Annotated in this window: 45 protein-coding genes and 1 tRNA gene (1 of these 46 running past the window's edge); 22 read left to right on the top strand and 24 right to left on the bottom strand. The window is 54.5% G+C overall.

Translation table 11 applies throughout. The features are described from left to right. Together EKD02_RS07515 and EKD02_RS07510 are read left to right on the top strand one after the other, a co-directional pair. A protein-coding gene (locus EKD02_RS07515; RefSeq protein ID WP_126384786.1) for a L,D-transpeptidase family protein crosses the window boundary here: on the top strand, positions 1 to 634 show its 3' portion. 1,019 nt of this gene lie to the left of the window's left edge; only the last 634 of its 1,653 coding nucleotides appear in the window; the start codon falls outside the window, past its left edge; it ends in the stop codon at positions 632 to 634. Between the two features lie 3 nt (positions 635 to 637). Then, positions 638 to 1,108 (top strand): SRPBCC family protein, encoded by a 471-nt coding sequence (locus EKD02_RS07510; RefSeq protein ID WP_126341762.1) that lies wholly within the window; start codon positions 638 to 640, stop codon positions 1,106 to 1,108. Between the two features lie 26 nt (positions 1,109 to 1,134). Here EKD02_RS07510 and metH read toward each other — a convergent pair whose 3' ends face one another. The 6 genes from metH to EKD02_RS07480 form a co-directional block, all read right to left on the bottom strand. Next, on the bottom strand, positions 1,135 to 4,809 hold the full coding sequence (metH, locus tag EKD02_RS07505; protein ID WP_126384784.1) for a methionine synthase: 3,675 nt from the start codon (positions 4,807 to 4,809) through the stop codon (positions 1,135 to 1,137). 102 nt (positions 4,810 to 4,911) lie between these two features. Next, positions 4,912 to 5,574, bottom strand: coding sequence for an alpha/beta hydrolase (locus EKD02_RS07500; protein WP_126384804.1), 663 nt, complete (start codon positions 5,572 to 5,574; stop codon positions 4,912 to 4,914). A gap of 14 nt (positions 5,575 to 5,588) precedes the next feature. After that, positions 5,589 to 6,662, bottom strand: coding sequence for a tRNA 2-thiouridine(34) synthase MnmA (mnmA, locus tag EKD02_RS07495; protein ID WP_126384782.1), 1,074 nt, complete (start codon positions 6,660 to 6,662; stop codon positions 5,589 to 5,591). Between the two features lie 5 nt (positions 6,663 to 6,667). Continuing rightward, positions 6,668 to 8,341: an electron transfer flavoprotein-ubiquinone oxidoreductase gene (locus EKD02_RS07490; protein ID WP_126341758.1), complete on the bottom strand. Its 1,674-nt coding sequence runs from the start codon at positions 8,339 to 8,341 to the stop codon at positions 6,668 to 6,670. Positions 8,342 to 8,381: 40 nt separating this feature from the next. Further along, positions 8,382 to 9,764 carry a magnesium transporter gene (gene mgtE, locus EKD02_RS07485; protein WP_011889637.1) on the bottom strand — a complete coding sequence of 461 codons (1,383 nt, stop codon included), beginning with the start codon at positions 9,762 to 9,764 and terminating at the stop codon, positions 8,382 to 8,384. Between the two features lie 100 nt (positions 9,765 to 9,864). Continuing rightward, positions 9,865 to 10,455 carry a DNA-3-methyladenine glycosylase gene (locus tag EKD02_RS07480; protein WP_011889638.1) on the bottom strand — a complete coding sequence of 197 codons (591 nt, stop codon included), beginning with the start codon at positions 10,453 to 10,455 and terminating at the stop codon, positions 9,865 to 9,867. A gap of 98 nt (positions 10,456 to 10,553) precedes the next feature. On the opposite strand from EKD02_RS07480, the gene EKD02_RS07475 reads away from it, so the two are divergent. From EKD02_RS07475 to EKD02_RS07460, 4 genes are read left to right on the top strand one after another with little or no spacing between them, the layout of a single operon-like run. After that, positions 10,554 to 11,351, top strand: coding sequence for a ParA family protein (locus EKD02_RS07475; RefSeq protein WP_126384780.1), 798 nt, complete (start codon positions 10,554 to 10,556; stop codon positions 11,349 to 11,351). Positions 11,352 to 11,377: 26 nt separating this feature from the next. Beyond that, positions 11,378 to 12,265 carry a ParB/RepB/Spo0J family partition protein gene (locus EKD02_RS07470; RefSeq protein WP_011889640.1) on the top strand — a complete coding sequence of 296 codons (888 nt, stop codon included), beginning with the start codon at positions 11,378 to 11,380 and terminating at the stop codon, positions 12,263 to 12,265. 49 nt (positions 12,266 to 12,314) lie between these two features. Next, entirely contained in the window at positions 12,315 to 13,061 is a 747-nt protein-coding gene (gene dapB / locus EKD02_RS07465) for a 4-hydroxy-tetrahydrodipicolinate reductase (RefSeq protein ID WP_011889641.1), read from the top strand. 6 nt (positions 13,062 to 13,067) lie between these two features. Next, entirely contained in the window at positions 13,068 to 13,580 is a 513-nt protein-coding gene (locus EKD02_RS07460) for a hypothetical protein (protein WP_126341757.1), read from the top strand. On the opposite strand, the gene menE is transcribed toward EKD02_RS07460, so the two are convergent. From menE to EKD02_RS07420, 8 genes are all read right to left on the bottom strand, one after another. Further along, a complete protein-coding gene (gene menE / locus EKD02_RS07455; protein WP_126384778.1) occupies positions 13,558 to 14,973 on the bottom strand; it encodes an o-succinylbenzoate--CoA ligase in 1,416 nt (471 codons plus the stop codon). The genes EKD02_RS07460 and menE overlap by 23 nt on opposite strands. Continuing rightward, positions 14,961 to 16,034 (bottom strand): o-succinylbenzoate synthase, encoded by a 1,074-nt coding sequence (gene menC, locus EKD02_RS07450; RefSeq protein WP_126341755.1) that lies wholly within the window; start codon positions 16,032 to 16,034, stop codon positions 14,961 to 14,963. The genes menE and menC overlap by 13 nt, the downstream gene beginning before the upstream one ends. Then, positions 16,031 to 16,852, bottom strand: coding sequence for a 1,4-dihydroxy-2-naphthoyl-CoA synthase (menB, locus tag EKD02_RS07445; RefSeq protein ID WP_126341754.1), 822 nt, complete (start codon positions 16,850 to 16,852; stop codon positions 16,031 to 16,033). The genes menC and menB overlap by 4 nt, the downstream gene beginning before the upstream one ends. Further along, positions 16,849 to 17,685, bottom strand: coding sequence for a 2-succinyl-6-hydroxy-2,4-cyclohexadiene-1-carboxylate synthase (gene menH, locus EKD02_RS07440; RefSeq protein WP_126341891.1), 837 nt, complete (start codon positions 17,683 to 17,685; stop codon positions 16,849 to 16,851). The genes menB and menH overlap by 4 nt, the downstream gene beginning before the upstream one ends. Before the next feature lie 50 nt (positions 17,686 to 17,735). Further along, complete coding sequence (locus tag EKD02_RS07435; protein WP_011889647.1) at positions 17,736 to 18,458, bottom strand: uridine kinase family protein; 723 nt, start codon at positions 18,456 to 18,458, stop codon at positions 17,736 to 17,738. 109 nt (positions 18,459 to 18,567) lie between these two features. After that, positions 18,568 to 20,319, bottom strand: a complete 1,752-nt coding sequence (gene menD, locus EKD02_RS07430) for a 2-succinyl-5-enolpyruvyl-6-hydroxy-3-cyclohexene-1-carboxylic-acid synthase (RefSeq protein WP_126384776.1) — start codon at positions 20,317 to 20,319, stop codon at positions 18,568 to 18,570. Next, positions 20,316 to 21,740 carry an isochorismate synthase gene (locus EKD02_RS07425; RefSeq protein ID WP_126384774.1) on the bottom strand — a complete coding sequence of 475 codons (1,425 nt, stop codon included), beginning with the start codon at positions 21,738 to 21,740 and terminating at the stop codon, positions 20,316 to 20,318. Before EKD02_RS07425 ends, menD begins: the two co-directional genes overlap by 4 nt. Before the next feature lie 37 nt (positions 21,741 to 21,777). Further along, the gene (locus tag EKD02_RS07420) at positions 21,778 to 22,383 is read right to left on the bottom strand and encodes a tetratricopeptide repeat protein (protein ID WP_126384802.1); all 606 of its coding nucleotides are present in this window, start codon (positions 22,381 to 22,383) and stop codon (positions 21,778 to 21,780) included. Between the two features lie 238 nt (positions 22,384 to 22,621). Between EKD02_RS07420 and EKD02_RS07415 the strand changes: the two genes are divergently transcribed. After that, entirely contained in the window at positions 22,622 to 23,365 is a 744-nt protein-coding gene (locus EKD02_RS07415) for an NYN domain-containing protein (protein WP_126384772.1), read from the top strand. A gap of 50 nt (positions 23,366 to 23,415) precedes the next feature. Here EKD02_RS07415 and EKD02_RS07410 read toward each other — a convergent pair. Further along, positions 23,416 to 23,490 (bottom strand) — tRNA-Asp (locus EKD02_RS07410). A 165-nt stretch (positions 23,491 to 23,655) separates the two neighbouring features. Between EKD02_RS07410 and EKD02_RS07405 the strand changes: the two genes are divergently transcribed. From EKD02_RS07405 to kdsB, 4 genes are read left to right on the top strand one after another with little or no spacing between them, the layout of a single operon-like run. Then, complete coding sequence (locus EKD02_RS07405) at positions 23,656 to 24,999, top strand: citrate synthase (protein WP_126341751.1); 1,344 nt, start codon at positions 23,656 to 23,658, stop codon at positions 24,997 to 24,999. 52 nt (positions 25,000 to 25,051) lie between these two features. Further along, positions 25,052 to 25,339: an Asp-tRNA(Asn)/Glu-tRNA(Gln) amidotransferase subunit GatC gene (gene gatC, locus EKD02_RS07400; protein ID WP_011889653.1), complete on the top strand. Its 288-nt coding sequence runs from the start codon at positions 25,052 to 25,054 to the stop codon at positions 25,337 to 25,339. 8 nt (positions 25,340 to 25,347) lie between these two features. Next, on the top strand, positions 25,348 to 25,644 hold the full coding sequence (locus EKD02_RS07395; RefSeq protein ID WP_049752459.1) for a DUF167 domain-containing protein: 297 nt from the start codon (positions 25,348 to 25,350) through the stop codon (positions 25,642 to 25,644). Positions 25,645 to 25,672: 28 nt separating this feature from the next. Continuing rightward, positions 25,673 to 26,416, top strand: coding sequence for a 3-deoxy-manno-octulosonate cytidylyltransferase (gene kdsB / locus EKD02_RS07390; protein WP_126384770.1), 744 nt, complete (start codon positions 25,673 to 25,675; stop codon positions 26,414 to 26,416). Here the strand turns inward: kdsB and xseA are convergent. Then, the gene (gene xseA, locus EKD02_RS07385) at positions 26,394 to 27,602 is read right to left on the bottom strand and encodes an exodeoxyribonuclease VII large subunit (RefSeq protein WP_126384768.1); all 1,209 of its coding nucleotides are present in this window, start codon (positions 27,600 to 27,602) and stop codon (positions 26,394 to 26,396) included. The two genes, kdsB and xseA, sit on opposite strands and share 23 nt — an antisense overlap. 118 nt (positions 27,603 to 27,720) lie before the next feature. Between xseA and EKD02_RS07380 the strand changes: the two genes are divergently transcribed. Further along, on the top strand, positions 27,721 to 28,686 hold the full coding sequence (locus tag EKD02_RS07380; protein ID WP_126384766.1) for an SPOR domain-containing protein: 966 nt from the start codon (positions 27,721 to 27,723) through the stop codon (positions 28,684 to 28,686). Next, on the top strand, positions 28,667 to 29,929 hold the full coding sequence (bchY, locus tag EKD02_RS07375) for a chlorophyllide a reductase subunit Y (RefSeq protein WP_185805715.1): 1,263 nt from the start codon (positions 28,667 to 28,669) through the stop codon (positions 29,927 to 29,929). The genes EKD02_RS07380 and bchY overlap by 20 nt, the downstream gene beginning before the upstream one ends. On the opposite strand, the gene frr is transcribed toward bchY, so the two are convergent. Next, complete coding sequence (gene frr, locus EKD02_RS07370) at positions 29,916 to 30,476, bottom strand: ribosome recycling factor (protein ID WP_126341749.1); 561 nt, start codon at positions 30,474 to 30,476, stop codon at positions 29,916 to 29,918. The genes bchY and frr overlap by 14 nt on opposite strands. A 49-nt stretch (positions 30,477 to 30,525) precedes the next feature. After that, complete coding sequence (rpmE, locus tag EKD02_RS07365) at positions 30,526 to 30,753, bottom strand: 50S ribosomal protein L31 (RefSeq protein ID WP_011889660.1); 228 nt, start codon at positions 30,751 to 30,753, stop codon at positions 30,526 to 30,528. A gap of 105 nt (positions 30,754 to 30,858) precedes the next feature. Here rpmE and recG point away from each other — a divergent pair, with 105 nt between their 5' ends. From recG to EKD02_RS07350, 3 genes are all read left to right on the top strand, one after another. Continuing rightward, positions 30,859 to 32,976, top strand: coding sequence for an ATP-dependent DNA helicase RecG (gene recG / locus EKD02_RS07360; protein ID WP_126384764.1), 2,118 nt, complete (start codon positions 30,859 to 30,861; stop codon positions 32,974 to 32,976). 32 nt (positions 32,977 to 33,008) lie between these two features. After that, positions 33,009 to 33,974 (top strand): ribosome small subunit-dependent GTPase A, encoded by a 966-nt coding sequence (gene rsgA, locus EKD02_RS07355; RefSeq protein ID WP_126384762.1) that lies wholly within the window; start codon positions 33,009 to 33,011, stop codon positions 33,972 to 33,974. Positions 33,975 to 34,083: 109 nt separating this feature from the next. Further along, complete coding sequence (locus EKD02_RS07350; RefSeq protein WP_011889663.1) at positions 34,084 to 35,457, top strand: NAD-dependent succinate-semialdehyde dehydrogenase; 1,374 nt, start codon at positions 34,084 to 34,086, stop codon at positions 35,455 to 35,457. A gap of 65 nt (positions 35,458 to 35,522) precedes the next feature. Here the strand turns inward: EKD02_RS07350 and EKD02_RS07345 are convergent, their stop codons facing one another. Then, entirely contained in the window at positions 35,523 to 36,740 is a 1,218-nt protein-coding gene (locus EKD02_RS07345) for a helix-turn-helix transcriptional regulator (RefSeq protein ID WP_126341746.1), read from the bottom strand. A 416-nt stretch (positions 36,741 to 37,156) separates the two neighbouring features. Between EKD02_RS07345 and EKD02_RS07340 the strand changes: the two genes are divergently transcribed. The 3 genes from EKD02_RS07340 to EKD02_RS07330 are packed head-to-tail and all read left to right on the top strand — an operon-like array spanning position 37,157 to position 39,743. Next, on the top strand, positions 37,157 to 38,401 hold the full coding sequence (locus EKD02_RS07340; RefSeq protein ID WP_011889665.1) for a GlmU family protein: 1,245 nt from the start codon (positions 37,157 to 37,159) through the stop codon (positions 38,399 to 38,401). Positions 38,402 to 38,422: 21 nt separating this feature from the next. Then, the gene (locus EKD02_RS07335; RefSeq protein WP_126384760.1) at positions 38,423 to 38,986 is read left to right on the top strand and encodes an aminodeoxychorismate/anthranilate synthase component II; all 564 of its coding nucleotides are present in this window, start codon (positions 38,423 to 38,425) and stop codon (positions 38,984 to 38,986) included. A 25-nt stretch (positions 38,987 to 39,011) separates the two neighbouring features. Further along, the gene (locus EKD02_RS07330; protein ID WP_126384758.1) at positions 39,012 to 39,743 is read left to right on the top strand and encodes an LOG family protein; all 732 of its coding nucleotides are present in this window, start codon (positions 39,012 to 39,014) and stop codon (positions 39,741 to 39,743) included. Between the two features lie 7 nt (positions 39,744 to 39,750). Here EKD02_RS07330 and EKD02_RS07325 read toward each other — a convergent pair whose 3' ends face one another. Continuing rightward, entirely contained in the window at positions 39,751 to 40,194 is a 444-nt protein-coding gene (locus EKD02_RS07325) for a heme-binding domain-containing protein (RefSeq protein ID WP_011889668.1), read from the bottom strand. 32 nt (positions 40,195 to 40,226) lie between these two features. On the opposite strand from EKD02_RS07325, the gene EKD02_RS07320 reads away from it, so the two are divergent. After that, positions 40,227 to 40,550, top strand: coding sequence for a transcriptional regulator (locus tag EKD02_RS07320; RefSeq protein WP_126341742.1), 324 nt, complete (start codon positions 40,227 to 40,229; stop codon positions 40,548 to 40,550). A 20-nt stretch (positions 40,551 to 40,570) separates the two neighbouring features. Here EKD02_RS07320 and bshC read toward each other — a convergent pair whose 3' ends face one another. The 3 genes from bshC to EKD02_RS07305 are packed head-to-tail and all read right to left on the bottom strand — an operon-like array spanning position 40,571 to position 45,689. Beyond that, entirely contained in the window at positions 40,571 to 42,262 is a 1,692-nt protein-coding gene (bshC, locus tag EKD02_RS07315; RefSeq protein WP_126384756.1) for a bacillithiol biosynthesis cysteine-adding enzyme BshC, read from the bottom strand. A 4-nt stretch (positions 42,263 to 42,266) separates the two neighbouring features. Continuing rightward, positions 42,267 to 43,046, bottom strand: a complete 780-nt coding sequence (gene surE, locus EKD02_RS07310) for a 5'/3'-nucleotidase SurE (RefSeq protein WP_126384754.1) — start codon at positions 43,044 to 43,046, stop codon at positions 42,267 to 42,269. Positions 43,047 to 43,064: 18 nt separating this feature from the next. Then, positions 43,065 to 45,689, bottom strand: coding sequence for a patatin-like phospholipase family protein (locus EKD02_RS07305; protein WP_244924420.1), 2,625 nt, complete (start codon positions 45,687 to 45,689; stop codon positions 43,065 to 43,067). A gap of 276 nt (positions 45,690 to 45,965) precedes the next feature. On the opposite strand from EKD02_RS07305, the gene accD reads away from it, so the two are divergent. Next, a complete protein-coding gene (gene accD, locus EKD02_RS07300) occupies positions 45,966 to 46,811 on the top strand; it encodes an acetyl-CoA carboxylase, carboxyltransferase subunit beta (protein WP_126341739.1) in 846 nt (281 codons plus the stop codon). 31 nt (positions 46,812 to 46,842) lie between these two features. On the opposite strand, the gene thyX is transcribed toward accD, so the two are convergent. Continuing rightward, positions 46,843 to 47,493, bottom strand: coding sequence for an FAD-dependent thymidylate synthase (thyX, locus tag EKD02_RS07295; protein ID WP_126384751.1), 651 nt, complete (start codon positions 47,491 to 47,493; stop codon positions 46,843 to 46,845). A 273-nt stretch (positions 47,494 to 47,766) separates the two neighbouring features. Here thyX and EKD02_RS07290 point away from each other — a divergent pair. Beyond that, the coding region (locus tag EKD02_RS07290; RefSeq protein ID WP_126384749.1) for a LamG-like jellyroll fold domain-containing protein at positions 47,767 to 57,671 on the top strand (9,905 nt) is incomplete at its 3' end.

Here is a 57,671-nt window from a genome sequence, read left to right as displayed (position 1 = left end):
TCGCAAGACCCCGGTGTTCAAGGCCGACATGTACTCTGTTCTCTTCAACCCCCGATGGGTTGTTCCTCCTACCATTCTTGCCGAAGACGCACTGCCGGCCATCCGGCAAGATCCGGGATATCTCAGCCGCAAGCAGTTGCAGGTCATCGATGGCAAGGGGAGCCCCGTCGACCCGTCTTCAATCAACTGGAATGCCTTCGGTGCCGCTGCTTTCCCCTATCGGCTGCAGCAGAAAGCCGGAGATCATGGCGCTTTGGGGCGGATCAAGTTTGTTATGCCGAACCGCCATATCGTCTATCTTCATGATACACCGACGAAAGATCTTTTTGAGAAAAGCAGCAGAACCTTCAGTTCCGGGTGCATCCGTGTTGAAAATCCGGCACGCCTTGCCGAACTTGTGCTTGACGACAGCCTGAAGTGGAACGGGGGTGCGATACGCAACGCCATAGCGACGGGTAAGACGCATAGCGAGCCGCTTCCCCGGCGCATTCCCGTGTTTATTCTCTATCTTACAGCTGTTGCGGAGCGAGGTGAGGTTTTTTTTCTTGAGGATATCTATGATCGTGACGGGGCCGTGCTGAAGGCCCTGAATGCGCCCACCCAAAAACTGACAATGGAGAGCTGCGGCTTTTAAATTATGGCATTTCAAGTTGAAATCAATGTGGAAAAAGAGTTTGCGACCTCCGCTTCTCTGGGCGAGGTGTATGCTCTGCTTGCCGATGTACCGCGCTCGGCATCTCATTTTCCCAAGGTGGAGCGGTTTGTGGATCTTGGCGGCAATGCTTACAGGTGGGAGATGGAGAAAATCGGCATTGGCGGCCATACGCTCCATGAGACCATCTACGCCTGCCTGTACACGGCCGATCCCAACGGCCATACCATTTCCTGGACTCCGGTTGCAGGCGTGGGTAACGGCCTTGTGGAGGGGGGATGGAGCATGACCCGTAAAGGGGAGGAGACCCTCGTCACGCTTCATACGAAAGGGATTCTGACTGTCGATCTTCCCTCATTCCTCCAGTTGCTCCTTTCCCCTCTCGTTGTCATGGAGTTCAATCTCATGATTGCCGAGTACCTGCAGAACCTTTCCACCACCCTCAACAGAGGGTGATGGCGGTCACAACCAGGCACCCATTCTCACTGGAGGTTCGGTGAAAGCCATTTTGCCGCTTCGGCACTGCTCATCCCTTTACGGCGGGCATAGTCTTCTGTCTGCTCACCGTTTATTTTGCCAAGGACGAAGTAATGCGATTCGGGGTGGGCGAAATACAGTCCGCTGACTGAGGCGGCCGGGTTCATGGCGAAGGTTTCGGTCAGGGTAATGCCGGTATTTGCTTCGGCATTGAGCAGGTTGAAGAGAGCCCCTTTCTCTGTGTGGTCGGGGCAGGCCGGATAGCCCGGAGCAGGTCGGATACCCTGGTACTTTTCGCTGAGGAGTTCTCCTGTTCCGAGTATTTCACCGGGGGCGTAGCCCCAGAGTTCACGGCGGACTTTTTCATGCAGCATTTCAGCAAAGGCTTCGGCGAGACGGTCGGCGAGCGCAAGGGCCATGATGCGATGGTAGTCATCATGCTCTTTCTGGAATTGGTCAAGCAGGTTCTGGATGCGGAGTCCGGTGGTGAGGGCAAAGCCTCCGATATAGTCGCCCACACCGCTCTCTTTGGGGGCGATGAAGTCGCTGAGCGCAAGGTTCGGCTTGCCTTTCGGCTGCTGTTTCTGCTGGCGGAGGGTGTGGAAGACGCAGAGGGGTGCGGTGCGGCTCTCGTCGCTGTAGACCTCAATGTCGTCTCCTGTGCTGTTTGCCGGAAACAGGCCTGCAACACCCCGCATACCCAAAAGCTGCTCCTTTTCAATCCTGTTGAGAAGGGCTTCGGCATCATTGAAGAGCGTTCGGGCTTCCTCGCCGACCTTGGTGTCCTCAAAAATTTCGGGGTAGCGGCCATGCAGCTCCCATGTGAGGAAAAAGGGCGTCCAGTCAATGTAGGGCCGGAGGGCTGCAATTGTGACGCTATCAAGAACGGTGATGCCGGGGTTCCGTGGTGCGGGTACAGTGCTGCTGCTCCAGTCTATTGCAAGGCGGTTCGCCCTTGCCTCTTCAAGCGTCAGGAGTGTTGCTGCGGCTCCTCTTTCTTCATGGTTTTTCCGCATCCCGGCCTGTTCGGCTTTGAGTTCCGCCCTGTAGGCTGAACTCTTTTCGGGGTTCAAGAGGTTGCCGGCAATCGGCACGCTTCGCGATGCGTCAAGCACCTGGACAACAGGGCCGGAATAGACAGGCGCAATTTTTACAGCGGTGTGGATTTTTGAGGTTGTGGCTCCGCCGATGAGCAGCGGGATCTTCATCCCGAGCCGTTCCATTTCGCTTGCCACATGTACCATTTCGTCGAGTGAAGGTGTAATGAGACCGCTGAGGCCAAGAATGTCAGGTTTTTCGCGCTCTACGGCTTCCAGAATTTTGTCGCAGGGCATCATGACGCCTATGTCCACCACTTCGTAGTTGTTGCAGGAAAGGACGACAGAGACAATGTTTTTGCCGATGTCATGGACATCACCTTTGACTGTGGCGAGGAGGATTTTTGCTGCGGCGCTGGTGTCTTTCTGCCGGGCTTTTTCCTCTTCAATGAAGGGGATGAGCCATGCAACGGAGCGTTTCATGACACGCGCACTCTTGACTACCTGGGGAAGGAACATCTTGCCCTCGGCAAAGAGGTCGCCGATGGTGTTCATGCCGTTCATCAGAGGGCCTTCAATGACCTGCAGGGGGCTTGGATAGTTCTTTCGCGCCTCTTCAGTGTCTTCGTCAATGTACTCCACAATGCCTTTGATGAGCGCATGCTGCAGTCGTTCCTCAACGGGAAGCGATCGCCACCGGGCTGCTTTGGCTTCCAGTTTCTCTCCGCCTTCACGGATGGTTTCTGCAAAGCTGACGAGCCGTTCTGTGGCGTCTGGTCGTCGGTTCAAAAGAACATCTTCCACCCGAAGAAGAAGTTCAGGCTCTATGTCCTGATAGATGGCAAGCTGGCCTGCATTGACAATGCCCATGTCAAGCCCGGCACGGATTGCGTGGTAGAGGAAGGCCGCGTGCATGGCTTCCCTGACCGGTTCATTGCCCCGGAAGGAGAAAGAGACATTGCTGATGCCGCCGGAGACTTTGGCGTGGGGGAGGTTCTCTTTGATCCAGCGGACAGATTCTATGAAGTCAACCGCGTAGTTGTCGTGCTCTTCAATGCCTGTTGCAACAGTAAGCACATTGGGGTCGAAGATGATGTCTTCGGGGGGGAAACCGACCTCCAGGGTGAGAATGCGGTATGCACGCCCGCATATCTCTTTACGGCGTTCGAGGCTGTCGGCCTGGCCCTCTTCGTCGAAAGCCATGACAACGGCAGCTGCCCCGTATTCAAGGATTTTTCCTGCCCGCTGGCGGAAGGGTTCTTCTCCCTCCTTGAGGCTGATGGAGTTGACGATGCTTTTGCCCTGGACGCACTGAAGCCCTTTTTCAATAACCGACCATTTCGAGCTGTCGATCATGACCGGCACGCGGGAGATTTCGGGTTCAGAGGCGATCAGGTTGAGGAATTCCTGCATCACCTGCTCGCTGTCGAGCATGCCTTCATCAACATTGACATCAATCACCTGCGCACCGTTTTCCACCTGCTGGCGGGCTATGGAGAGCGCTTCGTCGTAGTTGCCTTCCTTGATGAGGCGTGCAAACTTTTTTGATCCGGTAACATTGGTCCGTTCACCGACATTGATGAACCCGGTTGTCTCGTTGACGATGAGCGGTTCAAGGCCTGAGAGCTGGAGTTCATTCTTTTTTTCGGGGCGGCGGCGGGGTGGAATGGCGCTGACGGCTTCGGCAATTGCCTTGATGTGCCCGGGAGTGGTGCCGCAGCAGCCGCCGACAATATTGACAAATCCGGATTGGGCGAAATCGGCAATCTGGCCGGCCATGTAGTCGGGGGAGTCGTCGTACTCGCCGAATTCGTTGGGGAGGCCGGCGTTGGGGTAGACGCTTACAAAACTTTCGGCAACGGTTGAAACCGCCTCAATGAACGGGCGCATCTGTTTGGAGCCCAGAGCGCAGTTCAGCCCGACGGAAAGCAGATCGGGCATATGGGCGATGGAAATCCAGAAGGCTTCGGTTGTCTGGCCGGAGAGGGTGCGCCCACTTGCATCGACAACAGTTCCCGAAACCATGACGGGGACGCGGTGGCCGCTGCGGTTGAAAAATTCCTCAATGGCAAAAAGTGCGGCTTTGCAGTTCAGGGTGTCGAACACGGTTTCAACAAGCAGCAGGTCGACCCCTCCCTCCATGAGCCCTTCAAGCTGCATTGTGTAGTTGTTGACCACTTCCTGAAAGCTGACCGCGCGGTAGCCCGGTCTGTTGACATCGGGCGAGAGCGAGAGGGTTTTGTTTGTGGGGCCTATGGAGCCGGCTACAAAACGGGGTTTGCCGGGTGTTTTGGCAGTGTAGGCATCGGCGGCTTTTCGCGCAAGTTTTGCCGCTTCATGATTGATTTCGATGACGAGAGATTCTGCGCCGTAGTCCCCCTGTGAGATGGGGTTGGCGTTGAAGGTATTTGTTTCAATGATATCGGATCCGGCTTCAAGAAAGTCGCAGTGGATGGCGTAGATGACTTCGGGTTGGGTGAGAACAAGAAGGTCGTTGTTGCCCAAAAGCGGATGAGCGTGATCTTTGAAGCGCTCGCCCCGGTAATCCTCTTCCTGGAATTTGTGGCGCTGGATCATGGTGCCCATTGCACCGTCAAGAACAAGAATGCGCTGCTGGAGAAGCTCTGGGAGTGTTGCCTTCATGGGTTGCTTGTGGTCCGGTTTTGAAAAAAGGAATATACGGATAAGTGGGCAATTCCCTTCCCTGTATGGAGATGAAGGGTGGCTGCCCTGCCTGCCTGACTTTCAGCGGGGGAGATGCTCCGTGAGCCATGTCCGGATTGTTGTGACCCCAACGCCAGAAATCTGATGTGCTACCGGGTACTCGTGGTAGGTGAGGTCGAGTGTGTGCTGTTCGAGCCAGAGTCGGGCAGCTCTTCCTTTTTCAATCGGGAGGATGTCGTCATAGATACCATGCAGGACGAGGAACGGGATGGTTTTAAGGAGTTCAGGAGAGGAGATTTCCGGCATGGCCGATTCGGGGAGTTGGCCTGAGAGTGCAATGACTCCGTGCAGCAGATCGGGCCGTGTAAAGGCTGTCATGTAGCTCATGATTGCACCTTGGCTGAAGCCCAGGAGAAAGACTTTCCCTTCGGGTGGGCGGAACGAGACAATCACCTCTTCAAGATAGGTGATGCACTGTTTGAGGGCCTCTTTGACGGCATCCGGATCAACACTGAGGCCGGTGGGGGTGAAGCCGATGGGAAACCACCCGTACATTTCATGGTCGAGCTGGAGCGGGGCGCGGGGGCTTGTGTATCGGCATTCGGGCAACAGTTCGGGAGCCAGCTGGATGAGGTCTTTTTCATTGCTGCCGTAGCCGTGCAGCATGACGATAAGGTGGCTTTTACTCTCTTTTTCGGGGCTCAGTTCAAGTGAAGTGAGGCTTCGCTGTTGTCTTTGAAACATGATTTTTTTCTCTGTCATTGGGTTGTTTCCACAATGCTGCCCCCTCCGAGAACTTCGTCATCGCGGTAGATGACAGCTGCCTGTCCTCGGGTGATGGCGCTTTTTGGTGAGTGGAAGGAAATTGTGGCGCGGTTGTCTTCAAGAGGAGTGACGCGGCAGGGAGTTGGGGCGTCGCGGTAGCGGATTCTGGCGGTTGCTTCAAAGGGCTTCTTTGGTGGTTCAATGCCAATCCAGTTCATACCGGATGCAGTCAGCTCCCGGCTGAGCAGGTCGGTTTTTTTCCCGGTATGGATACGGTTATGCACCGGGTCTATCGAGGTGACATAGATTGGTTCCCCTGTCGAGGCGCCAAGCCCACGGCGCTGGCCGATGGTATAGAACGGGTAGCCTCTGTGATGGCCGATAACTCTGCCGGATGCATCAACCAGTTTGCCTCCGCGTACCCTCTCGGCAAGGTCGGGTATTGCCTGTTCAAGATAGCGGCAGTAGTCATCCCCGGGAACAAAACAGATTTCCTGGCTCTCTTTCTTTTCGGCAGCAGGGACTCCGTAAGAACGGGCGAGTTCCCGGACTTCGGGTTTGGCAAGAGTGCCGAGCGGAAGAATGGTTTTTGAGAGTTCCTTCTGCTGGAGCATCCAGAGGAAATAGCTCTGGTCCTTTTTTTTGTCGGCCCCTTGATACAGACGGCAGCGTCCACCGAGAAATGCAGTTGATGCATAGTGCCCTGTGGCGACAAGGTCGGCATTGAGCATGTCGGCTGCTTCAAGCAGTCCGGCCCATTTGATTTTTTTGTTGCAGACAATGCAGGGGTTCGGGGTTCTTGCAGCAAGATATTCTTCCTGAAAATAGCCGATGACATCCTCACGGAACCTCTTGCTGAGGTTGAGGGTGTAGACGGGGATACGGAACTCTTCACGGTTGCTGATGACGAGGGAAGAGGGCTGCAGTGCGGGGCTGCTTTCGGGGGAGTCGAGCACCTTGATGTTAAGCCCTATCACGCGGTATCCTTCGTCAACAAGCATGCATGCCGCGACGGCGGAGTCGACGCCGCCGGAAATGCCGACCAGAACTGTTGTCTCTTGTTTCATCGTTTTCAGCTGAGCTTGTATCCGGGACCGCCACCCCCTTCGGGAGGTGTCCATGTAATAACCCCGTAGGGATCTGCGCTTTCACAGGTTTTGCAGTGCAGGCAGTTCGAGGCGTTGATCTTGAGAGCCGGGACTGGCTCCAGTGTCAGTTCATAGACTCCCGCCGGGCAGAAGTGCTGGCAGGGGTTCCCATACTCCGTGCGGCATCGCTCAAGGCATATCAAGGCAATGTCCTCCGCGCTGATGCGGAGATGGCAGGGCTGATTTTCCTCATGCATGGTGCCGGAGCGGTAGAGCGAGTCGGATTTACTGAAGGTTGTTTCTCCGTCGGGGCGGTGTTTTTCTTTTGCTTTCAGGAGCGCTTTGAGGTCGTTTCGGGCTCTTTTGGGCGGGAGCTGAACGCTGCTGCCCGATGTGGCTAAGGTTGAAATTCCCGGGAGGGCAAGCGTGAGGCCGGTCTGGAGGAGTCCGTGGTAGAGCCCTTTGGCAAAGGCATTTCGGTAGTTACGCGACGCGTGGAGCTCTTCATGTGCCCATGAGTTTCTGAACCGTTCCTCGTAGGAGTCCAGCCGGGCGGCGGAACAATTGTCATGAATGAGGGCTTCCAGAATGGTTTCTGCTGCCAGAATGCCTGATTTCATGGCGAGGTGTATCCCCTTGAGTCGCTGCATGTCGAGCATTCCGGCTGATTCACCGGTCAGGAGGAAGCCGGGACCGCTGATGCGTCCCATTGCTTCAAAGCCGTTCGAAGTGATGGTTTTTGCTCCGGCTTCCACCATGCGGCCCCCTTTGAGGATTGTGGCAATGAAGGGGTGCTGTTTGAAGAGCTGGAGGTTGAGGTGCGGGTCGGTAACAGGGGCTTCGGGTTCAACGGTGGTGACGAAGCCCAGGGAGATTTCAGTGTCTGAGAGAGCGTAGAGCCAGCCGCCGCCATAGCGGGTGGAGGAGAGAGGGTAGCCGAATGCGTGGTGCGTCTGGCCCGCAGGTACTCTTCCTTCAGGGATTCGCCAGACCTCTTTGACACCGGTTTCATACCTGCGCCGCATTCCCTCAGGGAGCAGCCCGAACTCTTTCTGGAGCTGGGGGCCGAGTGATCCACCCGCACCTTCGCCAATGATGGCAATACGGGTTTTCAGAAGCATGCCCGGCTGGTAGTCAGGTTTTGGCTGGCCGTTCCGGTCAACCCCCTTTTCATCGGTCAGAATGCCTTCAAGCCGTCCGTTTTCAGCCACAATGCCTGTTGCTGCGGTTTCCGGGAAGAATTCGATTCCCTCTTCTTCTGCTTTTTTTGCCATCCATTCCCCGATGACGCTGAGGCTGCAGATTGTGCTGCCGCTGCTGCCGAAGGCTTCCGGTACTGAGGGAAATGCGAGATGACGGGTTTTGGTGAGATACCAGAGCTGCTCTTTCTGGACAGGTATTCCTGCGGGGAACCCTTCCTTTTCCCATTCGGGGAGGAATTCAGGAAGTGCCTGTGTGTCGAGCAGGGCGCCTGAGAGAAGGTGTGCGCCAGCGTGGCGCCCCTTGTCGATGATGGCGATGGATGGATTCAACCGGTTCGGGGAACTCTCATTGTGCTTTTTCAGCAGCCGGCTGAGATGGATGGCCGAGGCGAGGTTTGCGGGGCCTGCTCCGACAAAGAGAATGTCGAATTCAAGTGATTCGCGTTCCTGTTCCACGGGCGGAAGGTGTTGAATGGTGACGGCGGCGTTGCTGTTGTCAGAGCAGAATGCCGGAGAGAAGCAGCGATGCCACGCTGAAATAGATGACGATACCGGTTACATCGACCAGCGTTGCCACGAATGGCGCGGAAGAAGTTGCCGGATCAAGGCCCCAGTGTTTCAGGAGCAGGGGCAGCATGGAGCCGGCAAGAGTGCCGAAGAGGACAATGCCAACCAGAGAAATGCCGACCGTTATGCCGATGAAAATCCATTGCAATGTCAGTTGGCCGAAAATCATGGCCCAGAGCACCACCCTGAGAACGCCGATGATGCCGAGCATGCCGCCGAGGGCAAAGCCGGAAATGATTTCGCGTCGCATAACATTCCACCAGTCTCTGATGGAGATTTCGCCCAGTGCAAGAGAGCGGATGATAAGGGTTGCTGCCTGTGAGCCGGAGTTTCCTCCACTTGAGATGATCAGCGGAATGAAGGTTGCAAGCACAATGGCTTTGGCCAGCTCGTCCTGAAAAAATGCCATGGCCGAGGCGGTCAGCATTTCGCCGATGAACAGCACCACGAGCCAGACGGCTCTTTTTTTGATGAGCTGCGGTATGGGCAAGTCAATATATGGCTCTTCAAGGGCTTCGATACCGCCGAATTTCTGGATGTCTTCGGTTTCCTCTTCTTCAGCGACATCGAGCATGTCGTCAACCGTCACAAGCCCTATGAGATAGCCGTTGGAGTCAACTACCGGCAGAGCAACAGTGTCGTACCGCTTGAAGGCTTCCAGGGCGTCTGTCTGATCCTGTGTTGCTGTGAGGGTGATGATTTTGTCTTCAGAAACAATGTCGCGGACTTTGCTGTCGGGAGATGAGAGAAGGAGCTCCCTTGCCATCAGCTCACCCTTGAGCTTGCCGTGGTCGTCGACGACATAAATGACATTGAGGGTTTCGCTCTCATGGCCGTAAGTGCGGATGTACTCAAGAACCTGATTGATGTTCCAGTCTTTCTTGACGCTGAGATAGTCCGGTGACATCAGCCTGCCGACGCTATCTTCGGCGTATGCAAGCAGGGTTTTTGCGATCTTGAACTCTTTGAAGGAGAGCAGCTTCAGCAGTTCCTGTGCAACCGTTCCCGGAAGTTCCTCAAGCAGTGCGGTACGGTCATCGGCCGACATGCTGTTGAGAATGTGGGTGACATCCTTCTGGGTGAGCGCTGTCAGAAGGTTTTCCTGAGCGTCAAGATCGAGATATTCGAATGTTTCTGTGGCAACATCCTTTGGGAGCAGGCGGAACAGGATTGCCTGTTCGTTTTCCGGCAGGTCGCTGATGAGCTCGGCGAGGTCAACCGGCAGCCAGTCGTTGAATATCCTCTGCAGCGCGCTGAAGTTGCGGCGTTCGATCAGTTCCCTTATTTCGGGGAGGAGCGGGGTACCGATCATGACAGGAATCATTTAGGGTGTTTGTTGCCTTGCCACAGGTTCACTAAAAAAGGACTTTTTTTTGCAACTTTGCAACAGTGGTCCGGTATTTTCCTCCTCCTCAGGAAGGTTGACCTTGAGAAAGATGGGGGGAGCCGATGACAAACTTTCTCCACTGTAGTTCCCTTCCCCGTGAAATGCCGATTCGGGAGCTGGTGCCGATCTGGTTTTCGGGGATCCGGGGGGCATTTTCAAGAAAGAACTCTCCGCTGAAAAGGTCACTTCCGCTGTGGCTGCGGTTGATGTCAAGCGCCTGGGCGATTTTTGCCGGTCCGCTCATGAGGTCTGATGCAGAAGCCGTTCCCCGCTGCCGTTCCATGAACCCCTGTCCTTCAAGTGGTTCCATTGCCCTGAGAAGTACTGCGCCCGCGGTTTCCCGGGGTTCGCTGACAATATTGACCAGATGGTGGCAGCCGTACACGAAGTACACATAGAGTGTGCCGGGTGCTTCAAACATGGGGGCATTTCTGTCGGTTTTTCCCCGCCATGCATGACTTGCTTCATCGCCCTCTCCGAGGTAGGCTTCGGTTTCCACAATGCGCCCTTTCAGTACCCTGTTTCCCGGCAGGATCCTGACGAATGTTTTTCCGAGAAGGGCAGTGGCAAGCTGCAGCGTCGGGATAATGAAAAATTGTTTTTCAAGCCGCTCCACGAGTGCGCGAATAGAGTTTGTAATCGTTTTGTGTATATAGTATAATGTATCAAGTCAAAGCACAACTTCAACTTCTGTAAATTCCTCCCAGTTCCTTCATGGGCCGAGTCATTGCGATTGCAAATCAGAAGGGCGGGGTCGGAAAAACGACCACCGCTGTCAATATTGCCGCCTCGCTGGCAGTATCAGAGTTCAGGACCCTGCTTATTGACATTGATCCGCAGGCCAATGCCACTTCCGGCTTTGGCATAGAGGTGACAGATGAGATCGACAATACTTTTTATCAGGTTATGGTGAAAGGGGGCGATCTTCAGAATGCCATTATACCCTCTTCTCTTGAGTATCTTGATGTGCTGCCTTCAAATGTCAACCTTGTGGGTATGGAGGTTGAGCTGGTGAACATGCACGAGCGCGAGTATGTGATGCAGAAAGCGTTGAGGGGTGCCCGGGAACAGTATGATTACATCATCATTGACTGCCCTCCCTCTCTGGGACTGATTACCCTCAATTCCCTGACGGCTGCAGATTCTGTTCTGATTCCGGTTCAGGCCGAATATTATGCGCTTGAAGGGCTGGGAAAACTGCTCAACACCATCAGCATTGTGCGCAAGCATCTGAACCCGAATCTGGAGATAGAGGGAGTGCTGGTGACCATGTTTGATTCCCGCCTCCGACTTGCAACGCAGGTTGATGAAGAGGTCCGTAAGTTTTTTAAAGACAAGGTGTATCGGACCCATATCCGGAGGAATGTCCGTCTTTCCGAGGCTCCGAGCCATGGGAAGCCTGCGCTGCTTTATGATGCGCAGAGCATTGGATCGAAAGATTACCTTGATCTGGTTCGTGAGATTTTTGAAAAGGATGGGAACATCAAAAAATTTAAAGTCCGGCAGCCATAGCTGCGGGTGCGCTGGAGCAGGGATATATGGCTAAAAATGCATTAGGCAAGGGACTGAAGGCCCTGATTCCGGACGAAGGGTATTCCTCTTCATCCAAAGAGAGTTCCGATACTTCGTTGGTTGAGGGGGCAATCGGGAGTCTCTCGGTTGAGTCCATCCATGCAAACCCTTTTCAGCCGAGAAGGGAGTTTGATGAAACCGCTCTTGAGGAGCTTATGAACTCCATTCTTGAGAATGGCGTGATTCAGCCGGTGACCGTGACCCGGGATGGTGACGGGTATCAGCTCATCAGTGGTGAACGCCGTCTTCGTGCGGCCCGCAAGGCCGGGTTCAAGTTCATTCCGGCATATGTGATTGCGGCCCAGCAGGATCAGGGAAAGCTGGAAATGGCTCTCATCGAGAATATCCAGAGAGAGGATCTGAACGCCATCGAGGTGGCTCTGGCCCTGAAAAGCCTTACCACAAAGTGTCGCATGACGCAGGATGAGATTGCCCAGAAGGTTGGGAAGAACCGTTCAACGGTCAGCAATTTCCTCCGTCTTCTCAAGCTTCCCATGCAGATTCAGGAGAGTATACGAAAGAACGAGATATCGTCCGGACATGCCCGTGCACTCATCAACCTGCCCGGCGAGCAGCAGCAGGTGAAGGTGTGGCGTCAGATTCTTGCCCGTCAGCTTTCTGTCCGCCAGACGGAAACCCTCGTGAACAGCCTCTTCAGGGACAAGTCTGAGCCTGCGTCAAAGAACATCCAGGAGCGGGCACCGCATATTGCCCAGCTGGAGTCGCTTCTGCGCAACAAGCTGGCAACAAAGGTCCGTATTCTTGAGAAAAAAGCGGGGAAAGGAGAAATTCATATCCAGTATTTTTCCGAGGACGATCTGGACAGGATTCTTGAAATCATGGGTGACGAATAAGCTCTGTTTCGGCGTTGAAGTTACCCCCAAAGACAGAAATATCAACAGTATGAAGTTTACCCTTGTAGGAAACGGCAGGATGGGCCATGAGGTTGCCTCCGTCATAGATGCATCGACAGTTCACAGCATTGCGGCTGTTCTTGACATTGACGCAGTGATTACTCCGGAAGTGTTTCGGGGGAGTGACGCAATCATTGATTTTACGGTTCGCGATGCATTTCTGGAGAACCTTGATGCCATGCTTGCTTCAGGGGTGCCTGTTGTTACCGGTACAACCGGATGGGACGGGCTTCGTGAGGAAGTTGCCGTGAAAGTTTCCGAGGCGGGCGCGTCACTTCTTTATTCAGCCAATTTTTCTCTCGGGGTCAATGTTTTTCTTCGGACCCTTCGTGAGGCGTCACGGCTGATTGCTCCCTTTGCTCAGTTCGACATTGCCATGGAAGAGCATCATCACACTGGCAAGGTTGATTTCCCCAGCGGGACGGCACTCGCTGCTGCCAATGTCATTCTTTCGGCCAACAGTCGCAAGCAGCGCATTGTTCGCGAACTGCCTGAGGCAGGACGGCTTGCTCCGGACGATCTTCAGGTTGCCTCAGTCCGCCTCGGCAGCGTGTTTGGCAAACATTCGGCTTTCATTGACTCGGAGGCTGATGAAATAGTGCTTTCCCATACCGCAAAAAGCCGCTCCGGATTTGCCTCAGGTGCGGTGGAGGCTGCAGTCTGGCTTGCCGGCCGGCATCCGAAGCAGCCGGGGATGTACAGCATGGATGACTTTTTGAATGAACTGCTTGGCTGACCTGTTATGGACTCCCGTGAAAAATCCAGTACTGTTCTGATTGGTGCCGCAATCGTTCTTGTAACGACGACCGTGCCCTACCTGACCATGCTCAATGTGTTCCTGTTTTCGGGAATCTTTCTTGCGGGTCTCGTTTCGCTTACCTTCAGCATCATGCGCTATCAGGTCCGCCTCCCCTATAATGAGGCTTTTGTCCTTGGTTTTTATGCAGGTGTTCTTGGCGGTATTCTTTCGGAGGGAGCTGCCTGGATTCTGATGGAGTATGCCGGGTATCGACCAGGTACCGAAAGCCTTGCCCTCATCATCGGGTGGCTGCTTGAGATGGCGAGCGACAAGCCGGAACTGCAGCCTCAGGTGCAGGCTTTGCTTGAGGCTGAAAAGCTTGCCCTTGCACCCATCATCCTTTCGTGGCGTGATGTTCTTGCCAGTATGCTGTTTTCGGCGGCGTTTTATGCTCCCATTGCCGGTTTCGGTGGAATGCTTGCAGTGTTTCGTCTCAAGCGGAAAGCCCGTCGCTGACCTCCCCCGTCCGGTACTCCCTTGCCACTCTCTGGTACCATATCCTGTCTGTTTTGTCTGATCCCGGAAGGGTTGCCCATTGGCATACCCTGTAGAACAGTACGGGTGTTTTCAGCCTCCCCACCTGTTGGCGAACCTGCTCCCTGATGCTTTTTTCATCAGGTTCCCCCGGTGCAGACGACCGGATGAAGGCGGCCGGCCGTTCACCATATTCGCTGTCGGGGACGGGAACCACAAGTGCTTCAAGAATTCCGTCCACCTGCAGGAGTGCCCGCTCAATCTCTTCGGGATGGATGTTTTCACCACCTGAAATGAACATGCTGTCTTTCCGTCCCATCAGCTCAAGCCGGCCCTCGTTATCGATGGTGCCGATGTCGCCGGTATGGAACCATCCTTCACTGTCGGTTGCGGGAAGCAGTGCTCCGTTGTGGAAGTAGCCCGAAAAGAGGCAGCTCCCGCGGACCAGAAGCTCCCCGTCGGGCGCAGTTGCTGCTTCCCGCCCGGAGAGCAGGGAGAGTGGCGGGACGCCGGGTGCGGTGAGGGGCGAGGGGGTGGTTGCTATCTGTGAGCTCATTTCCGTGGAGCCATAACTCAGATAGACGGGCAGATGACGGCTGGCGGCGTTCTCAATAAGGCAGGCTGTGGCGGGTGCGCCGCCGAGCAGGATTGCCTTCAGCCGCTGCAGTGGCACTGCCGTCTCTTCCATGGAAAGCAGCCGGTAGAGCTGCGTGGGGACAAGGGAGAGGTGGGTGAGGGGGAAGCGGGTGAGAGAGTGTTGAATTGCGGTTCCGGCGCTGTCAATGGCTACTGCTCCTCCTGAGATGAGGGAGCGGTAGAGAATGGCGCAGCCGCCGATATGGAAGAGGGGCAGAGAGAGCAGCCAGAGGCAGCCGGGGCCGAAAGGGATGTTGCCGTTTGCGCCCCGGGCATTGGCAAGGTGGCTGCCTGTGGTGTGCACCACCGCTTTTGCTGTTCCTGTGCTGGCTGAAGTGTGGATGATGGTTGCGGGGCTGAGGGTGCCGTTGCAGGATGGCATCATCTTTGCAGGGTTCGCTCTGGCAGAGGAAACGAGGGATGCACACTCTTCGGTATTGAGTGTGATGTCGGGACGGAGTGCTTTCTTCATGCGGCTGAGGGTCGTCTCCGGCAGCCGATGGTTCAGGGGGGCGGCAACCATGCCTGCCTTGAGGAGCGCATAAAGACAGAGAATCAATTCAACTGTGTTTGGCGACAGAATTGCCACAATGGCTCCTTCAACAGCTCCTTTTTGTTGAAGGTGGGCAGCAATGCTTCCGGCAAGAGTGTCGCATTCCTCGAAGGAGAGGGCTGTTTCAGGGGTTATGAGAGCCGGTGCGGTGCCGAAGCGTTCTGCGGCTGCCGTTACAGGGTCCATACCGAGGAGAGGGTGAGGTTTTTGAGGTTGACCTGATGAGCTTCGGGGTAGAGTGTGTCGGAGTCAAGTTCTCCATTCGGGGCCTCAACGGGTGAGTCAAGCAGATTGTCCTGCAGGTAGCGGTAGGTATCAAGACCGCACGGTGCGGGACTGTCTGCTGTTGCCGCGGCCATCCGTGCATAAAATCCGATGCTGATACCGCTTTCAAATGCGGAGCTGAAAACGGTTTCCAGGCGATTTTCGGCTGCATGCCGGGCCAGATTCAGCACCGCGGCAATGCCGCCCAGACAGTTTGGCTTGAGAACCAGAGCTCCGAGCGCCCGATTGGGGATGGTATGCAGAAGCGCCGGGTTCTGCCAGAGGGTTTCGTCAAGAGCTGAACGGACGCCTGTTCGGGCATGGAACTCACCGATGTCGCGCGGTTGCTGGAGTGGCTCTTCAATATAGCTGACGCTTCCTTTGGGAAGGGAGTTGGCAAAGTGGACTGCGTCGTCCAGCGCCATCGACTGGTTGGCATCGAGGCGGAGCGTGATGCTGTTTCCGTACTTTCCGTGGAGTCGGGTAATGCTTTCCGCCGCCTCTGCCCTCAACTCTGTGGTGAGTTTGAGTTTGAAGGTCCTGTAGCCGCGTTCGATATACTCTTCAGCACGCTGCATGACCTTCGTCGGACTGCCGAAGAGCAGGGCATTGAGCGGTACCCGGGGAAGCGGCTGTGCTCCTGTCGGGGTAAATGGGCAGATTCCGCTGTTGAGGGCCTCAAGGTTCAGCACAGCCATTTCAAGGCCGAGTCGGACGGAAGGAAAGAGCCCTTCGGTTACCAGTGTTTTTTTGTGTCCGCCCTGCATGGCCAGAGTTTCAACAATCTGCCGTTCAGCCGCTTCCAGGCTCTCTTTGTGCAGACCCGGCAGGGGGGCGATTTCACCGTACGCCCGGTGTTCTCCGTTTTCGCTCTGGAGCGCCAGTACAAGCCCCTTCCTCTGGCTCAGTTTGTGGCCTTTGACCGTTATTGGCTCCTGAAAAGGAACGCTGTAATGGTAGATGTATGCGAAAGACGCGCTCACGGTCGTTTCGGGAATTTGCTGAAGTCGGGTGTTCTTTTTTCAACAAATGCGTTTTTCCCCTCCTGGGCCTCTTCGCACATGTAGTAGAGCATTGTGGCGTTGCCTGCAAGCTCCTGCAGCCCAGCCTGTCCGTCGCAATCGGCATTGAGGGCTGACTTGAGGCAGCGGATTGCCATGGGTGAATTCGCAAGAATTTCCCGGCACCATTGCACTGTTTCCTCTTCAAGCTTTTCAAGCGGTACAACGGTATTGACAAGACCCATATCGAGCGCTTCCTGCGCATTGTACTGGCGGCAGAGATACCATATCTCCCTGGCCTTTTTCTGACCCACAAGTCGGGCCATGTAGCTTGCTCCCCAGCCACCGTCGAATGAGCCGACCTTTGGGCCGGTCTGGCCGAAAATAGCGTTTTCGGCTGCTATGGTAAGGTCGCAGAGCATGTGCAGGACATGGCCGCCACCGATTGCGTATCCGGCAACCATGGCGATGACGGGTTTGGGGCATGTGCGGATGTCGCGCTGGAAGTCGAGCACATTGAGCCGGTTCACCCCTTTGCCGTCGGCATAGCCTGCGTAGCCTCGTATCTTCTGGTCTCCACCCGAGCAGAAAGCCATCTCTCCGGCACCGGTCAGGATGACGACTCCGATGGTTTCGTCGTTGCGGGCGTCGGAAAGAGCCGCTATCATCTGTTCCACGGTCTGGGGACGGAATGCGTTGCGGACTTCCGGGCGGTTGATGGTGATTCTGGCGATTCCTTCAGCTTTATGGTAGAGGATGTCGCTGTACTCGCCGGATGCTGTCCACTGTACTGTGCTCATGGTGCTTCTTCTTGGGTGTTGAAAAAATCCGTAAGACGGTCAAGAAACCGTTCCTGTTTTTCTGTGTGGAGGGTATGGCCGCAGCCCGGGAAAATTTCAAGGCTGCAGTTTGTTGATAAAGTAACCATTTGGCGGCCAATCTCCACGAATTTGAGGTCTTTTTCACCTGCCATAAAGAGCATCGGCATGCGGTTTGCTTCCAGCTCCCGGTGGAAGGGAGGTTGGTTGCCTGTGCCGAGCAGACGCAGTGCCATGGCCAGATTGCGGGGAGAACCCTGCTTGCGCGCCGCCTCCACTTCCTTGAAGAGGGGATGGTTTTTCAGTGTTGAGAACAGCGGCTGGGTGTACCAGAATTCAATGAAAGAGTCGAAGTTCTTTTCAATCTTCCGTGCGATACCCTCGTCGCTTTTTCTCCGCAGAGCCCGCTCCTCTTCAGTCCGCAGGCCCGGTGAAGAGGAGATGATCAAGGCTTTCCGGAAGAGTCCGGGATGACGGAGTGCGACGCCAAGCCCGATTCTTCCCCCCATCGAATAGCCGGCAAGGAAGCATGGGGCGGGGAGAGTGCGCTGGAGTTCTGCGGCCAGCGCATCGAGGGTACGGGTAAAGTACCCTTCCGAAGCGTTCTTCGGGGTGAGGGTTTCGGGAAAGGCGGCCTCTCCGTGGCCGGGCAGGTCAACAAGGATGCAGCGGTACTTTCGGGAGATTGCTTTGGCAAACGGCAGCCAGTCGCTGCCTGAACCGAGGAAGCCGTGGAGGAAGACGATGGCAGGGAGTCCGGCGTCTCCGATTTCGGTGAAACGGAGGGGAACCGGAGGCGGGTTGACAGGATGCATGGGCTTGCGGGTTCGTGAGGTACTTGCGGGGAGGACGATGGAAGGACCGTTCAGTGCGATGGTCTGACGGCGTGTGCCGCCTGCTTTCGCCATGGCCGGGGGGCATTCTGGACAACTATGGGGTCAAACACCCTGTAGTTGCCGTCCACATGCAAATCAGCCAGAGGTTTCAGTGAGCGGACATGCAGATGTTCCCGTTCAAGCACATTCCAGCGGTACCCGTCTGTGGGTTCTTTACAGCGCAGCATCTGGCTCAGTTTAGTGTCGTGATAGGTGAGGTTGATGAAAACCTTCACATCCACATTCCGGGTACGGATGGCGTAGAGGCCGTCGATGATGAGGATCTGTATCTTGCTGAAATCAGTGTACAGCTGGTCAACTTCTTCGGTGATGATGTCAATGCAGGGGATAGAGGCGCTTCGGCTGTTGCGGAAATCTTCAATGTGCTGGTGGAGAAGGTCCCAGTCGTATTCGTCAACACCGACGGATTCATAGTTGCTGCTGATGCGGTGTTCACGCCGATCCAGTGGATGGATGCGGTAGTAGTTGTCGGTATGGAGAATTTTGACGCGTATGCCGCTCTGCTTGAGCAACAGAGCAAGCGAGTGTGACAGCTCCGATTTTCCGGCGCCTGACTCTCCCGATATTGCTGCTACGAATTTACTGCTGGAGTTCTCTGCCTCCTGTTTTTTCAAGTCGTGCAGAATTCTTTCAAGAATTGCTCCGGCTGCTGACTTATGCTGATCATTGATCAGCAGGACATCTCCCAACATGGCTTTCAACTTCAGTGTTGCCAGTGCTGCGGCTTGCGTTCGCCCCATTTATTCAATAAAATGTAACGCTTTTCGCGGGGAATTGCACAAGAGAAATTTCCCCGGGCCCTCAGGGAATGAAGAACGCCTCTGTGGCAAGGAGTCCGAGACGGGCCTGCAGGGCGCGGTGCAGACGAACATTTTCAGAGCGGGAGCAGACAACTTCAATGATGGTACTCCGGTTGCTGTTCAATGCGGAGAGAAGGGACTCTCTGAACTCGCTGTTTGTGAGGGGTGCGGCGTAGTCCAGACCGAACATTGCCGCGGCCGGGCGGCCACTGAAGTTCTGTGGCGTTGCGAAATTTGGCTCGAAGATGTCGTCGAATTCCGAGACGGGCAGAAAGGAGAATATTCCTCCACCGTTGTTGTTGAGCAGGATGAGCTGGATGGGCACCCTCAAAGAGTTGATAAGCGAAAGGGCGTTCAGGTCGTGAAGAAAGGCAAGGTCGCCGATCATGAGGCAGAGCGGCTGGCCATGCCCTTCGGCAAATCCGGCGGCGGTGGAGATGATTCCGTCTATTCCGCTTGCTCCTCTGTTTGTTCCGGTTTTAATCGGATTTTCTTTTCCAGTATGTGCGTATGTATCCATAGCGCGGACCGGCATGCTGTTTGAAAGAAAAAGCAGGTGGTCCGGGGGGAGGAGTTCCGATACAATCCGTGCGGTCCCTATTTCACTGACCGGCAGGTCGGGTGCCGTTGCAGCGGCAATTTCCCGGTCGGCTTCGGTAAAGAACCTTTTCGCCGGCGCCATGAGTGCCGAGGCTCCTGTTCTGCATCCCCGGAGTGCGTCGGCTGTGAGGCGGAGTGAGGCTTCTATGCTGAGGGTGACGGAGTGGTCGGGGGAGTAGCGGCCGGGATGGTTCCTGATGACGGCAAGATGATCCGGTTTCCACTGTTTCAGGGCATCGGAAGGATGACGGGAGATGAGTCCCCCGCCGAAATGGATGACAAGGTCAGGGCGGAAAGCGTTCCGGAACTCCGGGCTGGCAAATGCCTGCTGCCATGGAAGAATTGAGCTGCTGAAGCGTAGACCGGAAGTCATGTCGGCGTAGAGCGGTACCTGCAGGTCGTCGGCTAATTCCGCTATGGCACGGCTGTCGTTTTCATCTGTACTGTTGCCGGCAATAATCAGTGGCTGTCGGGCGTTGCCTGTCAGTTCCCGCAGGGTTCTCATGGAGTCCATATCAGGATGCTTTTCCGGCTGTGCTGCAACCGTTGATGGACGGCGTCCTGTCTGCCATGCCTGCAGGGGCTCCAGCCAGGGTTCAGGCGTGGAGGATGATTCCGGTTCAAAGGGTTCCCTGAAGGGCTGGTTCAGATGGACGGGGCCTCTGGGGGAATTGAGCGATTTTTCGACCCCGTGCGCAATAGTGGAGAGCAGGGATTGCAGAGGGATTGAGGTTGAGGGTTCCGGCAGTTCCATCTGCCAGCGGGTAAAGGTGCCGAAGATGCCGTTCTGGCGGATGGTCTGGTTTGCACCGCATTCCCTTAGCTCAAATGGCCTGTCGGCTGAGAGAATCAGCATGGGGATGCGGTCGTTTGACGCCTCCACAACAGCTGGAAGATAGTTGGCGACAGCAGTGCCGGAGGTGCAGACAAGGACAGCCGGAAATCCTGTTGCCCGGGCGTGGCCGAGCGCAAAAAAACCTGCCGAGCGTTCATCGGGAAACATTTTCCAGGATGCTTCCGGGTTGCGGGCAATGGCGGCCGTGAGCGGGGTGGAGCGGGATCCGGGTGAGATGCAGAAGAAGGATGCTCCCTGCCGGATCAGCTCTTCCACCATGACGCTGCTCCACACTGTGGTGAGCTGAGGGTTGTTCATGCTTTTTGGCTGGTTATTGACATAAGGTCGCCGATTTTCTGCTCAACCTCATCCCATTCGGCTGCCGGGTCAGAGCCTTTGACCAGCCCGGCTCCGGAGTACAGATAGGCTGTCCGCCCATTGACAAGCGCCGAGCGGATACCGACACAGAACTCTGCAGAATTGGAGCTGACCCAGCCTGCCGGTGCTGCATACCAGCCCCGGCTGAACGATTCGAGATCGGGGATGCGCCGCATTGCTTCCTTTTTGGGAACACCGCCTACGGCGGGTGTCGGGTGCATCAGCGAGAGCACGGCCGGTTCGTTGCTGAATTCTTCTTTCAGTTCCGCCCTGCAGAGGTTATAGAGGTGCGCCAGACGGTTCAGCTGCAGGACGCGCACCTCCTCTTCCATGTCAACCGAGCTGCATGCGGGCCGCAGCTCATCATAAATCATGTCCCGCACAAACCGGTGTTCCCTGATATCTTTTTCCGAGTTCAGGAGAGCATCTCTGGCATAACTGTCTTCCTGCTCCTCACTCTTTTTGGAGTGGGTACCGGCAAGGGCTTCAGTAACAAGACTGCGCCCGCTGCGGCGGTAGAGCCGTTCGGGGGTAAAGCTGAAAAAAGCCTGCCCCGGGGAGGGTTCGAAATAGAACCTGTATGTGGTGTTTTCGGGGTAGGGGTAGTTCTGGAGGAAGAGGAGCGGACAGAACGCTTCAGTAAATTCCAGCACCGTCTGGCGGGCCAGCATTATTTTCTGCATGCTTCCGGATGCAAAGGCGTTGAGAGCCGTCTCGCATGCGTTTATCCAGCCATCTCTTGTGGGGTTGTGGGTGACTGAGAGCAGAGAGGGGAGCTCATCATCTGATTGCGTGGGAGCAGACTGCAGCTGGTCGAGCGCTTTGATGGCCCGGTGGACGGCAGCTTTTGTTCCGTCAGCCGCTGTGATCCAGAGGTTGCATGTGAGGGTATGCAGGGAACCCTCTCTGGAGAGCTGAAGGAGAGGGAGCGTGAAGGAGAGTGGCGGGAACGCTTCCCATGCGGGGTCTCCGGTTTCGCTGCTGTTGAAGCGGAATCCTCCGAAATACCGGGCATGGGGGCTTTTACCGGCCATGGCGGTGCCGAGCCGTCTGAAATTTTCCTCGTTGCTTGCGGCTTCTTCATGGGTTATGGTGTCGGCTGCTCCAATGGCTGCCGTCATGTCGTCCCGTTCACGGTTCATCCAGAAAATCCGCGGGAAAAGACTCTGTGCACTGAGCCACTTGAGGGGGTCGAGGGCAGGAATGTTCTGACGGAATACCGCAAGAGTTCCGGGCTTCTCTACCGGGGTGTCAGCGGTTACGGTGGTGTACTCGAGGAGTGAGGCTTTAAGTGCCTGAACAGCCTGTTCTACAGGAAGAGGGTTTGGGAAGGGTATTATGATGTGGTGCTTCTCATGCATAAGGGCAACCTGTCGGGCAAAGTTTCATGGGTTGTGCTCAATCAGCCTGTTTTCCACCTTGCAGATGGTTTTGCAGAGAGACGGCAAGATAATTGTTTTTATCAAGAAGCCAGTTATAAATCTGGCGGGCTTCATCCATCCGTCCGGTCTTGATGAAGCAAACGGCAAGATTGTAATGCGCTTCAGTAAAGGAACGGCTGTTGTCAATGGCCTCACCGTATGCATCTGCAGCTTCAGCGTACGCTTTCATCTGCATCAGCGCGTTGCCGAGGTCATAAAGTCTCAGAGAGTCTTTGGGTGAGCGCTCAAGATGGAGGCTGAACCATTCCCGTGCCCGGGGGTAGTCCTGCCGGTTGAAGGAAACTGCTCCCAGAGAGTGGTAGGCTGCGTCCAGTTCGGGGTCGAGAGCAAGGGCGTTTTTGTAGGTTTCCTCCGCTTCATCATACCGGTTCTGTTGTGCATAGGCATTGCCAAGACGCAGCATGGCGGCTGTGTCTTCCGGATTTTTCCATACCTCCTGCTGCAGCTCGGATATGTTGTTGTTTTTCTGGCTGCATGCGCCAAGCATGATAACTCCTGCAAGGCAGAGTATGGGTAGAATTACTCTGGAATATGATGTGTATCGGTTGTTTGTGTGCGTCATCGGGCGGCAGGTCAAATCAATCGTTTGTGCGAAGCTTTCCACGGGTCTGTGCAATAAAATATAAACACTTGCCACCGTATCTGCCAATCTTCCCTTTTCCCTTCCCCCCGCCTCGGCAGGAAATATTTCCTGATGGCATCCCATCTGTGTACTTTCTCATTGTGAGTGGTATTCTGGATAAGGAGTTGAGGGGACGGGTCCAGGGAAGAATCAATATCAACGGGAAAGGGGTGTGCCGATGGCAGTTGAAAAATCCGAACGGCTTGCGGTGCTGATTGATGCCGACAATACGCAACCCTCAATAATTGAGGGGCTTCTGGCTGAAATTGCCAAGTACGGAACTTCCAATGTGAAAAGGATATACGGTGACTGGACCTCCACTGCGCTGAAAGGGTGGAAGGAGGTTCTTCTGGAGTTTTCCATACAGCCGATTCAGCAGTTTGGCTATACCAGAGGCAAAAACGCCACCGACAGCGCCATGATAATTGATGCCATGGATCTGCTCTATACCGGCCGATTCAATGGGTTCTGCATTGTATCGAGTGACAGTGATTTCACCAAACTTGCTGTGAGAATTAGGGAGTCGGGGCTTATTGTGTATGGATTCGGAGAGAAAAAGACGCCAGCTCCTTTTGTGTCGGCCTGCGACAAGTTCATCTACACCGAGGTTCTGCGCGAGAAAATCAATGAGAATGAAACCATCAAGCGGAAATCATCTGCTGAGCTCAAGCAGGATACCCGTCTGGTGCGTCTGTTGAGAAATGCTGTTGACGCATCGTCGGATGAGAGCGGATGGGCCCATCTGGCGGCTACCGGAAGCAATATTGCCAAACAGTCGTCTGAGTTTGATCCCCGCAATTACGGATACGGGAAGCTTGCCGAACTTATTGCGGCAACAAAGCTGTTCGATATTGATGAACGCATTCAGGGAGAGGGGCAGTCAAAGTCGATATACCTGCGCGACCGGCGGAAAAAAACATGAAGCATTGATGAAAATGAAAAAGGCCCCTGTAAAAGGGACCTTTTTTTCAGCGGAGCTGACGGGGCTCGAACCCGCGACCTCCTGCGTGACAGGCAGGCGCTCTAACCAGACTGAGCTACAGCTCCGTTAAAGAGTGATTAATGTAGGCAGCTCTCCCGTAAAATCCAAAAAGAATTTTCATTCGCCAACACCCCTGATGCTTCTGTTTTTATTTGCGTCTCTTCTTCTCTATTTTGACACATTCTCCTGAAACACGCCCTGAACTTTTCTTCATGTAAAGCCAGATACTTATGACGACTGCCAATTCAGGAAACTCGCTGACTGTGACTGACAACAGGACAGGAAAAACCTATGAAGTGCCCGTTGAGAACGGTGCATTCAAAACCATGGATTTCCGCCAGATCAAGGTGTCGGATGATGATTTCGGTCTGCTCGGCTATGATCCCGGTTTTCTGAACACGGCCTCATGCAAAAGCAGCATTACCTTTATTGACGGCGATCGCGGTATTCTGCGCTATCGCGGCTACCCCATTGAGCAGCTTGCCGAGCACAGCACCTTTCTTGAAACGGCATATCTGCTCATCAAGGGAGAGTTGCCCGATCAGGAGCGGCTGGCTCAGTGGACATACAACATCCGCCATCATACCATGACCCACTCAAATCTGGTGAAGTTCATGGATGGGTTCCGTTATGATGCCCATCCCATGGGCATTCTTGTGGGAACGGTTGGAGCGCTCTCTACATTTTATCCCGATGCCAAGGATATCGGCAATGTTGATTCCCGCAAGCTGCAGATTCGCCGCCTGATCGGCAAAATTCCCACGCTGGCGGCCATGAGTTTCCGCCACAGCATGGGTTTTCCCTATGTCCAGCCCGACAATGACTTGAGTTTTTCGGGCAATTTTCTATCCATGATGTTCCGCATGACCGAGCTTCGTTATACGCCGAACCCGGTTCTGGAACGGGCGCTTGATGTGCTGTTCATCCTGCATGCCGATCATGAGCAGAACTGTTCGACCAATGCCGTGCGTGCCGTGGGCAGTTCGGGTGTAGACCCCTATACGGCTGTTGCCGCGGGCTGTGCTGCTCTTTACGGACCCAAACACGGCGGAGCCAACGAGGCGGTTATCCGCATGTTGATGGAGATAGGTTCTGTTGACAGGGTTCCGGAGTTCATCAAGTCAGTCAAGGCTGGCTCAGGCCGTCTTATGGGATTTGGTCACAGGGTCTATAAAAACTATGACCCACGGGCGAAAATCATCAAGAAAATTGCCTTCGAAGTGTTTGAAGAGACCGGGCGCAGCCCCCTGCTTGATATTGCCCTTGAGCTTGAGAAGATAGCCCTTGAGGACGATTATTTCATTTCTCGGAAGCTGTATCCGAATGTTGACTTTTATTCCGGCCTGATCTATCAGGCAATGGGATTCCCGATGGACATGTTCCCTGTTCTTTTCGCCATCGGACGGATTCCGGGGTGGCTGTCGCAGTGGAGCGAGCATGTGAGGGACACCGACCAGAAAATTGCCCGTCCCCGTCAGATCTATCTTGGTGAGGGGGAGCGCGATTGGGTGGCGGTGGACTCACGACCGAGAAACAAGGCGGAAGAGCAGATGCATGATACCTGCAGACTCTGATTTTTCTGTTAATGGTCCCTTTATTTAATTCAATTTAAAAGATTGTGACGATATGTCTGTTACCATAGATGATGTAACCTATATAGCCGAACTGGCCCGGCTTCGTTTCAGTGATGATGAGGCGCTCAAGATGACTGACGAACTCAACACCATTCTGCACTATGTCGATACCCTCAACGAGGTTGATACCGAAGGGGTTCTTCCGTTGAGCAATATCCATGACCAGAAAAATGTGCTTCGTGCGGACGAGGAGCATGAGCCGATTGCCAATGCAGCTGCGCTCAGCAACGCTCCCGACAGTCAGGATCGTTTTTTCCGGGTTCCGAAGGTTCTTGGCTGAGAATGCGGGTGGTTGCCGTTCGTGAAAAAAAGGGGAATGCTCTCTTTTCGGTAAGGGTGCAGCCCCGGGCTTCCAAAACCGCTGTTTCCGGTCCCTATGCGGGCGGGTTGAAAATAACCCTGAAGGCTGCGCCTGTAGATGATGCTGCCAATAGAGAGTGCTGCCGGCTGTTTGCCGGCATGTTCGGGATTGCCGACGGCCGTGTTCATGTTGTTTCGGGCCGCAGTTCGCGGAGCAAGTCGGTGATGCTTGAGGGGGTGAGTTCCCGTGAGGCGGAAGAGGCCTTTGAGAGGTTTGGTTTGTAATGACAATTCTTTTATCTGAAGGGCTTTCATGAAGGCAGTCATTCTTATACCCGCCAGGCTTGAGTCAAGCCGTCTTGAGCGGAAAATGCTTGCTGATCTTGAGGGGGAGCCCCTCATTGTGCGCACATGGCGTCAGGCGATGCGTTCCACGCTTGCTGAACGGGTGGTTGTGGCTACCGACAGCCGCGACATAGCCTCGGTACTTGAAGAGCGGGGTGCCGAAGTTGTGATGACCTCTCCCTCAGCAAGCTGCGGCACGGAGCGGATTGCCGAGGCGGCACGGAACATTGAAGGAGATGTGTTCGTGAACCTGCAGGGCGATGAACCCCTCATCAGTCCCGATACCATTGATCTGGTTCTGAGTCCCTTTTTTGCTGCCGACCCTCCTGACTGTTCCACGCTTGTTTTTGCCCTGCGCCCGGATGAACGGGAGCAGATTGAGGATCCGCATATCGTTAAAGCTCTGCTTGACAGGAAAGGCAACGCGCTTTATTTTTCGCGCAGTCCGGTTCCCTTTATGCGCAACAATTCCCCTTCTCTTGTGTTTTACCGTCATGTGGGGATGTATGCGTTTGGACGGGATGTTCTGCAGCAATTTGCGGCACTGCCTGTATCGATGCTTGAGGCGGCGGAGTCGCTTGAGCAGCTCCGGCTGCTGGAGAACGGGTTCAGCATTCGCTGTGTGGTTACCACTCTTGACCAGCCAGGCGTCAACACCGCTGAGGATCTTGAGCTGGTGCGTTCCATTCTCAGGAAGGAGTCCCGCTCCTGATTTCAGCCGGCAGTGTGCCATCGTGAAAGAGCAGCTCAACCGTTTCTTCAGGACGCAGGTTTTTTGCCGAGGTGACCATGTGTCCTTTCCTTCTGACCAGCGTATATCCCCGTTCAAGTGTTTTCCTGTAGTCGAGAAGCCCCAGATGCCGGGCGGCCGCTTCAAGGCGCATTCCGGTTTCCCTCTGTTTGCCTTCCAGGGTTCGCGCCATTCGTTCAACTGTGGAGTCAAGCTCTTCAGAGAGCTGCTGCATCTGGAGCACGGGGCGGTTGAATGCGTAGCTGCTGCAGAGTGAGTCTATTTCCCGTTCAGCCCCATCAATCTTTGCTTTGAGCAGACTCTCCCGTGTGGTGCCCAGAGATGTGATGTGGCGGAGCAGTTCAAGGCTGTCGGGAACTGCCAGTTCTGCTGCAATTGAAGGGGTTCCAGCTCTCAGGTCAGCTACCATGTCGGCAATGGTGAAGTCGGTTTCATGCCCGACGGCGCTGATGATGGGGATCGGGGAGTTGAAAATGGCCTCAGCTACCCTCTCTTCGTTGAACGCCTGCAGATCTTCAAGTGAGCCCCCGCCACGGGCGACAATGATGACATCGGGTCGGTTCTGCCCGCTTGTCTGTGCATTGAACCAGCTGATGCCGCTGATGAGAGAGTCAACAGCATCCCTTCCCTGAACTTTTGCCGGGTAGAGCAGAATAGTGGCAGGAGGAAATCTTCGCTGCAGCACTTTACCCATGTCCTCTATGACGGCGCCTGTTGGGGAAGTGACGAGTCCGATGGTTTGGGGGATTTTTGGAATCGGTTTTTTCCTTTCGTCGCTGAACCAACCCGCTGCTGCCAGTTTCTGAAGGAGTTTTGCGAATGCCTGCTGCAGGGCGCCCTCTCCCTCCTGGGTGATTGAGGTGCAGATGAACTGGTAGCGTCCCGACGGGGGGTAGACCTCGATTCTTCCTTCGGCAATCACATTCATTCCATCCGCCGGTCTGCAGGTCAGCCGGGATGCGGCATGTTTCCATATGACAGCCGGAATTTGCGCCCCCTCATCCTTCAGAGTCATGTAGATGTGACCCGAGCTGTGATGCTTGAAATTTGAAATTTCCCCCTTTACCTGAATCTTGGGGAAGAGGATTTCAAGTTCCTGTTTTATCTGCTGCGTCAGTTCGCTGACCGAGAGTATTGATGCCGCCATGGTTGGGACAATGAAGAGTGTTGCTGAAAAGGGATACTTTCACTAAATAAGCAAAAATCTCCCGTCCTTCCATCCTTTGCCTGTCAACGGATTGTTCAGAAGTGTTATATTTGTTCCCATGACAGACCATAGCATCATAACAGAATTGGCAGAACTGCTGGAGACCGATGCCTCGGGCGCCTCACATCTCCTGAAGGGGTTTGCCGGCGCAATGTGCCATGAGCTGCTTCTTCATCGAAGGCTCAGCGTCAAGGGGCTTGGGCTATTCACATCCGGCTCTGCTGCTCCCCGCAGGAATCGGGGCGAAGAGGGGTGGTTTTACACTCCTCCGGCCCAAAGTCTTGTCTGGAAAGCTCGTTCCCGAGGAGATGATACTTTCCGTCTGGCGATGGAGGGAATGCGTCTCGATGCCGCACAGGGAGAACGCATGGCTGGAGCTCTCAGCCAGGTATTTTCTCGTGCCAGAAAGAAACGGCTTGATCTTCATCTTGCCGGTTTCGGAACTTTCGGAGCTGTCGGAAAAGGGTTCGACTTTACTGCGGATGAGGGTCTGCTCTCTGTTCTTAACAGCGATTATGAAGGTTTGAACCGTGTTGCCTCTGCTTCTCCCGGCACATCTCCCATGCTCAAAATTGTCGCTGTTTCTGTTGTTTTTGCGGTTGTTTCAGCCATGGCTCTCCTTTTCATGTTCCGGGTCAGCCCGCCGGTTTCTGTGCCTGAACTGCCTGCAGCATCTCCTCTTCCGGTTTCGGTCGACAGTGTGGCTGCTCCGGTACCCGTTCTTCCTGAACCGGCACAACCGGCACTTCTTGAGGCGGGGGAGTTTACGGTTGTTCTTGCTACATATACCAGCGAAATGAAGGCCCGTCGTGAGGTGGCCCGGCTTGACTCCACTGGAATCCAGGCAGCACTCTGGCCTGCGTATGCGAATGGGGTGAAGTACTGGCGCATCAGGACAGGGCGGTTTGCCGACAGAAACGATGCACGGCTTGCAGTAAGGGCATTGGGGGAGACTGTCGTTCCGGTCCCTTACATTCAGGAGGTGAAAAAACAGGTTCTGAAGAATGGAAAAAAAAGCATGTAACGCACTTCATCCGCAGTCCATGTGTCCTGCATTCGGGGGACTGCGCGTTCTGACCCGTATTGACGGAGTTCAGGTATGTCTTGCTGCCGATCAGGGCTGCCTGTATGGACTTACCTTTGTTTCGCATTTTTATGCAGCACGCAAGTCCATAGTATCTCCCGAGTTGATGAATGTGCAGATTTCAGGGGGCAGCATGATTGATGATCTCCGCCGTACCATAGAGGAGATTGCCCGTGACCCCTCCATCCGTTTTATTCCCGTTGTCAGCACCTGTGTGGCTGAAACCGCGGGTATTGCCGAAGAGCTGCTGCCGAAGAAGGCTGGCAATGCAGAGGTGCTGCTTGTGCGGCTTCCGGCATTTCAGATCCGAACCCATCCGGAGGCAAAAGATGTTGCTGCAGCAACCCTGCTGAAGCGGTTCGGTGCATTTGGTGAGCCTCGCAAACCCAAGTCGCTGGTTGTTCTTGGTGAGATCTTCCCGCTTGACGCCATGACCATAGGCACCATTCTGCAGAAGATCGGGGTAGAGTCTGTGGTGACACTGCCGGGCAGGGCGCTTGAGGACTATGTTGATGCCGGCCAGGCTGAGGCATGTGCCGTACTGCATCCCTTTTATGGAAAAACGGTTGACCTCTTCAGGGAGCATGGGGTGAAGATTATCGGCGGCAACCCCATAGGTGCCAATGCAACAGCGCAGTGGATTCGTGATATCGGAGCGGCGCTTGATCTTGACAGCGCAGCCGTTGAAGCGGTGGCTCTTGAGGAGTCGGAGAAGGTTCGCGAGGTTCTGGGACGGTTCGGAGGGCTCAGCGGCAGAGTGATTGTTGCAGGGTATGAGGGCAATGAACTGCCGGTTGTCCGTCTTCTGCTGGAAGCGGGGCTTGAAGTGCCCTATGCATCAACTTCAATAGCCCGTACTGTGCTGGGCGAGGACGACCATCGGGTGCTCAGCATGCTGGGTACGGAAATCTGCTACAGGAAATATCTTGAGGATGATATGGAGGCAGTTGTGCGCCTGAAGCCCGACCTCGTTATCGGCACCACTTCGCTTGACAGTTTTGCCAAGGAGAGGGGGATTGCGGCCATTTATTATACCAATAACATTTCAGCCCGACCGCTCTTTTTTGCGACCGGGGCCGCTGCGGTGCTGGGCATGATAAGCGGGCTGCTGAATGGGAAGGAGAGTTTCAGGGCGATGAAGGAGTATTTTACAGGAAACCGCAATACCCTTACACCTCCATGATCTCTTTTTCTTTATGACTGATCAGCTCGTTGATCTGTTTTTCGTATTTGTGCAGAAGCTCGTCAGCATCTTTTTTCCCTCGGTTCTTTTCGTCTTCGCCGATGGTTTTCTCTTTTTCCAGTTTTTCTATCTCCTGTATCATATCGCGCCTGAGATTGCGGAGTGATACTTTTGAGTCTTCACCGAACTTTCTGGTGAGTTTGACGAACTCTTTTCTTCGCTCTTCGGTAAGAGGCGGGATGGAGACCCGAATGCTCTGGCCTTCAGCCACGGGGTTGAGCCCGAGGTTGGCGTCCCTGATCGCTTTTTCAGCCGGGCCGACCATTCCCTTGTCCCAGACCTGCACCATAAGTGTGTGAACATCGGCTACGCCGATATTACCCACCTGTTTGAGGGGCATCAGCTGACCGTAAGCCTCTACCTTGACCCGGTCAAGGAGGGCTGTTGTCGCCTTACCTGTCCGGATTGAAGCAATTTCATGCTGAAATGCCTCAATGGTTTTCTTGAGTTTGGCTTCGTTTTTCTGAATGACTTCTCTGACACTCATGGTGAATCCTGTGGGTTGGTGCTTGTTATGCTGAAACCGTCAGGCGCTTTTATTTTGCCTGAGCCTGTGATGCTGCCGATTTTGCGAAACGCTTGTTGAAGCGGTCGACGCGTCCGGCGGTGTCAACAAGGGTCTGCTTGCCTGTGTAGAAGGGATGGCAGTTGCTGCAGATGTCGACCTTGATGGAGTCCCGTGTTGAACGGGTTACAAAGGTGTTGCCGCAGTTGGCGCAGTTGACGGTAACCTCGGTGTACTTGGGATGAATATCTTGTTTCATGACTTTTCGTTGACTTTATCGTACAATAAACTTGTTGTATCCGGTATTAAAATAAGAAAGGTGCTAATATACAAGAATTCCTGTCCAGTTACAATTTGATTGCCTATGCAGGATAATTCTTCCCTGCAGGCCCTGAAGGGGCTTGGACCCAAAAAAATTGAAATTCTCCAAGAGGCTGGCATCAGCTCCCTTGAAAATCTTTTTGACTACTGGCCGCGCCGTTACCTTGACCGCCGGGCAATGAACAGCATTGCGGGGCTTCGGATGGGCGAAATGGCGACGGTTGTGGGGACGGTTCGTTCTGCAGGTATTGAGCAGGGGGGGCGGGGAATGGCGCGTTTCAAGGTAAAGCTGGCTGACCGTTCGGGTGTGCTGGATTTAACCTGGTTCAGAGGAGCCCGGTATTTCTCCCGTGCTATTGTTCCCGGCGACATTCTGGCGGTGTATGGCAAAGTTGGCTATTTTGGCCGGCAGGCGCAGATGCAGCATCCCGATTTCGACCGTCTCGGCAGAGAGGGCGCGGATGGAGACAAAGAGGGGAGTGACGCGGAGCTTTTCAATACTGGGAGAATCATTCCGCTCTACCCAACCAGCGAGGCAATGAAGCGTTCGGGGCTCGCCTCCCGGCAGCTTCGGGGACTTATTGCCCGCGCTTTTGACATTCGGCAGCCGGGCGGCACCGAGAACCTCAGCAGCGGGATTCTGAAGGCCCATGGTCTTATGCCGCTCTCAGAGGCCTATCGTGAACTTCATCAACCCTCTTCTCCCGAACGGCTCCAGATGGCGGAGTACAGGATGAAGTGGACTGAGCTGTTTTATGCACAGCTCTCATTTGCGCTTCGCCGCCGCGCTCTTCGACATACCCGAACGGCTGTGCAATTCAGCCATTCGGGTGAGTTCACTGCAGCCCTTCATGCAGCTCTGCCTTATTCGTTGACTGGCGCCCAGAAAAATGCAATCCGTGAACTTTATCGCGACCTCAAAGGGGAGAGCCCTATGCAGCGGCTGGTGCAGGGTGATGTGGGATCGGGGAAAACCATTGTTGCCATGTTCGCCATGGCGCTTGCCGCCGACAACAATCTGCAGTCGGTTTTTATGGCACCTACTGAAATTCTGGCCGTGCAGCACTGGCTTGGAATGAAGCGGTTGTTCGAGCCTCTGGGCATTCAGGTCTGTCTCTTGACCGGCCGTCAGCCAAAAAAGGTTCGCGAGGCGCTGCTCATGGAGCTCCGGGAAGGAAGAGTGCATATTGCGGTGGGAACCCATGCCCTGCTCCAGCACGATGTGGATTTTCACAGTCTGGGGCTGGTGGTCATTGACGAACAGCACCGGTTCGGCGTTCTGCAGCGAAAAACCTTGCAGGATAAAGCACAGCACCCGCATGTTCTGCTCATGACCGCAACCCCCATTCCCCGGACTCTCACCATGGGGGTGTTCGGCGATCTTGATGTTTCCCTCATCCGCGAAATGCCCACCGGAAGACAGCCGGTTCGCACTCTTGTACAGCAGGAGGCTGATAAGCCGCGCGTGTTTGAGTTCCTTCGTGCCGAGGTGGCGGCAGGTCGGCAGGGCTATATTGTCTATCCTCTGGTTGAAGAGTCTGAAAAGGTGGACCTTAAGGCGGCGGTCGAGAGTTTTGATGAGCTGTCGGCTTCTGTTTTCCCGGACCTTCGTCTCGGGCTCATTCATGGACAGATGACCCCTGATATGAAAGAGGTGGTCATGGAGCAGTTCCGCAGCGGTTTGATTGATATTCTTGTGGGTACGACGGTCATTGAGGTCGGGGTTGATGTTGCGAACGCTACAGTTATGGTTATTATGCATGCCGAGCGGTTCGGTCTTGCGCAACTGCATCAGTTGAGGGGACGCGTCGGCCGGGGCACTCAAGCCTCAAGCTGCTTTCTGCTCTATGCAAAACTGACCTCTGATGGCAAAGAACGGCTTGATGCCATGGCTTCCACCACCGATGGATTTGTTATTTCGGAAATTGATGCCGCCATACGGGGGGCGGGGAATCTTTTGGGCAAGGAGCAGTCGGGGACCCTCAGCGGATTAAAAATGGCTGATCTGACGAGGGATTTTGATATCATGCAGTCTGCCAGGGAGGCAGCCTTCAGTCTGGTTGCCGAAGATGGAGAGCTGAGAGAGCCGGGGCACCGGATGATTCGCGACTGGTATATGCGCCATCTGCATCAACGGGACACTCTTGCGGATATAGGGTAGAGGGGAAGAACAAAACAGTGATACAACACCACATGGGAACGAAATCTTCGGCAGTGGAAGAAAAAGCGGTGTCCGGCATGGTTGTTGAAGTTGCAGGGGCATCATACCTCGTGGAAGATGACGGAGGGGTGGTGTATCGCTGCCGGACAGTTTCCGCGACCCGTTCCGCCAATGACGATGAGTCGCTGGTGGCTGTTGGCGACAGGGTGGAGCTTCGTCATTCAGTCAGCGGGAAGGAGATGCCGGAAGCGGTTATCGTGTCGGTAGAGAAGCGCCGAAGCCAGCTCTGCCGCAAACGCGACCTTCGCCGCAACCGGAGCAGGGAGAAGATTCAGGTCATTGCGGCCAATATTGACCAGCTTGTGGTTGTGGTGTCAGCCTTCGAGCCTCCACTCAGCCAACGGCTCATTGACCGCTACCTTGTGTTTGCGGAATCTGAGCAGCTTCATCCCGTCATTGTGGTCAACAAGATGGACCTTGATGAGGATGGTACGGCGAGGGGTGTGATGCAGCTCTATGAAGGGCTTGGTTGCCACATCTGTTATGTCAGTGCATTTGAGCGGACAGGAATTGATGAACTCCGCGATATTCTCGCCGGCAGTGTGTCGGCTTTCAGCGGCCATTCAGGAGTAGGTAAATCAACCATCATCAATCTCCTGCTTGGAGAAGAACGGCTGAAAACATCTGAAACCAGCATCAAGACCGGCAAAGGGGTGCATACGACAAGCCGCTCAGTGATGCTTGCCCTGCCCTCGGGAGGGCGTGTCATTGATACCCCGGGCATCCGGGAGTTCAGTCTGTCGGGCATCAGCAGGGAGAATCTCCGGTTTTATTTCAGTGAATTTCTTCCCTTTATGCCGGAGTGCGCCTTCTCCTCATGCTCCCATACCGTTGAGCCCGGTTGTGCCGTCCGGGACGCTGTGGAGAGCGGTCTTATCCAGCCATCCCGTTACGAGAGCTATCTGCTGCTCCTTGAGTCACTCGAAGAGGATGATTGAGATGGTCTTTTGAGACTGCAATGAAGAGTTGGGTTTTTTCAAACGGATGAAATCCCCTACTTTACAGTTTTACCAACTACCTGTTTCTTCTTGAAATTCCCTTCTACCTATGATTACTACCATCAACCCATCGACAGAAGAGCCTCTGGCAAGCTATCCTGCCATGAACCAGGAAGAACTTGGGGCGGTTATTGCCCTTGCTGACAGCCATTATCATACCTGGCGCAAAACGGATGCACTATACCGTCGGGAATGCATGCAGCGCCTCTCGGCGCTGCTCACCGAGGAGGCTGACAGGCATGCTGAACTGATAAGCCTTGAAATGGGCAAGCCGCTTTCGCAGGCTGTGGCGGAGGTAAAGAAATCTGCCTGGGTATGCGACTATTACGCCCTTCACGCCGAGCAGTTTCTGCAGCCTGAAGAGACTGAGGTGGACGGGATGCAGGGACTGGTGAAATTTGAGCCAATGGGGCTGGTTCTTGGCGTCATGCCCTGGAACTTTCCCTTTTGGCAGGTGTTCCGTTTTGCCGTTCCTGCAATCATGGCCGGCAATGGCGTTCTGCTCAAGCACGCCCCCAATGTGACAGGATCATCCATAGCCATGGAGAGCCTGCTGCGGAGGGCTGGATTTCCTGAACATCTTTACCGGGCAGTTCATATTGATCTTGACGATGTTGACCGGCTGACAGGATTCATCATTGACCATCCATCGGTCTGTGCCGTATCGGTAACCGGGAGTACGGAAGCGGGCCGTGCTGTTGCCACAAAAGCGGGGCGTGCATTGAAGCGCAGCGTGCTGGAACTTGGCGGCAGCGATCCCTACATCGTACTTGACGATGCCGACATTGACTCGGCGGTGAACCACTGCGCTGCATCCCGCCTTCTGAACAGCGGACAGAGCTGCATTGCAGCCAAGCGGTTCATTGTTCACAGCGCAGTTGTTGATGAATTTGAAACACTGCTCCTCAAACGCATGCAGGGTGCTCTCATGGGCGACCCGTTTGAAGCGGGAGTGGAGGTGGGGCCGATTGCCCGAGAAGATTTGCGCCTGCAGCTGCATGATCAGGTTGTGCGCAGTGTTCGGGGCGGAGCCCGGCTGCTCACAGGCGGAACGATTCCGGAACGGAAAGGATATTTTTATCCACCGACCCTGCTTGCCGGAGTGAAACGCGGCATGGCTTCATACAGCGAAGAGTTGTTCGGGCCGGTTGCCACACTGATTGAGGCGCAGGACGATGATGAGGCGGTCCGCATTGCCAATGATACCCCTTTCGGACTCGGTTCAGCAGTCTTTTCCTCCAGCCGTGAGCGCGCGCTGTCCATTGCAGACAGGCTTGATGCGGGAAGCTGTTTCATCAACGGTATGGTCAAGTCTGACCCCAGGCTGCCATTCGGCGGGGTAAAGCAATCTGGTTATGGGCGTGAACTTGCCCGCTATGGCATACGCGAGTTTGTCAACATCAAAAGCCTCTGCATTGCCTGACTTCTCCCCTCCCGTGTCTTTCTCTCTCTGCCTGCATGGCGGGAGAGGAGAGTTGCTTAAGGCTGTTACATGGTGACTGCCAGGTCGGACAGATAGGTCTTGATTGACTGATGTTTCCCAAGACCGAGTTTTTTATGCATGCGGTAGCGGATGCTCTCCATTCCTCTTGTTGAAATACCGACGGAGCGGGCGATTTCGCGCGTGTCGTAGTTCAGTTTGACAAGCAGGCTGATGCGAAGCTCCCGCTGGTTGAGGTTGGGATGCTTTTTCTGCAGCTTTGAGAGAAAGACTGAATCGGATTCGGTCAGCTCGATGTTGAGCCTTTTTTCAATGGTTTCCGTTTCAATAAGGCTCAGGCAGGCATCGGTCATCTGGCGTTTCTGTGTCGGGTCAATCTCCAGAGCGTAAATCTGATCGAGAAGGTTGCGCAGGGCTGTGGTTTTTTCTGCGATTGCCGTTGATACTCTTGTCAGTTCAATGTCCTGACTGGCAATGCGGGATTTGAGTTCTGCAATTTCCTTTTCGGAGTCACGACCGGCTTTTCTGTTCATTTCGGTTTGTGCATTCATTTTTATCACCATGTGTGTTATTCGCTGTTCAAGGTTGGCTGTGAGTTGATCAAGTTCGCGTTCTTTCTCTTTCTCTTTTATCCTGAGGTCGGACTGCAGGGCCTCCAGCGCTTTGAAGTAAGAGTGATCGCGGCTTTCGTGTGCAGGGATAGAAATATGCTGATCAAGCATACCCATCCATGATATTCTTGCGACAGCCGCAAGAAATTCGTTTTTGGCGGCAGACTCTTCATTCGTAAGAGTGCTTTCGCCATTGAGAACCAAGGCACTGCCGGCATTGTGGGCCCGTGCCGCAAAGAGAGCTTCGTCATAACTTCCTGCCTGAAGAACAGGGATGGTGTCAGGGACGACAGCTGCAAAAGATTCTGTCAGAATCCGAATGGGTTCGGGTATGTTGAAAAAAACTATGAGATCTATCCCCGATTTCCAATTGAAGATGAGATCAGCTATTGACTGTTTGTACTTGAGCGTTATGCGGCCGATATGGCTGAGATCATAGAGCAGTATGACCGGTGTTGTTTCAAGTTTTGCATCTCTGACGGCCTGCTGCAGCATGTTGAGGTCCATGATGTCAAGGATGATATCCTCTTCAGCCTCAACCCAGCTCAACAGTATGTTGTTTTCAACAAGGGCCAGTTTTTTCCTGTAGCCTTCACTGCTGTGGTTGCTTTCCCAGATGGTGTCAGATGTACTGTTTAGATTGCGGCCCTGCATGGATACCGTATTGATGGGGGGTACAGTAATTCGCGCCTGTCTGGCGCATTGTTTGGTGTAATATCGGCAATTTTTTACTAAAAGAAGAATGTTTTTTACTTGTTTCGGTGAAAAACACTCTTTCGTGGTGCGGATGGTACAGTAATATGAGTGTTTTGGGGCTGGTTCGTTATTTCCTCATGAATACACCGCTTTGCTGTAGACGCATGGTGTTATTGCTTTTTTGTTCTGTGGCGCACTGCTTTTGCGTTGGCTTTGCGTGGTGCTGTTTTTATTTTTAATCCTGTGGGCGGCAAGGGTCTTTTCCCATGAGTATCGTCTATGTTGTTCATGTGTGCGCTTATAGGTTATACGGCGTTTAAAATGCATATTGAAAATACCCACCGGCACCCATTGTGAAATGAGATGAATGAATTATGCAGGTAGTTCTCTTTGAAGACAGACAAGTGCGGCGACTGATGCCTCTTGTCGCGCTCAAGCCGGTCTACGGGATGACTGTAGGGTGCCGGACCATTCGCGAGAAGTTTGAGCGGCATCTGCCGGGCATGAATCTTTCGTTCCATCTCCGGCGCGCTCTGGCCCCTGTTTACAGGGAGAGTTTCCCCGATGTTCAGGTCAACAGTGTGGTTGATGATGATCTTCTGCTTGTAAACGGACGGATTATCTGCGATGCGGCAGTGGGGGAACTCATTGCACGCAGCGTTCCCGAAAGCGGAACCGCACTGGTGCAGGATGGTGAACTGCTCTTTGCCCGTCTCCCTGCGTCGCTTGTTCTTGACGCAGATGGCCTTTTTGACGATTGTCTTGACGGGGAACGGCTGAAGGCCGACCTTCGCTGCATTTCAGTTGAGGGGTTCCGCCTGCTCTCGTTTCTTTGGGATGCGGTTGCCCTCCATACCGATGAACTGTTGCGCGATGCCTCATTCCTTCCGCTTGGCCGTATTGAGGGAGCTGTTCACCCTTCGGCCGTGATTGTCAACCCTTCAAATGTTTTTGTGGCACCGGGAGCAGTTGTGCGTGCCGGGGCGGTGATAGACGGCGGGGAGGGGTTTGTTGCCATTGGCGAGGGCGCCATTGTTGAACCGCAGGCAGTGGTGATGCAGAATGTCTATGCCGGTTCCTCATGCAGAATAAAAGCGGGTGCCAGGGTATACAGTAATGTGTCTATCGGACGGGGTTCGAAAATCGGAGGCGAGGTGGAGGACTGCATCATTGAAGCCTATGCCAACAAGCAGCATGACGGGTTTCTTGGTCATTCCTATCTTTCGCACTGGTGCAATCTTGGTGCCGGAACCAGTACTTCCGACTTGAAAAACAACTACAGCGCGGTTCGTATTCTTCAGGGTGGCCGGCACTATGAGACAGGGCTTCAGTTTCTTGGTCTGCTGATGGGCGAGCACAGCCGCTCTGCCATCAATTCGGCGTTCAATACAGGAACCGTGGCCGGTATGGCAGCCAATGTGTTTGGCGCAGGGTTTCCTCCGAAGGAGATTCCCTCATTTGCCTGGGGTGGCAGCGGGGGCTTTGAGGCCTACGGCATTGAGCCTGCGGTACAGACCGCCCGAAAAGTAATGGCCCGCAGGGGTGTGGTGATGAGTGCCGCCTACGAAGCGCTGTTTCGTTTTATGGCCGATGCTCCGAATCACAGTATTCCGGAATAACTCTTAAGCAATGCAGTACAGATGATTCTTGTTGTTGATAATTATGATTCCTTCACCTATAACCTGGTGCAGTATATCGGCCTGTCTGGTGCCGAGGTCAGGGTATTCCGCAACGATGAGCTGAGTGTTGCGGAGGTTCTTGCTATCGCTCCTGAAAAGATTGTGATTTCTCCGGGGCCTGGAACTCCTGACGAAGCCGGCATATCTGTTGACCTCATCAATGCAGTGAAGGAGACAATCCCCCTGCTCGGCGTCTGCCTCGGCCATCAGTCCATTGCGGCGGCACTTGGAGGCAGGGTGGTTCGTGCGGAGCATATCATGCACGGCAAAACCTCACCGGTGTTCCATGATTCAGAGGGTGTGTTCAGGGATCTTGCCAACCCCTTTATTGCAACCCGTTATCATTCGCTGATTGTTGAACGCGCAACTCTTCCGGCTGAGTTGACCATCAGGGCATGGACAGAAGACGGGGTCATCATGGGAATGGACAGCCGGGAGCTCAAACTCTACGGAGTCCAGTTTCATCCCGAGTCCATCATGACCGACGAGGGCCGGCATCTTATCCGGAACTTTCTGGAACTCTAGCATCTCAACCACGGGGAGCTGTTCAATGGATAAAATAAATCAGGGCAAAGAGCCCCGAAAACCCGTTTCTCCGCCTGTGCTTTCCGGTCAGGGTGAGAAGGGAAGTGACTTTATGGTTGACGGGTGGCGCGTTTTTAAAATAATGGCTGAGTTTGTCAGCGGATTTGAAGTTATGGGTGATGCGGCACCCGCTGTCAGCGTGTTCGGCTCAACGAGGGTGGATGAGGGGAGCGGGGAATATGAACTTGCCCGGACGCTCGGAGGCATGCTTGCCCGGGAGGGGTTTTCGGTCATTACCGGAGGAGGGCCCGGCGTGATGGAGGGGGCTAACCGAGGTGCGCAGGAGGCCGGGGGAGTTTCCATCGGATTCAATATCAAATTGCCCAATCAGCAGGCGGCAAACCGCTATATTGATGTTGACAAACTGGTGAGTTTTCAGTATTTTTTTGTGCGGAAGGTGATGTTTCTTAAATACTCACAGGCCTTTATTGCATTGCCCGGAGGTTTCGGCACGCTTGATGAAGTGTCTGAAGCGATGACGCTCATCCAGACGGGAAAAAGTGAGCGCTTCCCGGTTATTCTGGTGGGGAAAAGTTACTGGGAGGGATTCTATCGGTGGGTTCAGGAGTCGATGCTTCAGGAAAATGGCTTTATTTCCCCCCCCGATCTTGGTTTCATCTATCTTGAAGATGATCCTGAAGAGGTGATTTCCATTATCAAGAAGTTTTATCCAGAGGGGTACTGCCTGAATTTTTAGGCATCTGTCAGGGTTTTTGAAGTGAGGCTTTGAGCCAGGTGATGACAGCTCCTCTCTCTCTGGGCGAGAGTGCTGACTGAGGTTTCCAGAGGTAGTAGAGCCTTTGATGCGCAGTCCCCTTTTCAACAGTTTGAAGCATTGTTGTGCGTAATTTTTCTGTTTTTTCGTTCTTTGCACTTTCCCATTCAGAAAAGTTCAGTGCGTTTCTGCCTGCCGACACGGTTCGGTAGATGACCCATGAGGCAGGCGCTATATACGCTGCCCTGGGCCAGTGGGTTTCATATGAATGGCAGTCGTAGCAGGCGGTTTTCACAACGCGCTGTATTGGCTGCGGGGCTTTGAAGCTGTTGCTGTCTGTTGCTGCAGGATTGATGCGGCGGAGAGGAATGAACTGGATCAGCAACAGGAGAAGAAGCGTCCAGCCGGCTATGGATCTGAATGAAGTGTTCATGACTGAAGAGTAACCTTTTAGACAGAGTTATCGTGATATTTCCCTGCGAAAAAGCCGTTTGGTACCATTTGCCGCAAATTCGCGCCGATATTGCCATAGGTCTTGTGAAGACCGGTATGACACAGTCACAGGCTGCAAAGATTCTGGGTGTGACCCCTGCTGCCGTATCACAGTATATCCATAAAAAACGGGGGCTCCAATTACCCAAAACCGAGGAGTACCAGAAAGAGATTGCTGCTGTTGTAGAGAAGCTCTGTGAAGGGATTTCCGCAGATGAACTCCGCATTCTCGTCTGTCGTTGCTGTCAGCTCCTCAGCCGGGAGAGCAATGATGGTATTTCGCTCTGCAGCTCCTGAGGGTTCCCGTCCGGGAAGTTCTACAGTTCCACAATGATGTGGGACTCCGTGGCATGGCCCTGCAGCTGGTTTTTGAGCGTGTCGATAAGGCTCATACCGTATTTGTTCAGGTAATAAAAAACATTGATGAGCCTTTCCTGAGGTATCCCTTCAGGGAAGAGTGCAGTCTCAGCTCTCTGTATCTGGTCGAGGAGTTCATCGTGTTTTCTCCGCCCCGCCTTCCAGGTTTTCTGCTCTATTCCCTCCACAATTTTCCCGGCCTGCGCCTTTGAGGCCGCAAGCATTCCCTCAAGCGTCGGATCTATTTTCGAGAGCACCGGTCCCAGAGCGTCCAGTGCGTTCTGAATCTCCTGTTTCGCCTGTTCAAATACAGGCTCAATTGTCCGGTTTTCAGCCATTGCCACGGCTTTGGTTTTCATTGCTTCAAGCTCGCTGAAGACGGCATGGTAGATCTGCTGCCGTGAAAAGCCGGGTCGGCCGGTTACCTGCAGCATTCTGTCCATGATGCGGCTGATTTTCGGCTCCACCAGTGTGAAGCTTCCGCGAGGGACTATGAAGGGCATGGTGATGCCGAAATGTTCGTAATTTTTTCGGTACTGCGCCAGATAGCTGATCTCTCCGGGTCCGGCGATGTAGGCGAAGGTGGGGAGCACGAAATCCTGCACAATGGGGCGAAGCACCACATTGGGGCTGAACCGTTCGGGATGGTCCTGCGCCGCTTCAAGCATCTGGTGTTTTGAGAACTGCTGCCGGCCGGAGGCAATGGTGAATGTTTCCCCTGAAGGTTTTTCTATTCTTTCCCTCTGCCCCAGATGGTTCAGGCTGAAGAGGTTGACCGCCCGCGGTTTGGTCTGTGCCCCGTAACCCAACTGTTCCAGCTTGGAGCTCTGTGCAACCACATTGTAGGATGTTGCCGGCGCGGTGTCTATTTCTTTTGCAAAGATCTCGGCTGAGAGCTGTTTGAAGGCCGGATCGAAGCTGGAGAGCAGTATCAGCGGCTGTTTGTGCATCAGCCGCATCAGTGTGGAGGCAAAGGCGTGCTCAACAGTTGCTCCCGGCCTGTAGCACCCTTTCAGGAGTGCGGCAATTTCCTCCCGGAAGTCGCTCTCCGGCAGCGCTTCAAGGAACCCGTTGAGAGTTTCCTGGATGGAGCTGTCGAAGATGGTGGTTGCCGTCATCTGGTCCTGCTCGCGCAGAGTTGTGTCGGCCCTGAACTTTGTAACACTGTTGCCTCTGAAAAGTGCTGTTGTGGCAGCTTCATCATAGTCGTGGTCTTCGCCCTCAAGCCAGAAAACGGGAACAAAATCATATTCTGGAAACAGGGATTTCTGGCGTTCGGCAAACACAATTGCCGTCAGTGCCTTGTATATGGTGTAGAGGGGGCCGGTAAAGAGTCCAAGCTGCTGGCCGGTGACGACCGCCATGCACCGCGGGGAACGGAGTTTTTCTATCTCCTGCTCCTGCAGGGGAGTGCATCCGTAGCTTCTGTTCTGAGCGAGGAGCATGTCGACCAGGGCGTCGCGGTTGAAGCGTCTTGAGGAGAGAAGGCCGAGCTGCCGGTAGTAATCCGCCTCTTTCTGATAGTCGAGATGAAAGCATTCTGCCAGAAGGGTGTTGCGGTGTGCCCCTTCAGCGGTATAGTCACGGAAAAGCTGTGAAAATCCTTTTTTCGGGGTCAGGATGTGGCGGTAGTCGAGAAGAAATGTGTTCACGCGATTATTGTTGCAGTTTCCATTGTTCAAGTGTGCCGAGAAAGTCCCTGTTGGTTAAATCGAAGGAGAGGGGGGTGATGGTCACGAAGTTCCGCCGGACGGCATATTCATCCTTGTCCATCTCGCTGTCCTGCAGCCTCAGGGTTCCGTTCAGCCAGTAGTAGGGATTGCCGTACATGTCGTTTCTCTCAATTGCATCCTCCGACCAGCGCGATCGGCCCTGTCGTGTAATAACCACCCCGGCAATGTCGGATTCGGGGACATTGGGGATGTTGGCAGAAAGGATCGTGTCAGCAGGCAGCCCTTTCTGCAGCACTTTGCGGGCAAGCTTTCGGGCGAATTTTCCTGCATAGGCGAAGTCGGCATGCTCATAAGTGGTCAGAGAGAACGCAATGGAGGTGACGCCCTGAATGGCCCCTTCAAGCGCTGCGGCAACGGTTCCGGAGTATATGGTGCTGGTGGCGGTGTTGCTTCCATAGTTGATTCCCGATACAATCAGGTCGGGCTTTACGGGCATAATGTGGCTCAGGGCCACCTTGATGCAGTCAACCGGGGTGCCTGAGACGGTATGTCCGAAAAAACGGTTGTTGCGCCGGAACTCCTTGATGCGCAGAGGCACGCCGAGCGTCATGGCGTGACTCATTCCACTATGTGGTTCGGCAGGTGCCACTACAGTTACATTGCCAAGTTTTTTCATTGAGGCGGCAAGCACATGAATGCCTTCTCCCTCAATGCCGTCATCATTGCACACCAGTATTTCGGGTCGTCTATCCTGTTTTGTCATGTATATGGTTTCATCTGTTCAGAAGTCGTGACCGAGGCTGAAATAGAAGACTGTGTCGGCAAAACGCAAGGTGGATGATTCCTGCTCATCCGCTTCACGAAGGAACGAAAATGCTTTTGCTGCGGTAAACCTCGCTGGCCCGATGGGCGTTTCCCAGACAAGGCTGGTTCCTATGCCGTGAATAAGTCTTGCCAGCGCTATCTCGTCGCGGTTTTCCCAGGCATTTCCTGCATTGTAGTTGAAGCGGAGCGCAGCGGGGAAGATGATGTCGAATGGTGGCTGGTACTGAAGCTGCAGCCCCGCCGAAGCAATGTTGTTGCCCGGGAGGGCATTTTCCTTCAGACCGATGAACCGACGGCTGTAGGATGTTCCCGGACCGCCGAGGAAAAACTTTTCCGAGAGGGGGACTGCGACGCTGCTTACTCCGAACATGCCTGAGAGCTGCAGGGTTGTGCGCTCGCCGACGGGGATGTTGTGCTCATGCGTTCCGGAGAATTGCCAGAAGGGATTCTTGTTTTCCATGGCCGGCGTGGTGATGGCGTAGCGAAGGTCGGTATAGTTTCCCGCTGTTGCTATCAGGGCGTTGTCGCGGGAGTCTATGGTGAGCCGGGAGCCGATGGAGAGCAGATCCATGGTCTCTGTCTCGAATCCCTCAAGCCCCTCCCTATCAGTGCTTGATCTGGAGTTCTGGAGGGTGATGTCGGCAATGAACTTTCCGTTTTTACGGATTCGGGTGCCGAATGCCGTGCTGAAGCCATATTTCTGAATGTCATAAGAGCCGCTGCTGAATGAGCGGGTGTGGAAAAACTGTTTGTCGAAGACAATGTTTGCATGCTCAAAATCATGTTTGTCGTAAAACAGCCTTGAAGACATGGTGAAGTTGGTCGAGCCGATGCGTGGCATGTTGTACTCAATGTTCGCCACATTGTTTTTCCTGCCAACTTTCAGCCATCCTCCCAGCGAGTTGGTTGTTCCTGCAAGGTTTTCATTCCTGTAATCAAGCAGGAACTGGGCATTGCTGGTTTCATCGTAACGAAGTCCTATGCGGAGCACCGAGGCGGGTTTTTCATCCAGTGAGAACTTCAGGAGGGTACGTTTGTCATCTCCCTCGGCGGAGGATTCTGCCGATACCGAAACACGGTTGAACACCCCTGTGTCATAAAGGTTTTTGACCGAAGAACGGGCCTCTCGGAGACGAACCACTGTTGTTGTGTCGACCTTTATTTCCCGGTTTACCGGAGTCGGGCCGGTAATGTTGCGGTCCTGCGACACGGTGATTGCATCGGCCCTGCCGGAGCTGACCCGAACCTGCAGTGTGGAGCCGGTAAATCCGGTGCGCGTGATGTAGACGAGGCTGTAGCCTTTGTCGCGGTAAGCCCTCACAAGGCTTTCAAGGGCTCTGGTTCCAGCTCTGTTGGTGTAGACGCGATCCATCAGTGGCGAGAAACACGCCCGCTGTTCATCAGGCGAGAGTGCGCCGGGAGGGCCGCCGCTGATCTGTATTCTCCTGATGGCCGGCAGGGGGGTGAGGTGGAAAACGGTCTGTTTTTTTCGGGCATCAACCTCTGCATACACTCTGGTGAACAGGTCTGTTTCAAGCAGTTCGCGAAGTGCGGTGCGTGGATCGACTGCATTGCGGACAATGCCTGAAACGATGTGGTAGTGTTCAATGAACTCAGGGCTCTCTGTGGGAAAGCTGATCCTTTTGGTGTGCCCTGCAATCGATCTACCAGAAGGGGACGATTTTTGCTGCTTCTCAACGCCCCGTCTGATGGTGCCCGCCAGAGCTTTGCCTTTCGAATATCCCAAGGCGACAAGACTGTCGATATCTGAAAAGTCAGTAGCCATGTGGGTTTCCAATTCGGGGCGGATGACGATGTCGGCCTTCTCAAGCTGTGCCGGGTACTGGAGTTTCGTCAGGATTGTCAGCGCCTGGTCGGCGGCTTTCCAGGGAAGGTCAAGTTCCCGACCCGTGGAATACATGCTGCCGTGCGCATCCACGGCAATTTTGTAGCCTGCGTTGAACGACTCCAGTTCATCCACCGGAAGGTTGGCAACCAGACCCCCGTCAACCAGACGGCGCTGACCGCGCGCAATGGGGGAAAACAGAACCGGAATGGTGCTGCTTGCCCGCATTGCTTCTGAGAGCGGGCCGGATGACAGTGTGACCCGTTCGCCCGATATCAGGTCGGTCGTGACCGCCCTGAACTGAACCGGCAGGGAGGAAAAGTTATCTGTTACCGGATAGAGAGCGTTGAGCGCCAGAATGTCGAGTGTTTCGGTCAGGGCCTGTGCGGAACTGAGTGAACGGGGGATGATGAGCTTCAGTTTTTCAAAACGGATGGCTATCGTGGAGCGGTCACGCACTCGTTGCTGTTCAAGAAAGATATTGGAGCGGGAGTAGTTGTTGTTCCCTATACTGACAATAGATTCCCATGGAAGAGTATGGGCTATCGTCTCAAGTTCGCCGGGTGTGTAGCCGCAACTGTAGAGCCCTCCAATGACGGCACCCATGCTTGTGCCCGCAATGAAATCAACAGGAACCCCTTCTTCTTCAAGCGCCTTGAGCACTCCTATCTGGGACAGACCATTGGCTCCTCCTCCGGAAAGAGCCAGACCAACCGTTTTCCTTGCCGGACGCATGGCAGGAAGAAGCTCATAGCGCTGCATGGGAATCGACAGCGTGTCGGGCAATACCCTTACCGTCCGGGGGGCGGCGCCGGTTTCCGTTGTGACCAGTGTGGCTGAAAAGGAGGCCAGAAGGAAAGTCGAGATGAGGAGTTTTCTCAGGTTCAGCAAGAAGCGGGCTCCTTTAATAAATGGCTGATGTCAAGGGGGAGCATGAAGGCTCTTTTGAGATTGTGGTGCCGACTTTATATCTTGTACTCTAATGTATAACCTTTAGTCTTAATTGTAAAGATGGCCTGGTTCAAACGGGTAACACCCTCTATTCGCACTACCGACAAACGGGATACACCCGAAGGGTTGTGGGCAAAGTGTGACAGCTGCGGCGCCATGCTGCACAAGAAACAGCTTGAAGACAACCTGTTTACCTGTCCCCAGTGCGCACACCATTTCAGGATTGCCCCATACAAGTATTTTTCCCTGCTGTTTGATGAGGGTGAGTGCACGGAGTTCGACCAGAACCTCCGTGCTGCCGACCCCCTCAGCTTCACCGACACCAAGCACTACCCCGACCGCGTGCACGACACCATAGAGAAAAGCGGAAAAACCGAGGCAGTACGGAACGCCTACGGTAAGTGTGAAGGAGCCGATCTCGTTGTCTCAGCCATGGATTTCGGGTTCATTGGAGGTTCAATGGGTTCAGTCGTCGGAGAGAAAATCGCCCGTGCCGCCGACAGGGCCATACAGCTTGACGCCCCTCTCCTCGTCATTTCCCAGTCCGGCGGAGCCAGAATGATGGAAGGAGCCTTCAGCCTCATGCAGATGGCTAAAACCGCCGCACGCCTCACCCGCCTCGGCGAGAAAAAACTTCCCTTCATCTCCCTCATGACCGACCCCACCATGGGCGGCATCAGCGCATCCTTTGCCATGCTCGGCGACCTCAACATCAGCGAACCCAAAGCACTCATCGGCTTCGCCGGCCCCCGAGTCATCCGCGACACCATCAAGCGCGATCTCCCCGAAGGGTTCCAGCGTGCTGAGTTCCTGCTTGAACACGGGTTTGTTGACATGATTGTCCATCGCAAAGAGCTCAAGCAACGCCTCGCCAAGACCCTTGCCATGATGAGGGTGGAAGTCTAAAAAGGGCTGGCGGATATTTGCTTTCCGGAGTTCAGCTCCAACCAAGGGCTGAGGCTGTAACAGGGAACTGCTTGACGAATATTGCCATTATTCCATCCGCGATGTCCCGATGCTCCTTCTGGGTTGATGGGTCGGTGCGCACCTCGAGGTAGTGTATCCAGCTGCGGATTGACCCCTTCATGTAGAGTTTTGTCTGTGTCGCCAGCGGCAACAGCGCCCGTGCGCACTCTTTGGCTATGCCCTTCTCCAGCGCCTCCTCATACAGAGCCATACTCTCTTTTGCCATCTGCTCCTGTGCGCGGTCGAACCACGCAACCGTTTCCGGCGGCAGGTCGTCGAGCGAGTTCTGGCGGTTCTTGCTGTCCTGCCGGCGCGGCGTGTAGCGCTCAATTGACTGCGCCTGCGCATATCTTTGGGAAAATTCCTGGAATTGGAAGCTTTTATGACGGAGAATCTGTGGAGAAATCGCCCGGGAGGTCACGATCTCGACCGTCATGTCCGCCATCTCGAAGATGCTCCAGTGCTTGTGCGCGATGCAGTAGGCAAGGAGCTTCTCATAGTCGGTGCTCTCCTGATGCGGGCTCGATACCCTCGCACAGTAAGCCATGAGGCCTTCGGCGGTAAGGCTTTGGCCCTCTATGTCGATTTGCGGTGCAGTCAGGGCAATGAGGCGAACCTGCATGGGAGGTTGGGATGAATGGTTCAAAAACCTAAATATACATCAACCGCCTGTTCCCTCCAATTCAGGCATAGGGTGTCTTTTACCGAGTCCTGTTGATGCAAACTATCGCCGCGAGTTTGGTTTCGTGGAGTTCGCGGGCACGCTGTCATTGAGGCTTCAATGTCAGAAATGTGAGGAAATGTGAGGATTGAGGGCTACGGTCTTTGCATATGTTTTGTGATATTAATATTAACTTTACTGTAGTATGAATTTTCCCGTTTTCCCCCTTTGTTCATGAGCGGTCCGCTTGACAACAAAAGGCGCGGTAAAGGGATGTTTCTTGCCCTTGAACCTCGCATACTCCTTGATGCTGCCGCTGCAGTGCTTGCCGGCGACCTCATTCAGGAAGCCCTTACGGCCGACAGCGATGCTGGTACTGTTGAACGCGCGCAGGTGGAGCCGACGGCCGATGCCGAGGATGCGACCACGGACAGCCCTGAAACGCAGGCTGATACTTACGATACGGCTGACAGCGCTGATGCAGCTGCCTCCCCGTTAGATGCTGCAGCAGAAGTTCATCCGCTTGACATTGTTCCCGCTGCAGACGGCAGCGCTGATGCCCGCCATGAAATAGCGTTCGTCGACGCCTCGGTTCCTGAGGCCGACAGCCTCGTCTCCGGCCTGCCTGACAGGGTTGAGGTGTACCGGATTGACGCCGGCAGTTCCGGCATCGCCCAGATCACCGAAATCCTCAACACCCGGACGGATATCGACGCCGTGCATATCCTCAGCCATGGTACTTCGGGTTCCCTCAGGATCGGCAGCGACACACTCAGCACAGATACCATAGACTTCTACGCTTCGCAGCTTACCGCCATCGGGCGTTCACTCTCGGCCGACGGAGACATACTGCTCTATGGCTGCGACATCGGTCAGGACAGTGATTTCGTTCTGCGTTTCAGCCAAATCACCGGAGCGGATGTTGCCGCATCAACTGATGATACTGGCTCGGCAGCACTCGGTGGTGACTGGGAACTCGAACATGAGGTGGGTACGATTGATGCAGATGTGATTGTGTCGGACGACTATAGCGGGATCCTTGGCGACAATGCACCCGCTGTAGGGTCCGGTCAGGCTCTTGATTTTGACGGAGTGAATGATAAGGTAGTCGTAGCTGATTCCGACGCCCTGGATCTTTCCGGTTCATTCACCATCGAGGCCTGGATTATGCCGCAGGGGAGCGGTTCCAGCAGTACAGATGGGGGGATGATTCTTAATAAGGAAAACAGTTATGAAATAGCGTGGCGTCAAGATGGAAGCATTTACTATGCGCTCAATGACGACGACGCCTCACTTGATTGGGTCTGGGTCGATACCGGCCTTGATGCACCTGTGGACCAGTGGAGCCATCTGGCGTTCATCAAGAGCGGTACTTCGCTCAAGGTAATCCTTACCAGCGAGGCGGGTGTGAGTTCGACCTATGCTGCCAGCACTTTTGCCGGTCAGCCTGAGCCAACGACTGAACCGCTTACCATAGGGGGCCGTCCCGCCGGCACCCATTTCAATGGACTTATCGATGAAGTCCGTATCTGGAGCGATGCCCGTACCGATACCGAAATCACCACCAGCCTCTATTCCCGCCTTTCCGGCACCGAACAGGGGCTTGTGGGGTCCTGGGACTTTGAAGAGCCCTCAGGAACAACGGCGTATGACCGGAGTCCTTCAGCCAACAACGGCACCTTGACCAACTTTGTTTCTACCGACAGGACCTCTGAAAGTGCTCCCGTGTCGGAGCGTGCCGGTGCGCTGGTGCTTGACGGAGCAGATGATTATGTCGCCCTGTCAGGGCTCGGTGTGGACACGACGACCGCCAATGCCAAGACGACGGTGGCGTTCTGGATGAACTGGGACGGGGCAGGCGGCATGCCGTTCGGATGGGATGTTCCGTACGACCTTTATTTCGCCTCGAATTATTTCGGATTCAATTCGGGGACAAGCGATATATGGGGTATCAGTTCGATCGGTCTCGAGAACCGGTGGGTACATGTGGCGGCAGTTTTCAATAACGGGGACATCACGCAGTCTAAGCTGTACCTCAACGGCGTAGAGCAGACGTTGACGCAGGTTCTGGGAAGCTCTGTTTCGCAAAATGTCACCTCATCGGCCGCCATCGGGCGCTGGGAGTATTCATCGAACTATTTCTTCGACGGCCGGATAGACGACCTGCGCATCTATTCACGAGAACTTTCCGGAGCAGAAATCGCCGCGACCATGAACACCGAGCTGAATGGTTCGGAAGCGGGTCTCGAGGCCTATTACACCTTCAACGACGCCGGCGGCAGTGTGGCGGTCGATTCCAGTCCGAGCCGTCTCAATGGAACACTTTACGGTGGAGCATCCTTAACGACCGCGGCTTCTCCCGTGCAGCGAGCCACCGGCATGGGGCTGGTGTTCGACGGGACAGATGACTATGTGAACGCCGGCGCTAATGCCGCCCTGCAGATAACCGGAGACCTGACGGTAGAAACCTGGGCAAACTTCGAGTCTCTGGACCATAATTCCGCACCAAGTACTCTGGTTCTGCAGGGGTTAGGCAGTATTGACAACAGCCAGAGTTCGAACAATATCCTATACCTGTTCAGGATCAACACCGACAAGACCCTGAATGTTTTCTGGGAGTATGGTACAGGCACGAATGTTACGCTGACCTCAACCATTGCGGCGTCTGTCAATGCCGGAGAGTGGCATCATTATTCCTTCGTAAGGGATGCTGCGAACAAGACGCTTACTTTTCTGGTTGATGGTGTCAAGTTGGGGGAGGCAATTTCCTATAGCTCAAATCCAGTAGGAGGAGACAGTACCCCTCTCATAATAGGTGCGGAATACCAATATGACGGTGCCGTTGTCAGTGAATTCAAGGGGATGATTGATGATGTGCGCATATGGAATGTCGCCCGTTCGGCAGCGGAAATAGCAGCTGCAATGTCCTCACGCCTGGCCAGCACTACCGCAAACCTCGTTGCCAACTTCCGCCTCGATGAACAGGGGTCATCGACCATAAAGAGCTCCAACGGGACCTATACCGGCACTCTTTCCGGCAACCCGCAGTTCGTCACAAACTACTACATCGATACCCTGGTGACCGATCAAGGGACAGGGATCCTTCCTGCCTATGATGTTGATACTTCCGGCACCCTTACCTTCAGCACGACCCGTGCTCCATTGAAAGGTACGCTGACATGGACTGATGCTGCTGCGGGCGCGTTCACCTATACGCCGAATGCTGCTGCTACCGGCATCGACACCTTTTTCTATGAGGTTAGCGACGGTTCGCTGACCTCAGCCCCGAGAGAAGTCCTCGTGAGCATACTGGATGGCAATCAGGCGCTGGATTTTGACGGAGTGGATGACTATGTCGATCTGGGAATTAATCAAACGACGCTCGGCAACACGTTCACAATCTCTGCCTGGGTCAACCCTGATGGCGCATGGACAAACTACAGAGGGATTGCCGGGGATCATTATGACTCTTTGGCAAGCGGCGGCACGGCCGGCATTAATTTTGGGCTATATAATAGTGCTGAACCAGAAGGTGCCGGAATAGTGTTCACCATTGGCACGGGAGTTGAACAGGTTTGGTCTTCGGTCAGGATAGACACTTCCCTGATCCCTGCGAATGATTGGTCGCATGTATCAATGGTTGTCAGTGCCGACGCTACGACTGCAGACAACTATATCAAAGTCTATGTCAATGGCCTACTGGTAGGGGAAAAGACAGGCGTTGCTGCATTTACGCCAAAAGATGGCTTCACCATCGGTCGCGCTTTTAACGGCAATGATCGATACTTTGATGGTCAGATCGATGAGTTTCAAATCTGGGACACCGCCCGCAGCGAAGCCGAAATCCGCGAGTACATGTACCGGGAACTGCCGGATATGGTTGTCAGTGGCGGCGACCTTGTAGCGTACTACCGTTTCAATGAGAGCTCCGGAACATTGTTATATGATGCCAGAGGGGGCGCCGACGGCACATTGCTCAATATGGATGATGCCGACCGGGTAACCTCCGCCGCCCAGTTCGGACCGAAGAATGCGCTGGATTTCGACGGGACGAATGACTATGTCAATCTCGGTTCCTTCACCGATTTCTACGGCAGCAATTATGATTCCGACTACACGATCAGCGCCTGGGTGAAGCCTGCCGATACGGCCTTGAACCAGAGCATCTTCTACGCCCGCGAGAACACCGCCGACGAAAAATACCTCGACCTGTGCGTCAACAGCGACGGGACCCTCACCTTCATCGTCAGAACGATATATCCCGATACTCAAGGGTCGGTGACCTCTACGGTAAGGGTGGACGACGGGCGGTGGCACAATGTCACGGCGGTGAAGTCCGGCTCCGTCCACACGCTCTATATTGACGGGGTATCTGCCGGTATGTTCACGCTCGGCGAGAACCTGATGCAGCTCGACTATTTCTACATAGGCGCCTCGAGGACGGACAGTAACAACATCGCTCAGTTTTTCAATGGTCGGATCGACGAGTTCCGCCTATGGGACAAGGCTCTCAGCGCCTCCGAGCTGCGCGATACAATGATGCGCAGCCTCACCGGCAACGAAAGCGGGCTGGCAGCCTATTACAACTTCGACAACAGTTCCGGCTCCGTCCTGCAGGACTTTTCGGGCGGAGGGCATGACGGCACCCTCGTCAACATGGATTCGGTGACCGACTGGGTGGCTTCCGTGGCATTCAATACCTGGCTGAACACCTCTTCGACCGCCTGGGCGATGGCAACGAACTGGAGTCTCGGCAGCGTTCCCGTTTCCACGGACAATGTCGGTATCTATTCCTATGCAGGCAGCTCAAGCCCGACGCTGAGTTCCGCTGCAACCGTCAACAATTTCCTGCTCGGAACCGGGGCCACATTCACCCTCTCGGCAAACCTTACGGTCAACGGTTCCCTGATCCTGGAGAACGACCTCGATCTCAACGGGCAGGTCATCACCCTCGGCGGCAGCGCCATGCTGGTCGAAGACGGCGGAAGAGCTTACGGTACTTCCGGAAGCATCACCACAACCCGCACCCTCAGCAACATCAGCGGAGTGGATGTTGCCGGTCTTGGGGCCGAGATCACTACCGTAGCCGATATGGGGAGCACCATCATCACCCGCACCCATGTTGCAGATACCGAACCAGTCACCCTCAAACGCTCCTATACCCTTACCCCGATCACCAATACAGGCCTGAACGCCACTCTCGTATTCCACTACGACGATCAGGAACTGAACGGCCTGAGCGAAAGTGACCTCAAGCTGTACACCTCAACAGACAGCGGTTCGACCTGGATGTTTATTGGCGGTACGGTGGACGCGACAGCCAATACCGTGACGCTGGCAGGTCTCGGAAGTTTAAGTCTCGTTACCCTCGGTGTCAACGCCCCTGCGGTAACGGCAAGCGCCGGGACGACGGCCTTTACAGAATCCGCTTCGGCGTCGTCTTCCGCTGATGCGAAGAAGATCGACGAAGGCATTACGGTTTTCGCCCGCTCGGGCGAAATACTGACCGGTGCTACGGTGTCGATCACGGGTAATTTCAAGAGTGGTGAAGATATATTGGCATTCGCGAACGACAGTTCGACGATGGGAGACCTGACGGGCAGTTACGACTCGGCCACGGGCGTACTGACCTTGAGTTCCTCAGGAGGGGTTACTGCTGCGCAGATGCAGGCGGCCCTGCGTGCGGTGACCTACCGCAACACGAGTGAGACGCCGACCGAAAGCACCAGGACGGTTTCGTTCGTGGTGAATGACGGATCGGTCGGTTCGGTGGTCGTAACCAAGTTGGTGAGCGTCGCCGCCACCAACGACGCGCCGGTCGCGGGTGCTGATTCGGCAGCCGTCAGTGAGGACGCAACGGGTACCGGCAATGTTTTCCTGAACGATACGGACCGGGATTTCCAGACCACGGGGATAACGGTCAACAACGGCTCTACGACCAATCAGGGGCTGGTTTTTGACGAAAGACCTGCGGGGACGACGCTGCTCGGCGGAGCAACATCACTTGATATATCGATAATATTCTCCAGCACCGACAGTAGCGGCGACGCGCCCATATTCTCTTATGCCGCCGCAACCGGTAGTACTAATGAGTTGCTTTTCGATGCTAATTACGGCAGTTCCGGGAGCTTGGACTGGTGGTTCGGTAATACCGCTTTAAACGATTCCGGCATAACCAGCGCGGAACTTCTGGACGGCAATGTCCATACTCTGCGTTTTACCTGGATAAGCGCCACCGGGGCAACCGCTTTTTACCTGGACGGCGTCCAGAAAAGCTTGACGACCCATTTTACCAACTCTTCGCTTGGTTCTGACGGCGTGCTGGTTCTGGGTCAGGAGCAGGACAGCGTCGGCGGCGGCTGGAGCACCTCCCAGGTGTTCAGCGGCACCTATTATGGCGTGAGTATCACTGCCGGTGACGGCACAACCACCCGAACGGCCCATTGGGACATGTCCGGGGCTCAGGACGGAACCGTGACGTCGGAGAGCGGCGACTATGATCTGACACTGGCCGGTTCCCCCACGCTCGTGAACCAGCTCTCGGTGAGTGCCATCAGGACCGGGACGGAGGCCGATTCCGGTACGTCGGGTACAGTGGGTCAATCGCTTGCCGGTACCTACGGGACCTTGACCATCAACGCGGACGGTTCGTATTCATACAGCGCTGATACAAGTGCGGCAGATGCTATTGCCGTCGGATTGTCTGCAACGGATACTTTTACCTATTCGGTTTCTGACGGGGGCCTGACCGATACGGCAGAACTGGTGTTTACCGTGAACGGAATGAACGATGCTCCGCTCATCTCTTCCGTGTCCGCAGGGGGAGTTGCCGATATGGCTAACAGCAGCACCCTTGGTTCAACGAGTGGCCTGTCTGGGCAACTGTCGGGCAATGATTTGGACGCTGGTACCACATTGACTTACGGGGTGAGTTCCGGTACCACGGGTGGCGGCTATACATCCGGAGGCGTAACCTACGATGTCAGCAAGGCCGGTAGCTATGGAACCATATACATCGAAAGCACTACTGGCAAGTACCTGTTCGTACCCGTTGTGGCCAGTGTTGATGCGCTCCCTGCCGGTGCGGCCCCATCGGACAGTTTTACGGTTAGCGTGAGCGACGGGTCGCTTACAGCCACTCAGACATATACTGTCAATTTCACTGGAGCTAATGACCCGCTGTTCCTGTATCCCGATTCCGATCTTATCCAGCAGGCAAGCTCGACAGGCATCGCCCTGAAAAATGCAGACGGGAGCCCTGCCTCCGGCATCGCCATTCGTGGTATTGCCACCGATGGCACCTATATGTACATCGCTGACGATAGCGGCGCGTCTTCTTTAACTATCGTCCGCTTCACCATGGAGGGGACAATGGTTGATACCCGCGAAGTTGCGGAGCTTCCTGTGGGCTGGAACCAGATGGTCTACCTTGACGGGGCCATATACTTCAGGAGTTATAATGTTAATTCTGATTCTAACAATGGACTCTATCGCATTGCCACTTCCAACTGGTCAACCGCAGCAGTTTCCAGCGTAACCGTTCCGGAGGGCCATCCCCTGTTGATTGGTGATTGGTGGATGCACGGAAACCTCTTCACCACTCCCGATGGCCGGATCGGGGTGCTGGGTCAGCAGGATGGAAACTATGATACCCTGGTCCGTTTGTACTCAGTGTCTGACGATGGACTGACTCTTACTCATGTCCAGGATATTACTATATACGATACCGTTGAGTTTCCGAAGGATAGCCATGGTGCGGCTTCTGACGGCCAGTATCTGTATGTGATGAGCATTAATGCCGGCTATAGGGTCTACAGCCTCATTGACGGCAGTTTCGTCTACGACAACAGTTCCGTCGACGGGGGCGGTAGCTGGACCATGCAGACGCCCGCCCTGGGCGATACTGCTGCAATCGGCAATGCGACCTATTTGACGAGGAACCCGCTTACGGGGGCATTCATCTGGGCGGATTACAACAATGCACGGGTGGTTTCCAGTGCGGGTGTCGTGCCCTCATTCACCGTGACCGAAGATGTTGCCGGCAATCTCACCTTTACCGGCACACCATTCGCTGATATCGATGGGGACACGCTGACCGTAACGCTCAGTGTAGACGACGGCACGATTGCAGGTTCCACCGGAACCGGCATCACCATCGGGGGCAGCGGAACCGCGAGGACATTCGCAGGCAGTGCTGCAGACTTGAATACCTATTTCGGAACGGCTGGCAAGATTACCTACACTGCCGCTCAGGACAGCACGGTATCTCGTGCGTTGAGGGTCAGCGTGACCGACGGGACGCTGAGCTCGAGCCTGCAGGCGGTAATTGCCGTGACCGGGGTCAACGATGTGCCGGTTTTCAGTTCACCTGTATCGGTGTCTGCTGCTGAGAATCAGACTGCGGTGCAGACCGTTGCTGCTACCGATGTCGAAGGTACAACGCTCACATACAGTGTCGTTGACGGTGCTGATCAAGCGCAGTTTGCAATCAACAGCAGCACCGGAGTGCTCACCTTCGTCACTGCCCCGAATTATGAATCGCCAGCGGATAATGGCGGTAACAATGTCTATGAAGTCACTGTCCGGGCCAGTGATGGCTCGCTTCATGTTGATCAAGCGGTCGCGGTAACGGTTACTGATGTCAATGAGGCACCGACGCTGACAGAAGTAAAAAATCTGGCTGGAGGCATAGAAGACATTCCTTATGTCGTAAGTTACGCAACTCTTGCGGCGGCAACCAACGAGGCTGATGTTGAGGGTGATACCCTGTCGTTTCGTATTGAATCGGTAACGAGCGGCACGCTTACCAAAGACGGGAGTGCGGTAAGGGAGGGGGAGACGCTGCTTTCAAACGGTGAAAGTCTTGTGTGGACGCCCACTACAGATGCCAATGGTAACCTCGCCGCATTCACCATCAAGGCATGGGATGGCAGTTCGCTGTCAAGCAGTGCCTTGATGGTGAATGTTGATGTTGTTTCGGTTGTTGATTTAGGTGCTATGAATTTGACTGATACATTTTATACCAATACCTATCGAAACACAGTATGGACATATTATTCGATGAGTCTCAGCAACTCATCGGGTTCCGTTCCATCAGGCTCAGTATGGGGGAGTTACATATATACCGATGATTCGAGCATAGGGCCTGCGCTCTGGTATGAGATCGGGGCGTATACATCAGCAAGCGTGACCATCCAGATACTTCCGGGACAGGATTCTTATGCATCGGGGACAAACAATGGAGTTACTACATATTCCTATGGCAGTTGGACGGGGTCTTATGATATCATCACCACTGCCACAGGGGCAGTAGCGAATGTCAACCCGGTAGCCTCTGATGACGCAAAAGCAGTTGCGGAAGACGCTGCAGTGTCCGGTAATGTCCTGACTGACGGAACTACTGACAGCGATGATGACGGCGGTACATTGAGCGTTATAGGCATACGGCTGGGTTCTTCGGGTGCGGCAGGTGTTGTCGGAAGTGTCTTGAGGGCTGAATACGGGAGTCTGACAGTAGGCAGTAACGGCAGTTATAGCTATGTGGCTGATCAGGCGGCTGCAGATGCACTTGCGGCAAGTGTTACAGCCGAGGACATATTCACATACACTATATCCGATGGTCAGGGTGGAACGGATACGGGGCAACTGGTCATCACAGTAACCGGCATAAATGACGCGCCGACATTGACGGGACTGGACGCAAGCACGGTTCTCGAGAACGCTGTGGCATCGTTGATGGATGGTGATCTCATCTTTGGTGATGTGGATTCCGTGAATCTGGATGGCGGCACGCTGACGGTAAGCGGTCTGGATAGTGAAGATGTGGTGTCGATAGCGACAAGCGTGATGAATGTGTCGGGTGCAATCCAGCGCTCCGGAACTGATGTGCAGGTTGGCAATGGTTCAACATGGACGACCATCGGGACGATCGGGACCACGACAGGCACGACAGGATCCGGAGAGGACCTTGTCATCACCTTCAACAGCAGCGCCACGCCGACGAATGTTGACGCTCTTCTGCAGTCGTTGACATTCTACAACAACGACGATACCCCGACAGCGAGCCGCACCTTGAGTATTACGGTAACGGATGGCGATGGCGGCACGACAGGAGCACAGTCAGCTGTTGTGAATGTGAC

This window comes from Chlorobium phaeovibrioides, assembly GCF_003968655.1.
GTDB classification, from domain to species: Bacteria; Bacteroidota; Chlorobiia; order Chlorobiales; family Chlorobiaceae; genus Chlorobium; species Chlorobium phaeovibrioides.
Note: the sequence above shows the minus strand (reverse complement) of the source record. Positions and strands in the feature narration are given on the sequence as shown.

What these genes read in the sequence shown, in the direction of transcription:
- EKD02_RS07510 (WP_126341762.1), top strand. Translation starts at nt 638, where the DNA reads ATGGCATTTCAAGTTGAAATCAATGTGGAAAAAGAGTTTGCGACCTCC.
- metH (WP_126384784.1), bottom strand. Translation starts at nt 4,809, where the DNA reads ATGAAGGCAACACTCCCAGAGCTTCTCCAGCAGCGCATTCTTGTTCTT.
- EKD02_RS07500 (WP_126384804.1), bottom strand. Translation starts at nt 5,574, where the DNA reads ATGTTTCAAAGACAACAGCGAAGCCTCACTTCACTTGAACTGAGCCCC.
- mnmA (WP_126384782.1), bottom strand. Translation starts at nt 6,662, where the DNA reads ATGAAACAAGAGACAACAGTTCTGGTCGGCATTTCCGGCGGCGTCGAC.
- mgtE (WP_011889637.1), bottom strand. Translation starts at nt 9,764, where the DNA reads ATGATCGGTACCCCGCTCCTCCCCGAAATAAGGGAACTGATCGAACGC.
- EKD02_RS07475 (WP_126384780.1), top strand. Translation starts at nt 10,554, where the DNA reads ATGGGCCGAGTCATTGCGATTGCAAATCAGAAGGGCGGGGTCGGAAAA.
- EKD02_RS07470 (WP_011889640.1), top strand. Translation starts at nt 11,378, where the DNA reads ATGGCTAAAAATGCATTAGGCAAGGGACTGAAGGCCCTGATTCCGGAC.
- dapB (WP_011889641.1), top strand. Translation starts at nt 12,315, where the DNA reads ATGAAGTTTACCCTTGTAGGAAACGGCAGGATGGGCCATGAGGTTGCC.
- EKD02_RS07460 (WP_126341757.1), top strand. Translation starts at nt 13,068, where the DNA reads ATGGACTCCCGTGAAAAATCCAGTACTGTTCTGATTGGTGCCGCAATC.
- menE (WP_126384778.1), bottom strand. Translation starts at nt 14,973, where the DNA reads ATGGACCCTGTAACGGCAGCCGCAGAACGCTTCGGCACCGCACCGGCT.
- menB (WP_126341754.1), bottom strand. Translation starts at nt 16,852, where the DNA reads ATGAGCACAGTACAGTGGACAGCATCCGGCGAGTACAGCGACATCCTC.
- menH (WP_126341891.1), bottom strand. Translation starts at nt 17,685, where the DNA reads ATGCATCCTGTCAACCCGCCTCCGGTTCCCCTCCGTTTCACCGAAATC.
- EKD02_RS07435 (WP_011889647.1), bottom strand. Translation starts at nt 18,458, where the DNA reads ATGTTGGGAGATGTCCTGCTGATCAATGATCAGCATAAGTCAGCAGCC.
- menD (WP_126384776.1), bottom strand. Translation starts at nt 20,319, where the DNA reads ATGAACAACCCTCAGCTCACCACAGTGTGGAGCAGCGTCATGGTGGAA.
- EKD02_RS07425 (WP_126384774.1), bottom strand. Translation starts at nt 21,740, where the DNA reads ATGCATGAGAAGCACCACATCATAATACCCTTCCCAAACCCTCTTCCT.
- EKD02_RS07420 (WP_126384802.1), bottom strand. Translation starts at nt 22,383, where the DNA reads ATGACGCACACAAACAACCGATACACATCATATTCCAGAGTAATTCTA.
- EKD02_RS07415 (WP_126384772.1), top strand. Translation starts at nt 22,622, where the DNA reads ATGGCAGTTGAAAAATCCGAACGGCTTGCGGTGCTGATTGATGCCGAC.
- EKD02_RS07405 (WP_126341751.1), top strand. Translation starts at nt 23,656, where the DNA reads ATGACGACTGCCAATTCAGGAAACTCGCTGACTGTGACTGACAACAGG.
- gatC (WP_011889653.1), top strand. Translation starts at nt 25,052, where the DNA reads ATGTCTGTTACCATAGATGATGTAACCTATATAGCCGAACTGGCCCGG.
- kdsB (WP_126384770.1), top strand. Translation starts at nt 25,673, where the DNA reads ATGAAGGCAGTCATTCTTATACCCGCCAGGCTTGAGTCAAGCCGTCTT.
- xseA (WP_126384768.1), bottom strand. Translation starts at nt 27,602, where the DNA reads ATGGCGGCATCAATACTCTCGGTCAGCGAACTGACGCAGCAGATAAAA.
- EKD02_RS07380 (WP_126384766.1), top strand. Translation starts at nt 27,721, where the DNA reads ATGACAGACCATAGCATCATAACAGAATTGGCAGAACTGCTGGAGACC.
- bchY (WP_185805715.1), top strand. Translation starts at nt 28,667, where the DNA reads ATGGAAAAAAAAGCATGTAACGCACTTCATCCGCAGTCCATGTGTCCT.
- frr (WP_126341749.1), bottom strand. Translation starts at nt 30,476, where the DNA reads ATGAGTGTCAGAGAAGTCATTCAGAAAAACGAAGCCAAACTCAAGAAA.
- rpmE (WP_011889660.1), bottom strand. Translation starts at nt 30,753, where the DNA reads ATGAAACAAGATATTCATCCCAAGTACACCGAGGTTACCGTCAACTGC.
- recG (WP_126384764.1), top strand. Translation starts at nt 30,859, where the DNA reads ATGCAGGATAATTCTTCCCTGCAGGCCCTGAAGGGGCTTGGACCCAAA.
- rsgA (WP_126384762.1), top strand. Translation starts at nt 33,009, where the DNA reads ATGGGAACGAAATCTTCGGCAGTGGAAGAAAAAGCGGTGTCCGGCATG.
- EKD02_RS07350 (WP_011889663.1), top strand. Translation starts at nt 34,084, where the DNA reads ATGATTACTACCATCAACCCATCGACAGAAGAGCCTCTGGCAAGCTAT.
- EKD02_RS07345 (WP_126341746.1), bottom strand. Translation starts at nt 36,740, where the DNA reads ATGCAGGGCCGCAATCTAAACAGTACATCTGACACCATCTGGGAAAGC.
- EKD02_RS07340 (WP_011889665.1), top strand. Translation starts at nt 37,157, where the DNA reads ATGCAGGTAGTTCTCTTTGAAGACAGACAAGTGCGGCGACTGATGCCT.
- EKD02_RS07335 (WP_126384760.1), top strand. Translation starts at nt 38,423, where the DNA reads ATGATTCTTGTTGTTGATAATTATGATTCCTTCACCTATAACCTGGTG.
- EKD02_RS07330 (WP_126384758.1), top strand. Translation starts at nt 39,012, where the DNA reads ATGGATAAAATAAATCAGGGCAAAGAGCCCCGAAAACCCGTTTCTCCG.
- EKD02_RS07325 (WP_011889668.1), bottom strand. Translation starts at nt 40,194, where the DNA reads ATGAACACTTCATTCAGATCCATAGCCGGCTGGACGCTTCTTCTCCTG.
- surE (WP_126384754.1), bottom strand. Translation starts at nt 43,046, where the DNA reads ATGACAAAACAGGATAGACGACCCGAAATACTGGTGTGCAATGATGAC.
- EKD02_RS07305 (WP_244924420.1), bottom strand. Translation starts at nt 45,689, where the DNA reads ATGCGTCCGGCAAGGAAAACGGTTGGTCTGGCTCTTTCCGGAGGAGGA.
- accD (WP_126341739.1), top strand. Translation starts at nt 45,966, where the DNA reads ATGGCCTGGTTCAAACGGGTAACACCCTCTATTCGCACTACCGACAAA.
- thyX (WP_126384751.1), bottom strand. Translation starts at nt 47,493, where the DNA reads ATGCAGGTTCGCCTCATTGCCCTGACTGCACCGCAAATCGACATAGAG.